Annotated in this window: 44 protein-coding genes (1 of these 44 running past the window's edge); 30 read left to right on the top strand and 14 right to left on the bottom strand. The window is 42.6% G+C overall.

Going from position 1 to position 57671, the window contains the following annotated elements:
• Positions 1 to 97: 97 nt before the first annotated feature.
• Entirely contained in the window at positions 98 to 1282 is a 1185-nt protein-coding gene (locus R2Q80_RS10745) for a hypothetical protein (RefSeq protein ID WP_316799603.1), read from the bottom strand.
• A 96-nt stretch (positions 1283 to 1378) separates the two neighbouring features.
• Complete coding sequence (locus tag R2Q80_RS10740; RefSeq protein ID WP_316799602.1) at positions 1379 to 2281, bottom strand: AraC family transcriptional regulator; 903 nt, start codon at positions 2279 to 2281, stop codon at positions 1379 to 1381.
• Positions 2282 to 2545: 264 nt separating this feature from the next.
• Between R2Q80_RS10740 and R2Q80_RS10735 the strand changes: the two genes are divergently transcribed.
• From R2Q80_RS10735 to R2Q80_RS10675, 13 genes are all read left to right on the top strand, one after another.
• A complete protein-coding gene (locus R2Q80_RS10735; protein WP_316799601.1) occupies positions 2546 to 5836 on the top strand; it encodes a TonB-dependent receptor in 3291 nt (1096 codons plus the stop codon).
• Positions 5836 to 7767 (top strand): RagB/SusD family nutrient uptake outer membrane protein, encoded by a 1932-nt coding sequence (locus R2Q80_RS10730; RefSeq protein ID WP_316799600.1) that lies wholly within the window; start codon positions 5836 to 5838, stop codon positions 7765 to 7767. The genes R2Q80_RS10735 and R2Q80_RS10730 overlap by 1 nt, the downstream gene beginning before the upstream one ends.
• Positions 7768 to 7800: 33 nt before the next feature.
• Positions 7801 to 9027: a DUF5000 domain-containing lipoprotein gene (locus R2Q80_RS10725; protein WP_316799599.1), complete on the top strand. Its 1227-nt coding sequence runs from the start codon at positions 7801 to 7803 to the stop codon at positions 9025 to 9027.
• Between the two features lie 30 nt (positions 9028 to 9057).
• A complete protein-coding gene (locus R2Q80_RS10720) occupies positions 9058 to 10269 on the top strand; it encodes a DUF4998 domain-containing protein (protein WP_316799598.1) in 1212 nt (403 codons plus the stop codon).
• 2 nt (positions 10270 to 10271) lie between these two features.
• Positions 10272 to 11495, top strand: a complete 1224-nt coding sequence (locus R2Q80_RS10715) for an enolase C-terminal domain-like protein (RefSeq protein WP_316799597.1) — start codon at positions 10272 to 10274, stop codon at positions 11493 to 11495.
• Positions 11496 to 11521: 26 nt separating this feature from the next.
• Entirely contained in the window at positions 11522 to 13174 is a 1653-nt protein-coding gene (locus tag R2Q80_RS10710) for a sodium:solute symporter (RefSeq protein ID WP_316799596.1), read from the top strand.
• Positions 13175 to 13190: 16 nt separating this feature from the next.
• Positions 13191 to 13976, top strand: coding sequence for an SDR family oxidoreductase (locus R2Q80_RS10705; RefSeq protein ID WP_316799595.1), 786 nt, complete (start codon positions 13191 to 13193; stop codon positions 13974 to 13976).
• 47 nt (positions 13977 to 14023) lie between these two features.
• On the top strand, positions 14024 to 16312 hold the full coding sequence (locus R2Q80_RS10700) for a glycoside hydrolase family 95 protein (RefSeq protein ID WP_316799594.1): 2289 nt from the start codon (positions 14024 to 14026) through the stop codon (positions 16310 to 16312).
• Between the two features lie 5 nt (positions 16313 to 16317).
• The gene (locus tag R2Q80_RS10695; protein ID WP_316799593.1) at positions 16318 to 18342 is read left to right on the top strand and encodes an alpha-galactosidase; all 2025 of its coding nucleotides are present in this window, start codon (positions 16318 to 16320) and stop codon (positions 18340 to 18342) included.
• Between the two features lie 10 nt (positions 18343 to 18352).
• Positions 18353 to 20554 (top strand): alpha-galactosidase, encoded by a 2202-nt coding sequence (locus R2Q80_RS10690; protein WP_316799592.1) that lies wholly within the window; start codon positions 18353 to 18355, stop codon positions 20552 to 20554.
• Entirely contained in the window at positions 20551 to 22491 is a 1941-nt protein-coding gene (locus R2Q80_RS10685; RefSeq protein ID WP_316799591.1) for a sialate O-acetylesterase, read from the top strand. Before R2Q80_RS10690 ends, R2Q80_RS10685 begins: the two co-directional genes overlap by 4 nt.
• Positions 22492 to 23052: 561 nt before the next feature.
• Positions 23053 to 27429 carry a CusA/CzcA family heavy metal efflux RND transporter gene (locus R2Q80_RS10680; protein ID WP_316799590.1) on the top strand — a complete coding sequence of 1459 codons (4377 nt, stop codon included), beginning with the start codon at positions 23053 to 23055 and terminating at the stop codon, positions 27427 to 27429.
• Positions 27430 to 27439: 10 nt separating this feature from the next.
• Positions 27440 to 28621 carry an efflux RND transporter periplasmic adaptor subunit gene (locus tag R2Q80_RS10675; protein WP_316799589.1) on the top strand — a complete coding sequence of 394 codons (1182 nt, stop codon included), beginning with the start codon at positions 27440 to 27442 and terminating at the stop codon, positions 28619 to 28621.
• Between the two features lie 19 nt (positions 28622 to 28640).
• On the opposite strand, the gene R2Q80_RS10670 is transcribed toward R2Q80_RS10675, so the two are convergent.
• Together R2Q80_RS10670 and R2Q80_RS10665 are read right to left on the bottom strand one after the other, a co-directional pair.
• Positions 28641 to 30410 carry a mechanosensitive ion channel family protein gene (locus tag R2Q80_RS10670; protein WP_316799588.1) on the bottom strand — a complete coding sequence of 590 codons (1770 nt, stop codon included), beginning with the start codon at positions 30408 to 30410 and terminating at the stop codon, positions 28641 to 28643.
• The gene (locus tag R2Q80_RS10665; protein ID WP_316799587.1) at positions 30407 to 30727 is read right to left on the bottom strand and encodes a hypothetical protein; all 321 of its coding nucleotides are present in this window, start codon (positions 30725 to 30727) and stop codon (positions 30407 to 30409) included. The genes R2Q80_RS10670 and R2Q80_RS10665 overlap by 4 nt, the downstream gene beginning before the upstream one ends.
• Before the next feature lie 139 nt (positions 30728 to 30866).
• On the opposite strand from R2Q80_RS10665, the gene R2Q80_RS10660 reads away from it, so the two are divergent.
• Complete coding sequence (locus tag R2Q80_RS10660) at positions 30867 to 31418, top strand: hypothetical protein (RefSeq protein WP_316799586.1); 552 nt, start codon at positions 30867 to 30869, stop codon at positions 31416 to 31418.
• A 67-nt stretch (positions 31419 to 31485) separates the two neighbouring features.
• On the opposite strand, the gene pncB is transcribed toward R2Q80_RS10660, so the two are convergent.
• The gene (gene pncB / locus R2Q80_RS10655; RefSeq protein ID WP_316799585.1) at positions 31486 to 32673 is read right to left on the bottom strand and encodes a nicotinate phosphoribosyltransferase; all 1188 of its coding nucleotides are present in this window, start codon (positions 32671 to 32673) and stop codon (positions 31486 to 31488) included.
• A 247-nt stretch (positions 32674 to 32920) separates the two neighbouring features.
• Between pncB and R2Q80_RS10650 the strand changes: the two genes are divergently transcribed.
• Both R2Q80_RS10650 and R2Q80_RS10645 read left to right on the top strand, forming a co-directional pair.
• Positions 32921 to 33388 (top strand): Lrp/AsnC family transcriptional regulator, encoded by a 468-nt coding sequence (locus R2Q80_RS10650; protein ID WP_316799584.1) that lies wholly within the window; start codon positions 32921 to 32923, stop codon positions 33386 to 33388.
• A 35-nt stretch (positions 33389 to 33423) separates the two neighbouring features.
• The gene (locus tag R2Q80_RS10645) at positions 33424 to 34122 is read left to right on the top strand and encodes a DUF1826 domain-containing protein (RefSeq protein ID WP_316799583.1); all 699 of its coding nucleotides are present in this window, start codon (positions 33424 to 33426) and stop codon (positions 34120 to 34122) included.
• A gap of 71 nt (positions 34123 to 34193) precedes the next feature.
• Here the strand turns inward: R2Q80_RS10645 and R2Q80_RS10640 are convergent, their stop codons facing one another.
• Both R2Q80_RS10640 and R2Q80_RS10635 read right to left on the bottom strand, forming a co-directional pair.
• Positions 34194 to 34688, bottom strand: coding sequence for a DUF416 family protein (locus R2Q80_RS10640; protein WP_316799582.1), 495 nt, complete (start codon positions 34686 to 34688; stop codon positions 34194 to 34196).
• Positions 34689 to 34736: 48 nt separating this feature from the next.
• Positions 34737 to 37079 carry a mechanosensitive ion channel family protein gene (locus R2Q80_RS10635; protein ID WP_316799581.1) on the bottom strand — a complete coding sequence of 781 codons (2343 nt, stop codon included), beginning with the start codon at positions 37077 to 37079 and terminating at the stop codon, positions 34737 to 34739.
• 236 nt (positions 37080 to 37315) lie between these two features.
• On the opposite strand from R2Q80_RS10635, the gene R2Q80_RS10630 reads away from it, so the two are divergent.
• Both R2Q80_RS10630 and R2Q80_RS10625 read left to right on the top strand, forming a co-directional pair.
• A complete protein-coding gene (locus R2Q80_RS10630; RefSeq protein WP_316799580.1) occupies positions 37316 to 38509 on the top strand; it encodes a glycosyltransferase in 1194 nt (397 codons plus the stop codon).
• Entirely contained in the window at positions 38500 to 39321 is an 822-nt protein-coding gene (locus R2Q80_RS10625; protein WP_316799579.1) for a galactosyltransferase-related protein, read from the top strand. The genes R2Q80_RS10630 and R2Q80_RS10625 overlap by 10 nt, the downstream gene beginning before the upstream one ends.
• Here R2Q80_RS10625 and R2Q80_RS10620 read toward each other — a convergent pair.
• The 4 genes from R2Q80_RS10620 to R2Q80_RS10605 are packed head-to-tail and all read right to left on the bottom strand — an operon-like array spanning position 39318 to position 43912.
• Entirely contained in the window at positions 39318 to 40361 is a 1044-nt protein-coding gene (locus R2Q80_RS10620; RefSeq protein ID WP_316799578.1) for a glycosyltransferase, read from the bottom strand. The two genes, R2Q80_RS10625 and R2Q80_RS10620, sit on opposite strands and share 4 nt — an antisense overlap.
• Before the next feature lie 2 nt (positions 40362 to 40363).
• Positions 40364 to 41692 carry a bifunctional PIG-L family deacetylase/class I SAM-dependent methyltransferase gene (locus tag R2Q80_RS10615; RefSeq protein WP_316799577.1) on the bottom strand — a complete coding sequence of 443 codons (1329 nt, stop codon included), beginning with the start codon at positions 41690 to 41692 and terminating at the stop codon, positions 40364 to 40366.
• On the bottom strand, positions 41685 to 42824 hold the full coding sequence (locus R2Q80_RS10610; protein WP_316799576.1) for an acyl-CoA dehydrogenase family protein: 1140 nt from the start codon (positions 42822 to 42824) through the stop codon (positions 41685 to 41687). Before R2Q80_RS10610 ends, R2Q80_RS10615 begins: the two co-directional genes overlap by 8 nt.
• On the bottom strand, positions 42821 to 43912 hold the full coding sequence (locus R2Q80_RS10605) for a glycosyltransferase family 4 protein (protein WP_316799575.1): 1092 nt from the start codon (positions 43910 to 43912) through the stop codon (positions 42821 to 42823). The genes R2Q80_RS10610 and R2Q80_RS10605 overlap by 4 nt, the downstream gene beginning before the upstream one ends.
• Before the next feature lie 259 nt (positions 43913 to 44171).
• On the opposite strand from R2Q80_RS10605, the gene R2Q80_RS10600 reads away from it, so the two are divergent.
• Entirely contained in the window at positions 44172 to 44474 is a 303-nt protein-coding gene (locus R2Q80_RS10600; RefSeq protein ID WP_316799574.1) for a hypothetical protein, read from the top strand.
• Between the two features lie 36 nt (positions 44475 to 44510).
• On the opposite strand, the gene R2Q80_RS10595 is transcribed toward R2Q80_RS10600, so the two are convergent.
• Positions 44511 to 44774, bottom strand: coding sequence for a hypothetical protein (locus R2Q80_RS10595; protein ID WP_316799573.1), 264 nt, complete (start codon positions 44772 to 44774; stop codon positions 44511 to 44513).
• A 280-nt stretch (positions 44775 to 45054) separates the two neighbouring features.
• Between R2Q80_RS10595 and R2Q80_RS10590 the strand changes: the two genes are divergently transcribed.
• Positions 45055 to 45333, top strand: a complete 279-nt coding sequence (locus R2Q80_RS10590; protein ID WP_316799572.1) for a SelT/SelW/SelH family protein — start codon at positions 45055 to 45057, stop codon at positions 45331 to 45333.
• A 4-nt stretch (positions 45334 to 45337) separates the two neighbouring features.
• Here R2Q80_RS10590 and R2Q80_RS10585 read toward each other — a convergent pair whose 3' ends face one another.
• Entirely contained in the window at positions 45338 to 45610 is a 273-nt protein-coding gene (locus R2Q80_RS10585) for a DUF6965 family protein (RefSeq protein ID WP_316799571.1), read from the bottom strand.
• Between the two features lie 33 nt (positions 45611 to 45643).
• On the opposite strand from R2Q80_RS10585, the gene R2Q80_RS10580 reads away from it, so the two are divergent.
• The 8 genes from R2Q80_RS10580 (at position 45644) to R2Q80_RS10545 (ending at position 55372) form a co-directional block, all read left to right on the top strand.
• Positions 45644 to 46051, top strand: coding sequence for a hypothetical protein (locus R2Q80_RS10580; protein WP_316799570.1), 408 nt, complete (start codon positions 45644 to 45646; stop codon positions 46049 to 46051).
• Between the two features lie 99 nt (positions 46052 to 46150).
• Positions 46151 to 46333, top strand: coding sequence for a hypothetical protein (locus R2Q80_RS10575; RefSeq protein WP_316799569.1), 183 nt, complete (start codon positions 46151 to 46153; stop codon positions 46331 to 46333).
• Positions 46334 to 46890: 557 nt separating this feature from the next.
• The gene (locus tag R2Q80_RS10570; RefSeq protein WP_316799568.1) at positions 46891 to 48957 is read left to right on the top strand and encodes an ATP-binding protein; all 2067 of its coding nucleotides are present in this window, start codon (positions 46891 to 46893) and stop codon (positions 48955 to 48957) included.
• Between the two features lie 154 nt (positions 48958 to 49111).
• Entirely contained in the window at positions 49112 to 49477 is a 366-nt protein-coding gene (locus R2Q80_RS10565) for a PleD family two-component system response regulator (RefSeq protein ID WP_316799567.1), read from the top strand.
• Positions 49478 to 49689: 212 nt separating this feature from the next.
• Positions 49690 to 50952, top strand: a complete 1263-nt coding sequence (locus tag R2Q80_RS10560) for a DUF2264 domain-containing protein (RefSeq protein WP_316799566.1) — start codon at positions 49690 to 49692, stop codon at positions 50950 to 50952.
• Between the two features lie 255 nt (positions 50953 to 51207).
• The gene (locus tag R2Q80_RS10555) at positions 51208 to 52680 is read left to right on the top strand and encodes an ankyrin repeat domain-containing protein (protein WP_316799565.1); all 1473 of its coding nucleotides are present in this window, start codon (positions 51208 to 51210) and stop codon (positions 52678 to 52680) included.
• A gap of 4 nt (positions 52681 to 52684) precedes the next feature.
• The gene (locus R2Q80_RS10550; protein ID WP_047801179.1) at positions 52685 to 53170 is read left to right on the top strand and encodes a DUF2271 domain-containing protein; all 486 of its coding nucleotides are present in this window, start codon (positions 52685 to 52687) and stop codon (positions 53168 to 53170) included.
• Positions 53171 to 53182: 12 nt separating this feature from the next.
• Positions 53183 to 55372, top strand: a complete 2190-nt coding sequence (locus R2Q80_RS10545) for a PepSY domain-containing protein (RefSeq protein WP_316799564.1) — start codon at positions 53183 to 53185, stop codon at positions 55370 to 55372.
• Between the two features lie 91 nt (positions 55373 to 55463).
• Here the strand turns inward: R2Q80_RS10545 and R2Q80_RS10540 are convergent, their stop codons facing one another.
• Positions 55464 to 56465 carry an FAD:protein FMN transferase gene (locus R2Q80_RS10540; RefSeq protein ID WP_316799563.1) on the bottom strand — a complete coding sequence of 334 codons (1002 nt, stop codon included), beginning with the start codon at positions 56463 to 56465 and terminating at the stop codon, positions 55464 to 55466.
• Between the two features lie 213 nt (positions 56466 to 56678).
• On the opposite strand from R2Q80_RS10540, the gene R2Q80_RS10535 reads away from it, so the two are divergent.
• Together R2Q80_RS10535 and R2Q80_RS10530 are read left to right on the top strand one after the other, a co-directional pair.
• Positions 56679 to 57041 (top strand): hypothetical protein, encoded by a 363-nt coding sequence (locus R2Q80_RS10535; protein ID WP_316799562.1) that lies wholly within the window; start codon positions 56679 to 56681, stop codon positions 57039 to 57041.
• Between the two features lie 153 nt (positions 57042 to 57194).
• Positions 57195 to 57671, top strand: the 5' portion of a protein-coding gene (locus tag R2Q80_RS10530; RefSeq protein WP_316799561.1) for a competence protein. Its footprint extends 201 nt past the window's final position; the window shows 477 of its 678 coding nt (coding positions 1-477); it begins with the start codon at positions 57195 to 57197; its stop codon lies off the right edge, out of view.

Genomic DNA, 57671 nt, shown 5'->3' with positions numbered 1-57671 from the left:
AAAGATAGGAACCAGATTCATTAATCAAAGTATTTTTGGATAATATTTTCTTTCGGGTTCGTAATGCGATGATTTCAAGGTAGAAAAAAAAATGTTGCTACAGCTTTGCTCTTCTCCTGTAATTCACGATCACAAAAATTAAAAAGCCAAATAACCAGGTACCCAGTAATACACAGAAAAAGATTGGGCGGATAGATGAATGAAAAAACGCAGGCTGGTAGAATAAACGGTCCAGTGTCTTTATTTTATCAATTAACTGGTTTCGCTCGAACCGGTTTTGCATTTCAATTACCGATTGCTGATTGCCATCCCGGATATGATAAACATCTTTAATTAAGGCTGCTGGTTGAAGGTAAGATTCAATTTTATAGTTTTTGAGCAGCGTATCGAGCGATTTGAAGGCGCGGAGCAAAGAATCAGATGGTGCTCTGTAAAGGAGATTATACCTTTTAACTGCATTTTGCTGCTGTTGCATTTTGATGTCGATTCCGTTGATTGGGCTGATCAGGTTATTGGTTTCCAGAAAAACACATACGCTGTCATCATACTGTGGGTTCACTTCACGACCTTTGTAGATAATTACAGTGCTGTCATTCTCCGTTTTTTGTGATATTATCCGATTTGCTAGTTCTGCTTTTCCAAAGCCAAGCAGGCTAGATATTGTATCGGCAGACTTTTTCATCTTGTCGAAACTTTTTTCCGCTAACTTTAACGTATCAATGCTGTAGTATACCGTTTGCACTGTAAATGATTCTTTGTTTGCCGGATCGTAAAAGGGGGTATCCTGTTCCTCTATAATAGGGTAAGGATCTGGGTATAAAATATTGGTTACCTTAAACATGCTTTCTGAATTGTAGGCGCCTACTGGATATAAAAATGAATTTAATACATTCAGCAGCGTTTTATCCGCATTTAATTTTTTCTCAGGGAGTTCATTTTTCAGACTGGCATTCATGCCAAAACTGTAGCTCATGAAAAAAGTGAGCGAGTTGGCTACCGTTAGCAGCAATACCCCTCCGATTAGCAGCAGCTGTTTTACACTGTAGTGTACTCTCGAATGATTGCGAATGAGTAAAATAAGGGTAATTAGCAGAAATAATCCAGCAATGAAAAAGTGCGAAATAGAAACCTCATCATAGAATTTAAAACGGTAGAATTCTGTGTAGATATTGATGTTTTTTACTCCGGGAAAATGAATAAAGCCGTATGCAAAGTAAGCGATATGAATCAGGATCAGGACGACGTTAGATAGCAGAAGAAACTTCTTTAGTTTGGAGCTCATAATTGGAGGATGTTAATTTAATGTACTAAAATAGTATTTTAGCCAAATTGTTTGATACAAATTGAACTATTTGAATCAAATAACGCTCCAAAGACACTAATAGGAAGCTTCTGACCTTTTACGCCTCAATTCCCTGTAAACCTGAGGGGATACCCTCATGCTTTTTTTAAATAACCTCGAAAAGTGAAAGGGATCTTCATATCCCAGGCTGCTGGCAATGTCGCGGATCTTTATTTCTGTGCTGAAAAGTAAACCGCAGGCTTTTCTTACTTTAAGGTGGATGAAGTAATCCATTGGCGGCATACCAGTAGCTTTTCTAAACAAACTGGCAAAATAAGAAACAGACAGGTTATTAATCGCGGCGAGATCTTCCAGTGTAATTTTATTGGCTAAAGCCTGGTGCATATAATCAATGGTTTTCTTAATCATATCACGCTCATCCTGGTCTTTCACGCTCGTATGTTTTTCCGGATAAAAGAAAGTCGCCAGTAAATGACAAAGGCATAGGCTGATATTGCTCAGGTTATCTTTGTTATAGCCCAGCTGAAGGTTTTGATACATCGATTCCCAGATCTGAATTCCTTTTTCATTCAAATGAATAGGCTTTGCACCATCATACAGCTTCAGATTAAATCCCCTATTAAATTCCTCCAGATCCTTTCCACAGAAATGAATCCAGTAAATTGTCCAGGGTTCATGGTCGTCGGCACCGTAGCTCATTTTAACTTTTGTAGTGGGTACGATGATGTATTCGTTTGCAGCTACCTCCATTTTATGGTCGTCAAGCAAGAACCAGCCTTTACCTCTTAAGCAGTAAATCAGTATGTTTTCACTGCAGCCTTCAGGCCGGTCGCGATAATGAAACGCTGCATTTGGAAAATAACCCATTGATGTAACGTACAGATTGCTCATAAACACATTATGCTCTGCCGCAGCTTTCCATGCGGCTTCCGGAATATAGATGTGTTTTTCCCCTTGAAATCCGTCTTTTCTCTTCATTTGTGGAATGATTTGGTTAGTTGTACTGGAACCGGTTGATGATTTACCAGCCTTTAACAAATATATCAATTGCTTACAAATAATGGAACTGAGATATTGAGAAAAAATAATTGAATAGTCCATCATAATAAGTGAATACGCTATTTCAGCAACCTTCCAATAGTATTAGTTTTGGTTTCATAAAGCAGATCAAGCAGATTCTAAATTTTTATGCGGGAATCAATTTGATCCATTGCTTTAACTAACCAAATAATTCAAATAAGTATGAGCCAAACTCTACAAAAAAAATGTAAACATCTTTATGGACTGGTGTTTTTGCTGCTTTTTATGGGCAGCGCTACGTTTGCGCAAACACCAGTAAAGAAAACCATCACAGGTAAAGTAACCGATTCCTTAGGCATAGGTATGCCGGGTGTAGTGGTAGCCGTGGTGAGTCAGGCCAACGTTGGAACCCAAACCGACAACAATGGTAAATTTGTTCTAGACGTAAGTCCGGGGCAGTTGATCAGATTCTCTTTTGTCGGCTATAAAGAACAGCGTGTAACCGTTGGAGAGGGGAGTGTAATCAATATCAAACTGATCGAGGATAATATCCTGGCCGATGAGGTGGTGATTACGGCATTGGGCCAGCGCCAGAGAAAAGAAGCCTTGGTGGGGTCAGTTACTACTGTCAAAGTAGCCAACCTTAAAATCCCCTCCAGTAATTTAACTAATGCTTTATCCGGACAAATCGCTGGTGTGATAGGTTATCAGCGTAGTGGTCAGCCCGGACAAGACAACTCCCAGTTTTTTATCCGTGGCGTCACTACCTTCGGCTATAAGCAGGATCCACTCATACTTATTGATAATGTGGAACTTACCTCTTCCGATCTTGCACGCTTACAGGTAGATGATATCGAAAGTTTTTCGATACTAAAAGACGCTAGTGCCACTGCACTATATGGTGCCCGTGGTGCCAATGGTGTGATTTTAGTTGCTACCAAGTCTGGTAAAGAAGGCAAGGCTAAAATCAGCTTCCGTTTAGAGCAGTCTGCCAGTCAGTCTACTCAGAATCTGGAACTTGCCGACCCGGTTACCTACATGAAGCTTTTTAACGAGGCGGCCATCGGTCGGAACATGGATCCCGTTTTTAATCAGAACAAAATTATCAATACCCAAAATACCATCAACAAATCGTCAGGTTATAATGAATACGTTTATCCTGCGGTAAACTGGCTGGATATGCTCTTTAAAAAGAGAACATCTACTCAACGTGCCAATTTAGGCATAAGTGGTGGTGGCGGGGTAGCACGCTATTACGTTGCCGGTTCCTATAACCTTGATAATGGTGTGTTAAAAGAAGATGAACGCAATAACAACGACAACAATATCAAATTCAGGAACTATCAGTTGCGTTCAAATGTAAACATCGACTTAACTAAAACCACTGAGATGGTTGTTCGTTTATCCGGTAATTTTAGTGAATACAATGGGCCAATAGCCTCAGATGGTGGCTTTTCTACAGATTTATATAATGCAGCCATTCATACCAGTCCGGTGTTGTTTCCCGCTTATTTTCCTGCGGATCAGGCCAATCAGAATGCCCAACATATCCTGTTTGGCAATACGGTTGGGAATGCCGCAAACGATATCCGGAATATCAATCCATATGCCCAGATGCTGATGGGACATAAAAACTCTTCCGAATCCAGAATGTCGGCACAATTTGAGGTAAATCAAAAACTCGATTTTTTAACGGAAGGGTTAACATTCCGTTCTATATTCAGTACCAACAGGTATTCTTACTTTGATTCCTCAATGGCTTATGCTCCTTTTTATTACAATGTAGGTTCTTACGACAGGCAATCAAATCAATATACACTCAACTGGTTAAATCCGTCTGTAACGGCCCCGCTAAATGTTTCGCGGGAATATTTATCCTATTATCCAGGTTCACCAACCGTAAATACTTTCCTTTACGCGCAGGCATCAATGAATTACGACAGGACATTTGGCAGCCATACCGTAAGCGGAACACTAATTGGAACCGCACAGCAAACCAGATACAACAACGCCAGAGATCCTAAAAATAATCAGCCAACCTTACAATATTCGCTCCCTTACCGTAACATCGGCCTGGCCGGGCGTTTAACCTATTCTTATAAAAACCGATATTTCATTGAAAGTAATTTTGGCTATAACGGATCGGAAAGGTTTTCAGAAAATCATCGTTTTGGTTTCTTCCCAACCATTGGTGGTGGATGGATCGTGTCGAATGAGCCTTTCTGGAAAGGTGGGATTGCAGACGTGGTTAACCGCTTAAAGTTACGCGGAAGTTTTGGTATTGTAGGTAATGATGCTATCGGATCACAGCGTTTCTTTTACAAATCTGACGTTAACCTGAACGGTGGAGGAAACTACGCACAGTTTGGTTTTAATGGTGCCTCCGAACGTCCGGGTGTATACATCAATAGTTACGAGAATACCAATATTACATGGGAAACTTCTCAGCAAACCAATATCGCTTTAGAAGCTACCCTGTTTAAAAATTTAAGTGTAATTGCCGAGGTGTACAATAACTACCGCTACGATATTTACATGCCCAGAAGAAACGTGCCTTCTACTTTAGGTCTCGAGGCAATAGACCCGAATACGAACCTGCCCGACATTGGTGCCAATATCGGTATCGCCCGCTCAAGGGGTATGGACTTATCGCTCGATTATAAGTTTAATGCAAATGATTTCTCTTTTGCGGTTCGCGGAAACATGACTTTCGCCAAAAACAAATACGTTAATTTCGAAGAACCGCAATGGGCAGAAGCCTACCGGTATACTACAGGACAGCCGATTAGCCGTAACTATGGCTACATTGCCGAACGTTTATTTGTGGATGATAAAGAGGTAGCCAATTCTCCTACTCAGATTTTTTCTACCGGCGGAAAGCCGCCAAGAGGAGGGGACATTAAGTACAAAGACCTGAATAACGATGGTAAAATCGATGATGCAGATAAAGCTTATATCGGTTTTCCTCAGTCGCCTGAACTCGTTTATGGTTTCGGATTCAGTTCATCTTACAAAGGATTCGATCTGTCGGCTTTTGTTACTGGACAGGGCCGGATGACTTTCTTTATTAAACCGGAAAAAATAAGCCCATTCGTACCTACAGATGAAAAAAGAAAAGTAAACCCTTTCGATGGCGGTGATGGCGATTATTTCGGGAACACCCAGTTATTGCAGGAGTTTGCCAATAACCACTGGTCGCCCGAAAACCAGGACTTATATGCGCTTTACCCACGCTTATCGGTGACTAAAGAAGATTTAGAAAATAACCGCCAAACGAGTACCTGGTGGATGAGAAATGGCCGGTTAATCAGATTAAAGTCTGTTGAGGTTGGTTATACACTTCCACAGCGGGTTTCCAACAAAATCAGGTTGAGCTCAGCCCGCATCTATTTCAATGGTTTAAACCTGCTAACCTGGTCGCCATTTAAAATGTGGGATCCTGAACAAGGTGGTAATGGATTTGCCTATCCCATTCAAAAAGTATTCAATGTTGGCCTAAACGTAACACTATAATGAAAGCGATCAAAAAATATTCAACATATATCTGTGCGTTGGTACTGTTATGTTCCATTTATTCTTGCAAAAAATACCTCGATATTACCCCTGAAAATCTGGGTACACTGGATTATGCATTCAGAAACAGAAATGAAGCCGAGAATTACCTGTATGGTTGTTATGCATATCTGCAACGTTCTACTGACATGGCCACCAATCCTGGCTTCACCACATCAGGAGAGCTCATTTATTCCAATTCACTCGACAACTATTTGGGTTTTAACCGGGTAGGTTTTAATTTGTTGCGTGGTACGCAGAATACGGCCAATCCAGGGCTAAATGCCTGGGATGGGAATGAAGGGAGCTATAGCTTTTTCCGATCCATCAGGCTTTGTAATATCATGCTGGAAAACATCGATAAGCCCATTGATTTATCAGCAAATGATAAAAAAAGATGGATAGCAGAGACAAAGTTCTTAAAAGCCTATTATCATTACATGTTATTTAAAATGTATGGGCCAATACCATTGATTAAAACCAATCTGTCCATTTCAGCAAGTACTGATGAAGTGCGGATTAAACGCTCTACGGTCGATGAATCTGTAGATTATATTGTATCACTTTTAAATGAGGCCATTCCCGATTTGCCAGCTACTATTTCCAATCAGGCAACTGAATTAGGGCGTGCAACCAGCGTAATCGCACTGTCGGTAAAGGCCGATGTATTGGCTACCGCTGCAAGTCCGCTTTTCAATGGAAATCCTGATTACGCATCTTTCAGGGATAAGGATGGCATCAGCCTGTTTCCGCAGGCATATGATGCCCAGAAATGGCGCAAGGCAGCCGATGCAGCCAAAGCCGCTATCGTTGCTGCTGAAGGGGAAGGCATAAAGTTGTATACCTTTTCTTCACCAACAACCATCGGAACGCTTTCTGATTCGCTGAAGAGGGAACTTGATGTTCAGAATGCAGTTACCGAGAAGTGGGAGCTCAATTCAGAAATCGTTTGGGCCTCTAATCCTGCCTTCGGATATCAGGGCTTTGCTACCCCCAGGCTTACTGCAAATTCGGCTGTAAACGCATTTTCCAATCCCTCAACATTTTCTGCACCTATTGCAACGCAAGAACTTTTCTACACCGTAAATGGTGTGCCGATTACAGAAGATAAAACCTGGGATTATGCTGGCAGAAATACCATTATGGCTGGAGATAATGCCAGCAGGTATTATATTAAGGAAGGCTATGAAACAATTAAAGGACACTTTGCCCGCGAAACCAGGTTTTATGCGGATATGGCTTTCGATGGCGGGATCTGGTTTGGCAATGGGCGCATCAATCAGAACGATGCCCAACGCCCGCTTTACCACGTGTCCGCAAGAGGTTCCGGCTTTGCTGCACCCAGCGATAATATCCGCCTGAACATCACAGGATACTGGCCTAAAAAACTGGTCAGCTACGCCTCAGTTTACGATGATGGATTTCAGACATTTGCGTACCGCATGCCTTTAATCAGACTGGCCGATTTATATCTACTCTATGCAGAAGCACTGAATGAAGTGGGCGGACCAGTAACTGAAGTATTTACCTATGTAGACCGTGTAAGGGCAAGGGCGGGTTTAAGAGGGATTGAGGCTTCATGGACAAACTACTCCAGAAACCCGAATAAGTTTAATACCAAAGAAGGGTTAAGACAAATTATTCATCAGGAAAGACGAATTGAATTATGCTTTGAAGGGCACAGTGGATGGGATTTAAGAAGATGGAAAGAACTGCAGGCCGTACTCACTACGCCCTTACAGGGCTGGAGCATCAATAATGCAGATGCGATAAATTACTACCGCCCCGCCACTCAGTTTATACCTGTATTTGGGATTAAAGATTATCTGTGGCCAATTAAAAGCTACGATCTGGTGGTGAACCCGAATCTTGTGCAAAATCCTTTCTGGTAGTTGAAATAGGTTGTTAATCTTAAGTTTAAGAAAATGAAAAATATAAATAAATGGATAGCGCTCATGTTGTTTCCAATCGTTTGCCTGATGGCCTGCGAAAAGATGGAAACCTATAACGAGCCGGCCTCAACTGATATGTCCAAGCCGGCCGTGGTGAGCAATGTTAAAGTGCAGAATTATAATGGAGGAGCCAATATTACCTATTCGCTTCCTAATTCTCAAAATATACTTTATGTGCTGGCGCAATACAAAATTAATGGCGTGACTACGCGTGAAACCAAATCGAGCTACTATTCCGACACCATCACGGTAGAAGGGTTTGCTAAAAAACAACAATATGACGTCACACTTTATACAGTAAGCAGGGCCAATGTGAAGTCTGATCCGCTAATCGTTAAAGTAAACCCGGATACCCCTCCATATCTGCTTGTTAAACCTACGATTAATGCCCAGGCAGACTTTGGTGGTATTAAAATTACCGGAAGCAACCCAGGTAAAGCCAACTTAGGCGTAATCCTGTTAGGCTTCGAAGGCAACGTATCTGATGTGATTGATCAGAATTTCTCCAAACTTGCAACGATAGATTATTCGGTTCGGGGTTATCAACCGGTGGAGAAAAGAATTGGCTATTATGTGATTGATAATTATGGAAACATATCCGACACTACTTATAAGACGATCACCCCGCTTTTTGAATCCATTCTGGATAGAAATAAGTTTGCGAGTTACCGCCTGCCATCTGACGGGGTAATTGCTTACGGTTGGGATTTACCCTATCTATGGGATGGAAGAACCGACGGAAGTTCGAATGGCTGGCATACCGCGCCAGGTGGTGCGATGCCTGCAATTGCAACATTTGGATTGGGTGTGAGTGCAAAGCTCAGTCGCTTTATTCTTTGGGAACGTCCTGATGGAAGTGATAAGTTTGCTTATGGACATGGTAATCCGAAAGTGTTTTCATTATGGGGTTCAAATGCAACGGCTCCGAGAGATGCCAGTCTGCCTATGTCCGCTCCGGAAGGTACGGTAATAGGCGACTGGACAAACCTGGGTAATTACAACTATCCGCCACCACCCTCAGGCGCCACACCAGTTGCCCATACTACTGCCGATAACGATTTTGTTAAAGCAGGGGTGAGCTTCAACGTACCGCTGGTGAGCCCTAAAGTCCGGTATGTGCGTTTAAGTGTGTCCACCACATGGTCTAACGGTACCTTTGCACATGCTATGGAAATGGCATTTTACGGTGATGCCCGATAATCATTCTTCAAACCAATCAGTAAAGAAAAAATGAAAAACAGATATATAGTTTTGGCGGTGCTGCTCATTTCAACCATTATCATCAGTTGTACTAAAGATGATGTCGCCTTCAAGGAATTTCTTAAAAACGGCGAAACTGTTTACCCGGGAAAAGTTTCGAAAATTGTAGCTAAAGCAGGCAACCTGCGTACCGGCTTGTGGTTCAATCCGAGTCCGGATCCAAGTGTAACCAAATATGTAATTAAGTGGAATAATAATGTCGATTCAATAAGCGTGAATTCCACTTCTCATAACCCGCTGGATACCATTAAGGTAATTATTCCGAATTTAAGTGAATATACCTATACCTTCACCGTATTATCCTACGATGCACAGGGGCGAAAATCAATTCCTATTGAAGCGCCCAACGTAAGGGTTTACGGACCGTTATATCAGGGTGCATTGTTAAACCGTCCATTCAATGCTACTGAGCCTTACGTGCTCAATGCCAACGGTTCTGTTCAGTTAAATTTTAATGTACCCGACACCATCAATGTAGGCACCACCATCCGGTATACCAACACCAGCAATGTGGTTACGGAGAAAACACTGGCGGCAAAGGATTTGTCCATCACTTTAAATGATTATAAATCAGGAACTGATGTGCTTTATAAATCGTCCTATATCCCATCCCTGGGCTCCCTGGATGTATTCAGCGTTAGCGACTTTTCTACCTTCCCCAAAATATTCACTTTTGCACAATGCGATAAATCATTATTCCGGGAAGTTCGTTTGCCAAATGATGTAAATACCTATGAATCCGGAACCAGCATCAGCAAGCTTTGGGACAATAGCAATGGCCCGCAGGGTTACCCTAACATCTTTCATAGTGATGGCAGTTATATTGCTCACGTACTCACCTTTGATATGGGGAAAACCTACAACAACCTGGCCCAGATTGAAGAAGTAGGCCGCGATTGCTGCAATAATCCGGATCGATTTGAAGTGTGGGGGATAAATGACCTGACCAATGCCACTACAAATTTAAGGGCTGATAACCCGGGTTGGAAGGCCGAAGCGGTTGCAAAAGGTTGGACTTTATTAAAAGATATTACCCGTACAGATGATGGTAAAAATGCCATGAAATTTGACCTGATTGCGAACCCCCCGCCAGTTCGTTACATCCGCATCAGGGTACTGCATACCGTAACCGGTTCAGGCTATAGTAATATGAGCGAACTCACTTTCTGGAATAAGCAGTAGTTATGATTAAACGTATCGAAATAAGGGATGCAAGATTTCCTTTGGGTAATGGTGCGGGAAGTGATGCCATTCATCGCGACCCCATCTATTCGTATGCAGTGGTAAACTTACAAGACGATAGTGGTTTAACAGGTACCGGCTTTGCTTTTACTTTAGGTGAAGGAAATGATCTGGTTTGCAAAGCGGCCCGTTACTATGCAAACCAGTTACGTGGAAGTGATATTGAAGAGCTCATGGCTAATTTTGGTGTAACCTATAAATCCTTCGCTAATGAACAGCAGTTTAGGTGGCTCGGCCCGCATAAGGGAATTGTTCACCTTGCATTGGCCGCCGTTACAAATGCCTGCTGGGATTTGTGGGCTAAGAAAAGGGGGGTACCACTCTGGAAGCTAATGATTGATCTTTCTGCTGAAGACCTCGTAGACACTATTGATTTTTCATACCTGGAAGATGAACTGACGAGGCAGCAGGCCATTGATTTGATAAAGGAAAATAAGCTTACACAGTCCTCGCGTATTTCAATTTTAAATGTGGGATACCCCGGTTATGACACCTCTATTGGCTGGTTTAACTATCCTGATCAGCAGGTAAAAGAAAATGTTGAAAAGGCGCTGGAAACCGGTTTTACTGCGATGAAACTGAAGGTTGGATCGAAGGATCCGGTACATGATATCCGCCGCGCCAATATGGTGCGTGAGGTTGCAGGTGATGATATTAAAATCATGCTCGACGCCAATCAGCAATGGAATCTGCCACAGGCATTAGCCGTTTGTGCCGAACTGAGTAAAATGAATCCTTACTGGATTGAAGAGCCAACTCATCCTGATGATGTACTCGCACATCAAACCCTGGCGCAGAAAATTGCCCCTGTTAAACTCGCATTGGGGGAGCATGTGCCAAATGCAATTGTGTTTAAAAATTATCTGCAGGTAAAATGTGCCAGCTTTATGCAGGTAGATGCCGTACGGGTAGGTGGGGTAAGTGAGTTTCTGGCGGTAAGTTTACTCTGCAGAAAATTCAATATTCCCGTTGTACCACATGTAGGAGATATGGGGCAGCTGCACCAGCACCTGGTGCTGTTTAACCACATCGCCTTAGGTCACGAGGCTTTATTTTTAGAACACATCCCACATCTGAAAGCGCGTTTTATTCATCCGGTTCGTTTAGAAGACGGTTTATACCTCACGCCTCAAAATACAGGCAGCAGTTGCGATCTTAAATTGTAATTTCAATGATTAAAAAACCAGTTTAAATGATCCAGACCATTGATATCATCATTAGTACCAGTTATATCCTCCTCATTCTGTTTATCGGATTGTGGGTGGGCATCCGGCACCGCCGTCAAAGCAAAAAAAATGAGGCTAGCAGCTATTTTCTGGCAGGGAAGTCGCTTAAGTGGCCGGCAATTGGTCTGGCGCTTTTTGCTACCAACATCTCTACAGTTCACCTGGTTAGTCTGGCTCAAAGCGGTTTTGATACGGGTTTACTTAGTGGGAATTTCGAATGGATGGCTGCTTTTACGCTCATTCTGCTGGCCCTGTTTTTTGTTCCATTTTACCTCAAGTCGGGCGTATCCACCTTACCTGATTTTCTGGAAAAACGTTACGATCGTTCGAGCAGGGACTGGTTAACTTTCGTTTCTATTATTTCAGCTATCATCATACACATCGCTTTTTCTATGCTTGCAGGCGGGATCGTACTCAAAACCCTGTTTGGCGTAAACATCTACCTGAGTGTTGTGGTCATCTGTATCATCACCGCCTTCTACACTATTGTGGGTGGTTTAAAAGCCGTTGTGGTAACCGAATCCATTCAAACGATTGTATTGTTACTGGGCGCAGGCGTGATTTGTTTTGCCTGCTACCATAAAATGTCAGGCTGGAATTCGATGGTTGAGGTATTGCATTCCGAACAACAAAGCGTAAAACTTTCGATGTTAAGACCAGCCAATGATCCATCGGGAATGCCATGGTATGCCGTATTTTTAGGCTACCCGGTATTAGGAATCTGGTACTGGTGCGCCGATCAAACCATAGTGCAACGTGTTTTGGGGGCTAAGGATGAGAACCATGCCCGCGTGGGTACTTTATTCTGCGGCTTCATTAAAATTCTACCCGTATTCATATTCATTATTCCGGGCCTTTTTGCCTACACATTGGCTAAAACCGGCCAGCTCGATCTCTCAAGCATTACAACAATGGACAGCAACGGTCAGACGGTGGTAGAAAGTAAAGGTATTTACACCCTGATGATTACCCAATTATTGCCAACTGGCCTTATCGGTCTGCTGGTTGCTGCTCTGCTATCCGGATTGATGAGCCAGGTTTCGGGTGCATTAAACTCAATTTCTACCATGGTGAGCTATGATATATACGCCAGGTATTACCCCAACCTCGATGATCGGAAACTGGTGAAAACCGGTAAAATTGCCGCAGGTATCGCCTTGCTCTTTTCTCTGGCTTTACTGCCACTACTCAACCGCTACGAAAGTATCTTTAGCGGAATCAATGACATCATTGCCCACATTGCTCCCCCAATTACCTGTGTGTTCCTGTTAGGGATTTTCTGGAAAAGAGCCTCTGCACCGTCCGCAAAAATCACCTTGTGGTTCGGCTCTGCCCTGGGAGCGGCGGTATTTACCATCAATAAATTGTGGACAGATACCTGGTTTGCAGCAATCCCTTTTATGATGATGGCTTTCTACCTGTTTTCATTTTGTGTACTGTTACAGATTATACTTTCCTATATCTATCCTGTTGTACATACCCGCGAAAGTGCTACGTTATACTGGGTTTCATGGAAATCACCGTTGACGGCGAAAGGCTGGCCCGGACTGGCCAACTACAAAACATTATCCGCCATATTGTTTATCAGCATGGCCGTTTTATTCTATTTATTCAGATAATTAACTTTAAATACAGATGCATTTACTAAAAAACAAGGTTGTATTTCTAACAGGCGGTTCAAAGGGTATCGGCTTTGAGTGCGCATTAAAATATGCAGAAGAAGGTGCAAAGCTTGCCATCATCTCCAATGATCAGGCTTCAATTAACCATGCGCTTTCTGTTTTAGGCGCACCACACATTGGGATCCATGCGGATGTGTCAAATGCACAGGATATCCGCAATGCCATCATGAAAACGCTCGATCGTTTTGAGCGTATTGATGTGATCCATAACAATGCAGGCATCGCCTATCCCTCAAAAAACATTCATGAAACCGATGATTCGGAATGGGATGACCTGTTTAATGTCAACGTTAAAGGTGTTTACCACACGGTAAAATTCGGTCTGGAAGCACTCATGAAATCGCAGGGGTGTATCATTAACACCAGTAGCCTGGTTGGGGAAATAGGGCAGGAAAACCATGCTGCCTATTCGGCGACCAAAGGCGCCATTAATGCACTTACCAAATCGATGGCGTTGGACTATGCAAAATACAAAATCCGTGTCAATGCCGTGGCCCCGGCTGGAGTGTGGACCGATATGCTGGAGGAATGGGGCAAAGCACAAAATGATGTCGAAGGAATTAAGCACTACCTCGACGGTATACATGGCTTAGGCTATTGTCCCGGTGGCGATGTGGTGGCGGATGCCTGTGTATTTCTCGCTTCAGATAAAGCCCGCTTTATTACGGGAATTATTATGCCGGTAAGTGGTGGGGCCGAACTGGGATATAAAAAAGTAAATCAACTGGAAACTATTTAATTATGCGAAATCAACTGATATTATTGCTGTGTTTATGCTCAATCTTTATGCATGATGCTGCTGCGCAGCAGAACCTTAAACTCTGGTATAATAAGCCGGCTCAGCGGTGGGAAGAAACCATTCCGCTTGGAAACGGCCGTTTGGGTATGATGCCTGATGGTGGCATTAATACAGAAACGATAGTACTCAACGACATAACCTTATGGTCGGGAGCACCGCAGGATGCCAACAACTACGAAGCCCATAAAAGCCTGCCAGAAATAAGGCAACTTATTTTAGCAGGCAAAAATGATCTGGCTCAGGATCTCGTTAATAAAAACTTCATTTGTAAAGGTCCGGGTTCTGGTGGCACCAATTATGGCTGCTTTCAGGTGCTGGGCAGTTTGAAGCTCAATTTCACTTATCCAAACCAAAAAAATGCTGTTGAAAAGCCAAGCCTGTATCACCGCGAACTCTCGCTGAGTCAGGCGCTGGCTAAAACCAGTTTTGTCATCGATGGCGTTACCTATTCCCGCGAATACCTCACGAGTTTTGATGATGATGTAGATGTAATCATGTTAACGGCCTCCAAACCAGGTTTGTTGAACTTTGATGTTGAAATCTCCCGTCCGGAGCGGGCAACTGTAGCTACCGCAAACGGCGAACTAATCATGAGCGGACAACTGGATAATGGCATCGACGGCAAAGGCATGCAGTATATCAGTCGTGTGAAAGCCCGCTTAACCGGAGGTACACAGGCCGTCAAAAACAATAAAATCATCATTAAAAATGCCACCAGTGCACTAATCTACATCGCTGCCGGTACGGATTTCAGAAATACGGGCTATAAAGAAAAGGTGAACCTCGACTTAAAATCTGCATTTGCCAAAAAATACACTGTTCAAAAACAAAACCATATCGATAACTATCAGAAAAAATTCAACCGCTTAAGTTTACAGATTGGTAACAAGATTCAGGATACCATCCCCACTGATGAACGTTTAGTGAACTACAATAAAAATCCGAAAGCCGATGTTGGGTTTCCGGTACTGTTTTATCAGTTTGGCCGCTACCTGAGCATTAGTAGCACGCGCGTGGGTTTATTGCCGCCAAATTTGCAGGGGCTGTGGGCTAATCAGATCCATACCCCATGGAACGGAGATTACCATCTCGATGTGAATATCCAGATGAACCAGTGGCCCGTTGAAGTGAGCAATTTATCTGAACTGAACCTGCCACTGGCAGATTTAGTCGGAAGAATGATGAAAAACGGAGAGAAGACAGCCAAAGCATATTATAATTCTAAAGGTTGGATTGCCCATGTCATCACCAATGTATGGGGCTTTACCGAGCCCGGAGAAAGTGCTTCGTGGGGGGCATCCAATGCAGGTTCTGGCTGGTTGTGTAACAATCTGTGGGATCATTATGCCTTTAGCAATGATCAGGCATATCTCAAAAAAATCTATCCCATACTAAAAGGCTCAGCTGAATTTTATGCAAATGCGCTGGTTAAAGACCCCGAAACAGGTTGGTTAGTTACCGCACCGTCTGTTTCTCCTGAAAATACATTCTATCTTCCTAACGGAAAAACAGCCAGCATCTCCATGGGCCCGACTATTGATAATCAGATTGTAAGGGAGCTGTTTACCAATGTCATTTATGCGGCTAAAACACTCGGCGTTGATCAGGACTTTAGTAAATTTCTGAATGAGAAGTTAAAAGTTGTACCTCCGGCCGGAACAATTAGTAAAGACGGGCGGATCATGGAATGGATACGGGATTACAAAGAAACTGAACCCCAACACCGTCATATTTCCCACTTATATGGACTTTATCCCGCATCATTAATTACTCCGGTTAAAACACCGGAACTGGCAGAAGCGGCAAAAAAATCACTGGAAGTTAGGGGCGATGACGGACCAAGCTGGTCAATAGCCTATAAGCTGCTATTTTGGGCAAGATTACAGGATGGGGAACGTTCGGGCAAACTACTACACGAACTGATGAAACCCACTATTAAAACAGATATTAATTATGGTGCCGGGGGCGGAATATATCCAAATCTGCTGTCTGCAGGTCCTCCATTCCAGATCGACGGTAACTTTGGCGGAGCGGCCGGCATTGCCGAGATGCTGATCCAGAGTCATGATGGCTTTATAAATTTGTTGCCATCTATCCCTCAGGAATGGAAAGCATCGGGTAAAATTACGGGCGTAAAAGCCCGCGGGAATCTAACGGTAGATTTCGAATGGAAAGATGGAAATGTTACCGCTTACAAAGTTTATGGTCCGGTACCTACCAAAGTAAAAATCAAAATTAACGGTAAAATCGTTGACCTGACCAGTCAGAAATCGTAACAGCCATGAAGAATTTAACTAAGGTAATCTGCCTATACTTTACCCTTTTCCTTCTTTTTAGCAATACCTCGGTTTTCGGGGAAAAAATTCCGTTCGGTAAAAATTCCTTTATCGATTACAAAACTGATAAAGGGACTTTTGATGTGTTTGTGAACGGAAAACCGGTACTTAAAGATGGTTATTCTGAAGTTTTGGTCAACAATGAAATGATCAGCTCCCGTGCTTTCAATCGCCGCACAACGGTTAAAAAGAATTTTAAGAATGACATAGGAACAGGTCAGCACTATCAGTTTACGGGCAGAAGCAAATCCGGAGTGACCTTAATCCAATCAGTTTTTGCGTACACCAACCATCCATTTTTCGTGATAAAAGTTTCCGTTTCAGGCGCAGCTTTAAGCAGCAACCAAATGTTCCCTCTTAGAGGGAAGCTAACCGCTGCAGATGATTTAACGGGTCAGACGAGCTTAATGGTTCCTTTCGATAATGATACCTTCATCAGTTATCGGGCAAATTTGCTCACCATGGAAAAAGAGCATGTCAGTTCAGAGGTTACTTCTGTTTATGATAACCGTACCAGAAAAGGTTATGTGATCGGTACTTTGAACCATGACCAGTGGAAAACCGCTTTGAAGACTCTTCTGCCCGTCCCGCAGCACCTAGAACTGGCCGTTGAATGTGGATATACCAGCTATGAGCTTACACGCGACCGATCAGCACATGGCTACCTGAAAGGAAATTCAATTGCTTCGTCAGGCATTCTTTTTGGCTATTTCGACGACTGGCGTACAGGTATGGAAAGCTATGCCAAAACCGTTCGTGAAACTGAAAAGCCAATTGTGGCGAACTGGACAGGAGCTACACCTGTAGGCTGGAATAGCTGGGGTGTAATGCAGGAAAAGCTCTCCTACGAAAAGGTAACTCAGGTGGTGGATTTTTTTGCCGAAAACCTGAAGGGCTTCCGAACGGGCAACGTAGCCTACATCGATCTGGATTCCTACTGGGATAACCTGCTTAAAGGAAATGACTATTCGGCATTAAAGAAGTTTGCTGATTACTGTAAAAGCAAAGGCTTAAAGCCCGGCATTTATTGGGCCCCTTTTACAGATTGGGGTTTCCAGGGCGGCTCAAACCGTAAAGCGCCAGGCAGCGATTTTACTTTCGGCGAAATGTGGACTAAAGTTGATGGTGGTTTCCATGATTTTGATGGTGCCAGGGCTTTGGATCCGACTCACCCAGGCACACAAAAAAGAATTTGGTCAGTCATTTCCAATCTTAAAGCCTGTGGGTTTGAAATGATTAAAATAGACTTTTTGGGTCATGCAGCAGTAGAATCTACCCAGTTTTATAATCCAAAGGTTAGCACAGGCATGCAGGCCTACAGGGTTGGAATGGAATACCTGCTGAAATGCCTGGACAATAAGATGCTGATTTATGCCGCCATATCGCCAAGTCTGGCCTCCGGCCGGTATGTTCAGGTGAGGCGGATTGCCTGCGATGCGTTCAAAAGCATTAAAGATACCGAATACACCTTAAACAGTGTAACTAACGGCTGGTGGCAAACTTATCTGTATCATTATATCGATGCAGACCATGTTGTTCTGGGCAATGAAGGCGAGGCTGCAAATATTTCACGAACGCTATCAGCCATCGTAACCGGAACTTTAATTGTTGGGGATGATTTCTCAGCCAACGGACCATGGAAAGCCAATGCCCAAAAGCTGTTTCAGGATCAGGATTTGCTTCAGATTATTCGTGATGGGAAAGCTTTTAAACCGGTGGACGGCAACCGGGGGAAGAGTGCATCAAACCAGTTTATAAAAGAACAGGGCAAGGTGAGGTATGTGGCACTTTTCAACTATGGAAACAGCTCTGCAATCGCACCTATCGATTATTCCAGGTTAGGCATAGATGAACAATCGATTGTGTCCATCGAAGACCTGATCAGCCATCTGCCCATGAACCCCGTAAACTATCATCAGCAAGCACTACAGCCGGCGCAGGCAACGATGCTTAAAATCACCTTAAAATAAAAACAGATCAATGAAAGCTATCAATATATCTCCGTTTAAGCGCCAAATCCTGCTGCTGGGTTTGTTTGGCATTTGCCATGCCGGCCTTGCACAGGAAATCATCAGCATTGAAACCGCCCATAACGCGATGGTTCTCGAAGTCGTAAAAGGCAAGGACGTAAACACCATTTATTTCGGTGAAAAGTTGCATTCGGCTGCTGAATACGCTCAGGTAAATGCTGCCTATAAACAAACAACCGAATATACAGGGCAGTTAAATGCAGCTTATACGCCCTCTGGCTCGCGTAATCTGGCTGAGCCAGCTATCAGTGTAACACACGCTGACGGGAACAAAAGCCTGAACCTGAATTTCGTTCAACAGCAAGCTGAAAATATCAGCGACAATGTTCGTTTAACTACACTTACCCTGAAAGATCCGGTGTACAACTTCACGGTTAAACTGTTTTATAAAAGTTTTTTTAAGGAAGATGTAATTGAACAATGGACCGAAATCAGTCACAGTGAAAAAGGCGCGGTTACGTTAGAAAAGTTTGCGTCCGCAAATCTATACCTGAAGGGTAAAAGTTATTATCTGAAACAATACCATGGCGACTGGGCAAAGGAGATGCAGCCTGAAGAAAGCCGCCTTACCCACGGCATTAAAACACTGGATAGCAAACTGGGCACAAGGGCGAACCTGTTTCAACCTTCAGTATTTATGGTTTCACTCAATGCTCCGGCAACTGAAACCCAGGGTGATGTTTTATACGGCGCAATGGAGTGGAGCGGTAATTTTCGTGTAGATCTGGAACTGGATTATCAGGATAACCTTAGGATTATTGCCGGTATAAACAATTATGCATCAGACTTTAAGCTTAAGCCAGGTCAGCCTTTTCTTACCCCGAAATTTCTCTATACTTTCTCCACCAGAGGCAAGGGCGATGCCAGCCGGAAACTGCAAAGCTGGGCCCGAAACTATCAGCTCCTGGATGGTAAAGGCGAGCGCTTAACTTTGCTAAACAACTGGGAAGCCACCTATTTTGATTTCAATGAACAGAAACTCGCCGGTTTACTTAAAGATACTAAAACGCTCGGTGTAGATATGTTTTTGCTGGATGATGGCTGGTTCGCCAATAAATATCCGCGTAATGATGATCATGCAGGGTTAGGCGACTGGCAGGAGAATAAACAGAAACTGCCCAACGGAATCAGTTCACTGGTAAAAGAAGCCGGTCAGAATGATGTGAAATTTGGCATCTGGATAGAACCGGAAATGGTGAATCCTAAAAGCGAGCTATATGAAAAACACCCGGATTGGGTGGTGAAACAGCCCAATAGAGAGGAATATTACTTCCGGAATCAACTGGTGCTTGATTTAGCCAATCCGAAAGTACAGGACTTTGTATTTGGCGTAGTAGATGGTCTTTTTACCAAGAACCCGTCTCTGGCTTATATCAAATGGGATTGCAATGCCGTCATTTATAATGCCTATTCTTCACATTTAAAGGATCAGGCCTCATTTTATATCGAATACGTGCAGGGGTTGTACAAGGTTCTGGAAAGAATCAGGGCAAAGTATCCTAAAGTTCCGATGATGCTTTGCTCAGGAGGAGGTGGAAGGGTAGATTATGCAGCCCTTAAATATTTTACGGAATTCTGGCCAAGCGATAACACTGATCCCCTCGAGCGTATTTTCATTCAGTGGGAGTATTCCTATTTTTATCCGTCTATTGCCAGTTCCAATCATGTTACCGATTGGGGGAAGCAGCCTATTAAATTCCGAACCGATGTAGCCATGATGGGGAAACTGGGTTTCGATATTGTAGTAAGTAAACTGCCGGAAAATGACCTGAAATTTTGCCAGCTTGCGATTAAAAATTATAATGAAATCAAGCAAACCATCTGGCAAGGCGAGCAGTATCGCCTTTCAAATCCTGCTGAAGGCAGTGTTGCTTCCATGTTGTACGTCAGTACAGATCAATCTGCTGCGGTCAGTTTTAGTTACCTGGTGAATAGCAGGTACGACGAAGGCAGTAAATTGCCAGTCAGGATGCAGGGCCTTAACCCTGATAAAAAATACCGTTTAACTGAAATCAACCTGTATCCGGGTACTCAGTCAAGCATCAATTCCAATACGATTTACAGTGGTGATTTTTTGATGAAAGTAGGTTTCAACCCAAATGTTAAAGCAGACCGTAGCAGTGTAGTGATTAAAGTGGAGGAGGTTAAATGATGATCAGAGTTAAATTAGCACTAGTATGCCTGCTGTTTTGCTCCTATACTGCATCGCAGGCAAAAGTTACATTACCTGCCTTTTTCAGTTCAAATATGGTATTGCAGCAAAAGGCTCAAATCAATATGAAGGGAAAGGCTAATCCTGGTGATCTGGTGATGCTGGCCTGTTCGTGGGACGAGAAAAAATATGCCCAGCGTGCAGATAAAGCTGGTAACTTTAAGCTCAAAATCAAAACACCTGCTTATGGAGGGCCATATATTATGGTGCTTTCAGCAGCGGGTAAAGCAATAAAATTTGATAACGTACTCATTGGTGATGTGTGGTTGTGCTCAGGGCAGTCGAACATGGAAATGCCACTGGCTGGTTGGGGGAAAGTTGCTAACTACGAGTCCGAAATCGCTGCGGCAAACTATCCCAACATCCGATTGCTGCAGGTTAACCATACTACGGCTAATTTCCCAACGGATGATGTCAGTGTTCAGAATGGAGGATGGAATGTCTGCTCGCCGGCTAGTGTGCCGGAATTTTCATCCACAGCATATTTTTTCGCCAGGGAAGTGTATAAACAAACCGGAATCCCGATAGGTTTAATTCACAGTTCATGGGGAGGTACAGTTGCCGAAGCGTGGACCAGTGCTAAAACCATATCTCAATTCACCGACTTTAAAACATCACTGGCTCAGGTTCAGCAAACGAATGGAGAAGAAGATTACTTAAAACAAATTACCGCCTGGAATGAGGCGTTAAGATTCCATGATAAAGGATTTCGATCAGGCAGAGCTATCTGGGCAGGTAAAGACATTGCTGATGCCGGCTGGAAAGAGATGACTTTGCCCGCGTTTTTTGACGCCAAAGAAAGTCCGGGTTTTGATGGCGTAGTCTGGTTTAAAAAGAAAATTGAGATACCCCAGAACTGGAAGGGTAATGAACTGACATTATCGCTTGGAACCATAGATGATAATGATATCACTTTTTTCGACGGGGAGGAAATCGGCAGAACGGAGGGCTACGATCGTGAACGCAAATATCAGGTGTCCAAAGAAATGGTTTCGCCCGGCGAGCATTTTATTACCGTACGTGTTTTTGATGGTGGCGGGGGAGGTGGTATTTACGGCGAAGCCGCAAACTTTTATATGGAGTGTGCTGGTGAAAAAGTGAGCTTAAATGGTACATGGAGGTGTAAAATTGCTGTTGATTTTAAAGATTTGAAACCCATGCCTCAGGCTAATTCCGGTGCCAACAGGCCTACAGTGCTATATAATGCCATGATTCATCCCTTTATTACATTCGCCATTAAAGGGGTAATCTGGTATCAAGGGGAAGCCAATGCCAGCCGGGCCAGCCAATATGAAACCTTATTCCCAGCATTAATCCAGGATTGGAGAACACAGTTTAAAAACCCTGAGTTGCCCTTTTACTTTGCTCAGCTGGCGGGTTATGGAAGGGGAGAAGGAGACGAGGCGTCCTGGCCAATGCTTCGTAATGCACAGCTCAAAACACTGGCATTGCCTTATACGGGTATGGCCGTTACCATCGATATTGGGGAAGAGGGAGATATACATCCTAAAAACAAACAAGATGTTGGTAAAAGACTAGCCCTTATTGCTTTAGCCAAAACGTATCATAAGCCTGTAGATTACTCAGGACCAGTTTATCAAACGATGGTTCGGCAAAAAAACGAGCTGATCTTAACATTCGGTTTCGATAAAGGTATTCAGGCTAAATCAGGCGGCCTGGATGGATTTTTTGTTGCGGGAGACGACGATGTATTTTATCCGGCAAAGGCACTCATTAAAAACGGAGGTGTTCATTTACATAGCGATAAGGTTGCTGAACCCGTCAAGGCGAGATATTCATGGTCAAATTATCCCAGGGGAAATTTAACCAACTCATCAGGGCTTCCGGCCAGTCCTTTTGCAGCCAGGATAAGATAAGGTTTGTAATTTTTACCATTCCTTCGATCTTAATAATATTGTTCAAAATAAGAGCTGACTGCGGTAAGTTCAGCTTGGAGACTGTAATTTTAGGTCTTGAATTAAAAACTTTATTCATTACATTTGCCCGTGGTGAAATATTTTGTATTCCTTTTTTCCCTATACCTGATCTTGCTTGGCTTTCTGCCATGTCAGGACAGGGAAGATATGGTATCGAAGTCTCATACTGCAGAAACTCTGCACGGCGGAAATGCGGCTTCAGATCATCCACATGGAGAATCCTGCCCTCCATTTTGTAGTTGTACCTGCTGTTCCATAGCGCAGCATTTTCCTTTGCAGCAATCAGCGAAATTAATCATCCCCGTTATTCGGAAACCCTATCCCGTATTCCAACGCACTGCGCCGGAGAAACAGGCGATGGATGTTTGGCAACCACCCAGGTTGGTTTAATCGAAAGTTTTGTATGGCTTTTAGCCTTCAACCTTACCATGTAACAGGCATGTGATTTTGTACCATATGGTACCAATTTATCCTGCTATTTCCTGAATTTAGATTTTACAAATGCTGAACAGAATAATACAATTCTCTATCAGGCAAAAACTGCTTGTAGGAATTATGATGCTGGCCCTGATTGCCTGGGGAATATATTCGCTTCGCCAGTTGCCAATAGATGCCCTTCCTGATATTACCAATAACCAGGTACAAATCATTACCAGCTCACCCAGCAATGGGGCTGAAGATATTGAACGATTTGTGACCTATCCGGTAGAACAAACCATGGCTACTATTCCCGGAATTGAAGAAGTGAGATCCTTTAGTCGGTTCGGACTTTCGGTAGTTACAGTAGTATTCAAAGAAAATGTTGAAATATACTGGGCCCGCCAACAGGTGAGTGAGCGTTTGGCCAGCGTAGAAAAAGCCATCCCGGCCGGTATGGGAACACCTGAAATGGCTCCCCTCACCACAGGTTTAGGCGAAATCTACCAGTACGTGATCCACACAAAAAAAGGATATGAAAACAAATACGACGCAACCGCCTTGCGGACCATTCAGGATTGGATTGTTCGCCGCCAGCTTTTGGGGGTAGAGGGTATAGCCGATGTCAGTAGTTTTGGCGGCTACTTAAAACAATACGAAATTGCCATCAACCCCGACAAGCTACGAAGCATGGACATTTCCATCAGCGATATCTTTCGTGCCCTGGAAAAAAATAACCAGAATACCGGGGGGGCTTATATCGACAGGAAACCCAATGCCTATTTCATCCGTAGTGAAGGGCTGGTAAAAAGCATTGAAGATATTGGGAATATTGTCGTGAGGACCAATGAAAACTCTACACCAGTATTGATCCGCAATGTGGCTGAGGTACGGATTGGTGCAGCAACACGTTATGGCGCCATGACCCGTAACGATGAAGGAGAGGTAGTAGGCGCAGTGGTAATGATGCTGAAAAATGCCAACTCGTCGAAAGTAATCGGGAATGTGAAAATCCGTATGGCTCAAATTTCGAAAAATTTGCCTGAAGGTGTGCTAATCGAACCGTTTCTTGACCGCACAAAGCTGGTAAATAATGCCGTTGGTACGGTGACGAACAATCTTGCTGAGGGTGCCCTCATTGTCATCTTTGTACTCGTTTTGCTGTTGGGTAATTTCCGTGCAGGTCTTATTGTTGCCTCAGTCATTCCGCTGGCCATGCTGTTTGCAGTATGCCTGATGAATCTTTTTGGAGTGAGTGGCAATCTGATGAGTCTCGGTGCTATTGACTTTGGCCTCATCGTAGATGGTGCTGTAATTATTGTGGAGGCCGCGCTGCATCACCTGGGCATGCGAAAGAATAAAAACATGCTCACGCAGCAGGAAATGGACCAGCAGATTTTTGACTCTGCATCGAAAATCAGAAACAGTGCGGCGTTTGGCGAAATCATTATCCTGATTGTTTACCTGCCCATTCTTGCACTGGTTGGTATCGAAGGTAAAATGTTTCGCCCGATGGCCCAAACTGTTGCCTTTGCCATTCTGGGAGCCTTCATTCTATCCTTGACCTATGTACCCATGATGAGTGCACTATTCTTAAATAAGAAGATCAGCACTAAAAGAAGTATTTCTGATAAAATCATGGGCTTTTTACAGCGGGTTTACACACCAATACTAAACCTTGCCCTTCGGGCGAGAGTGGCTGTTTCGGGAATTGCCTTTGGTTTTTTCTTGCTATGCCTGGTTATTTTTAATCACCTGGGTGCAGAATTTATTCCAACGTTGGAAGAAGGTGACTTCGCTGTTGAAACCCGGGTGCTTACCGGCAGTAGCCTTTCCCAAACTATTGAAGCCTCAATAAGGGCGGCTAAAGTACTTAAGGCTAACTTTCCTGAAGTGAAGGAGGTGATTGGCAAAATCGGGTCAAGCGAGATTCCAACTGATCCCATGCCTGTTGAGGCCTGCGACTTGATGATCATCCTGAAAGATAAAAGCGAGTGGACAAGCGCTTCGGACAGGGAGGAATTGGCTGGGGTAATGCAGGCCAGACTGGAACAGTATATTCCGGGCGTAACCTTTGGTTTTCAGCAGCCTATACAGATGCGCTTCAATGAGTTAGCAACTGGAGCGAGGCAGGATGTGGTGATAAAAGTATATGGCGAGGACTTTGAAAAGTTAGGTGCATACGCGGCTCAGATTGGGCGTATTTCTGCAAAAACCCCTGGTGCCCAGGATGTTTATGTGGAGCAGGTATCCGGACTTCCGCAGGTAATTATCAAATTCCATAGAGACAAGATTGCGCAGTTTGGCCTTAATATAGAGGATGTGAATACTGCTATCCGATCGGGCTTTGCCGGAGAGGTGGCAGGTTTGGTGTTTGAGGGGGAGAAACGCTTTGATATGGTGGTGAGACTTGAAAAAGAAAAAAGGCAATCACTCGAAGATGTTAAAAATCTTTTTGTAACCACGCCCGGCGGAAACCAGGTTCCGCTGGAGCAACTGGCTGATATCGAATACAAAAATGGCCCCAACCAGATCCAAAGGGATGATGCCAAGCGAAGAATTACCGTAGGTTTCAATGTGCGTGGCCGGGATGTGGAATCTATCGTAAAGGAAATTCAGCAAAAAATTGATGTGCAGGTTAAGTTTGCACCGGGTTACTATCCCACTTTCGGTGGAACTTTTGAAAACCTGCAGGCTGCAAATAAAAGGCTGGCTATTGCCGTGCCCCTGGCTTTACTGCTGATATTGCTTTTGCTTTACCTTACCTTTTCCTCCATCAAACATGCGCTGCTGATTTTTACTGCCATCCCACTTTCTGCAATTGGCGGCGTAATGGCGTTATGGGCAAGAGGAATGCCTTTCAGTATCTCGGCTGGAATTGGTTTTATTGCGCTTTTCGGCGTAGCAGTGCTCAATGGTATAGTGCTCATTAGTGAATTTAACAGATTAAAAAAAGAAGGAATGAAAGATATTCTTAAAATCATAAGAACAGGGACCTCGGTAAGGCTCAGGCCGGTAGTGATGACTGCGTTGGTTGCCTCCCTCGGTTTTCTTCCAATGGCCATTTCGGGCGGTAGCGGGGCGGAAGTGCAACGTCCGCTGGCCACAGTGGTAATCGGCGGACTCCTTTCCGCCACATTGCTTACCCTCCTGGTGCTGCCGGTGCTGTACATTTGGGTAGAGAATATGGGCACAAAAAAAGTTAAGCTAACAAGGGTAAGGGGAGTTATCATTTTGCTCATGAGCTTATTTGGCTTTCAACCCCTAAAAGCGCAAAACGCCCTCACTTTAAATAAAGCGGTTTCGGTCGCCCTGGAACAAAATAAGGCCATTAGCAATGCCAGCCTGGGTGTTGGACTACAACAGGCACTCCGGAAAACCGCTTTCGAAATGCCTAAAACGGACGTATCCATGCTCTATGGCCAATACAACAGTTTGGTTAAAAACGACAACAATTTTACTATTACACAAACCATTCCCTTTCCAACACTTTTTTCAGCGAATGCGGCCTTGGGGAACGAACGGATCAAGTCGGGTCAGATTCAGGTGGCCAATGCTAAAAATGAACTCATTTACCAGGTAAAAACAGTCTATACCAATCTACAATACCTTTACTCGAAAGAAAGGTTATTACTTCAGCAGGATAGCATTAACAAGGGATTTGTGAAATCAGCGTCCCTGAAATATAAAACAGGAGAGGGCAATCTACTCGAAAAAGTAGCGGCTGAAACACAGCTTAAAGATTTGCAGAATCTGCTTGAGCAGAACCGCTCGGATATTGATATTTACACCACGCAGCTTTCAACACTTCTTGGTAAAGGACAGGCACCACTTATAGCCGACAAGTATCTGAATGACTCCCCGGAGATTTCATCAGCAGATCCTGCTTCGCTACATTCAAATCCGGCAATTGCTTATTTCCGGCAGCAGGTGGTCATTGCTGAAAAACAGCGTAAGGTTGAGTTTGCCCGGGCACTTCCCGATTTAACCCTGGGTTACTTCAATCAGTCACTTACTGGTTTTCAAACGGTTAATGGTAATGAGGAATTTTTCGGCCGCCACAAACGCTTTCAGGGTTTTCAAGTCGGAGTTTCCGTCCCCGTTTTCTATAAATCGCATGCTGCCAAAGCAAAGGCTGCCTCGATCAGTAAAGATATTGCCGCGAACGACCTGCAACTTCAGCAAAGAAAGCTTTCCGGCCAGTTTCAGCAGGCGATGGATGAATACCTGAAATACCGGAAACGTTACGACTACTTTAACACTTCGGCGCTGAGCAATGCAGCGTTAATTTTAAAAAACAGCCGGATTGCCTATCAAAACGGTGAAATTGGCTATTCCGAATATTTATTGAATCTCAGGCAGGCCAATGGTATTTACGAATCGCACCTGATGGCGTTGCTCCAGTTGAGCCAAAGCATCAACCAGATTAATTTTTTAACCGGTAACCAAAAATCATTTTAGTTGGAACAGTATGAAAACCCTATATCAAATTTTTGCTTTAACAGCCATTCCTTTACTCCTGATGGCTTGTAGTAATCCAAAAACTGAAACCGTTTCTGAAAAAGAGGTGGTTCATGAAAGCCCTGATCTTGTTAGGCTTACACCTGAACAATACCAACTGGCAGACATTACCTTAGGCGATATTGAACGCCGCGAATTGAGTGGAACCACCAAGGTAAATGGCATATTAGATCTCCCCCCTCAAAGTCTGGTGTCTATTTCCACGCCGCTGGAAGGCATTGTGAAAAGTACTGATATGCTCCAGGGAAAGCGGGTAGCCAAAGGTGCCCTAGTAGCGGTGATGCAAAACCCTGAATTCATTCAGATGCAGCAGGATTACCTGGATTATAAAAGTCAGCTGCAGTTTTTAAAACAGGAACTGAACAGGCAGGAAGAGCTGGCAAAGGAAAATGTGAACTCAAAAAAAGCACTACAGAAGGCCATAAGTGAATATCAGAGCGTTAGCGCAAGGTTACTTGGTCAGCGGTCAAAGCTTTCCATTATGAACATCAGTTTTGCGGCCCTGGAAAAGGGAAATATTCAGAAAACATTCAATCTGTACACACCAATGGCGGGCTATGTGATGCAGGTGAATACTAATATCGGTGCTTTTGCCAGCACTACAGATGTGCTATTTAAAATTGCAGATACGGAGCATCTTCATGCCGAACTCACCGTTTTTGAGAAAGATGTACCTAAGCTTAAACTAGGCCAGAAAGTCCGTTTCGTACTTGCAAATGAAGAGAAAGAAAGAATGGCCACTGTTTACCTCATCGGTAGGGAGATCAGCAAAGAAAGAACGGTGCAAATACATTGTCACTTGGATAAAGAAGATACACAGCTGTTGCCGGGAATGTATCTTAAAGCCTACGTGGAAAGCGGCACGAGTAAAGTAGAATCACTTCCCGATGCCGCCATTGTGGAATTTGAAGGAAAAAAAATCATTTTTACTTCCAAAATGCCAGACTCTGGAACCCCTGCTAAAACCTACCAGTATAAAATGCTGGAAGTGAAAACAGGAGTGTCCGAAAATGGTTACACTCAGGTATCTTTTGCCCAGGAGCTGCCTTCTGGCAACAGGGTAGTTGTAAAAGGTGCATACGATCTGTTAAGCAAAGTTAAAAATTCCGAAGAAGAGGGTGAGAAACATTAACAATACGAAACCTCATACGTTATTCCTTGCGGATGATGTTGTAGCTGGGCGATAACAATTCAATGCCAGCGGTATTAAGTTCATCCTGGATGTGCTCAAGCAGGCTGCTATATATTACTGCCTGTTTATTTGCATGTTTGGTGTAGGCATTGATCTGATAGGATACATAAAAATCATTGAGGGTAGTCTGCAGTACAAAAGGCCTAGGCTCAGTCATAATGAATTCTGTTTTAAGTGCTGCACTAATGAGCAGCTCATAAGCCGTTTTCCATGGCACGTCATAGCCCAGGGTCACCTGATAATGTATAATCAGGCCAATGGTTTCTGCCTGACTGGAATAGTTGACCGTGCTGCTCGACAATACCATGGAGTTCGGAACGGTCACGTCCTCATTTTTGATGGTGCGTATTCTGGTCACCAGCATGGTTTTTTCAATAATGTCGCCAGTCAATTCTCCAATTTTTACGCGGTCGCCAATACGGAAGGGGCGCATGTAGGTGATGACTAATCCGGCTACGATATTGGTGATTGCACTGGATGATCCCAGAGAGATCAACACACCCAGAAATACCGATACGCCCTGAAATGCTGCCGATCCTGAACCTGGTAAATAGGGGAAGATAACCACCAGCATAAAGGCATAAAGGATAAACCTCAATATATTAAAGGTTGGGACAGACCACTCCGGGTGGAAGCCACTAATCTGAATATTGCTGCGTTTAACCTCATTGAAAAAATAGCGGATACCCTTTAGTGCAAATTTGAAGATCATCCAGATAATCAGGATGGTAAAAAGGTTGGGCAGATAGTTCACTATCCCGTTCATAGCAACCCTAAGCGGGCCCAGAATCCAATTGAGCAACGTATTTGCCCAGCTTTCCGTTTCTGGAAATACACTGAAAAGCAGTGGCAGGGAAAGGTAAATGAGCACCAGGGTAACCAGAATCCTGATTGCGCTGTTGATCCTGAGGAAAATCAGTTCCAGGTCTTTTGCCGGGATAGCCTTCACTGCACCCAGCTTAAACCCAGCTTTTATTCGCTGGCTCCGGATACTGATATACTTTCCACTTTGACGGAATATCCAATTGATCAGTCTGACCATAACGATCAGCAATACGAGAATGAGGATGACCAGTCCAATTCTTTTAGCCCAATTCAACAGGCTATGGGATTCCCTTTCCTGTTGTACGGTATTGTTGATCCTGGAAAGATATTCCGCTGCCAGCTTTGCATTGGTTTTTCCGAACCACAGGCCGTCCAGGTTGGATACACTCATGATCACTTCCTGGTTTTTATAGATAATATCAAAGTTATCTGCTGAAGATTTGAGCTTAAGCGAATCAGGGGAATAGAAAGCATCCTGATATAGGTTGATGATTTTTTTGGTAATGCCCGAAGCCCTTTCACTCGCGTTAAAAGAGCCTGTACGCGTATATATGTTAAACAGTGTATCATGATTGAGCACCACCGGATATCCCTTTGCGTGATCCTTCAGCTTTTTGATCTCTGCAGCCTGGGCAATATTTCTGATGGAATCATTAACAGCTATATCTCTTAATTTTTGCTCCAGTGCTCTGGTTTTGGACTGGTCTCCGACTGCATTTCGCAATTGTTCCTCTAATTGAATTTTCACCAAAGAGTCGATCTGTTTTTGCTGGTGGTCTTTGATGAGCCTCACCTCATCAATGGCTATACTGTTTTTTGTAGCCGAATCAATAGGTTGCTGTGCGACAACCTGGCTTTCAATAAAGAAGGAAAATAATAGAAATATTAGCGTTCTGGTGCTCATGAATGGTTTTGCTGAATGTTTTCTCTGTATGCATCAGGTTGATAGGCAGATTGGTCTTCCTGTCTTATGGCATCAAAGGTGATCGCTATTACGCCAGCTATTACCATCAGCAGACCGATCTTTTGTAAAAGGTTCTCTGACTTTCTGGAGAAGGGGGATCTGTCGGTTAGGGCAAATTTTTGAATACCCTGAACTCTACCACGCAGGTATTTTCGGCGTAGAGCCAATACCAGGAGGGTAACGCCAAATGCAATGATGATCATACCTATAAGCTGCGCATGGGTTAAATATGTCGGGAAATTTGAATCATTTATCATATAATACCGACAATTGAGGGATGGAAAAGTTTGCCAGGATACCAATTATTCTGGTAATTGAACCAATTTGAAAAATATATCTTGCCTGACTGTAGCGTTCCGCTCGCATGATGCGTTTATGAAGCAAAACCACCTATCTATGAAAGATATCGCTCTAAAAACCTGTACCTTGATGCTCATTGTTGCCATGATGATCAGTCTAGGCTGTAAAAAAGACCGTAATCCGGTTCAACCCTCAGCTTCCGATTCTTTCCTGCCTATGCAAGTGGGCAACCTATGGTACACCAACAACCAGAACTATACAGAAATCAAAGACAGCCTGGTGATCAGCGGCAAGCTCTACTACAAATTCTATTCGTTAATTGGCGGCGATGCGGTAAGCACTTCTTACCTACGAATTGATGAACAGGGAAAACTTATTGCCAGCGACCCAAAATATCCTGACTTAAAGGTTGTTCGTGCTGACTTTAATGGCAAAGTAGGGGATAAGTTTTTCACTACGGGACAGGGAAATGACACTGATAACGAGGTTACAATTACTGAAAAAACCAATACCCAAATGAGCTTCTCCTTTGATGCGATTTACCATCCTAACCTGAAAGGTCATGCCTATGTTGTTAGTTATGTAAAAGGGCAGGGATTCCCTGGTAACTGGACTAAACTCAAAATTAACGGTGTAACGTTAAAATAGGTTGGCTGGCAGTCATTTAAAGCATGCTTGAATTTCTCCCATTGTGTCTTGCCATTCAACTATTTTATTAATTTTTAATCTTTAATATCGTCTTTGCAGCCTCGATCATTGCAGCCTCTCCGGTATTTTTTTCCGGACTGTCTGATAGCTTAACCACTGGTGTCCATTGGCCGTTCATTTGCCGGGTCTCCGTCATTTTTACTACAATATTCATCGGAATCAATCCGACATCGTTACTTAGATTTGTGCCGATCCCAAATGAAAAGCCAATCTTACCGTTACAGTAGTCGGTTATACGGGCCACTTTTTCATAATCCAGACCATCAGAAAAAATGATGGTTTTGCTTAGAGGGTCTATCCCCAGTTTGTTGTAGTGGGCGATAACTTTATCGGCAAATTCAATTGGGTTACCACTATCCTGACGAACGCCGTCAAAGAGTTTGGAAAACATTTTGTCGAAATGTGTGAGGAAAACATCGGTGGTATAGGTATCGGATAGGGCTATGCCGAGATCGCCCCTGAAAACATCAACCCAATGCTGGAGGGCAGAAACATTTGCCTGGGGGAATCCATAAACTGCGGCATGATACATAAACCATTCATGTGCATGGGTACCAATGGGCCGGGTTTGATGAAGCATGGCCAGGTGCACATTGCTGGTGCCAACAAACATGTTTCCGCCTTCGTGACTGAACGTGTCGATGACCTGTTTTTGTACATGATAGCTGTGGCGGCGGCGGGTGCCGAATTCAGCAACATTGACACCCAGGACGCGAAATTGTTTAGCTTTTGCCGCGGTTTGAGAAATCAGCAATTCATCAGGAATTCGTTGGCCACTGGTCATTTCATAAAAGAGTTCACAAATCAAAGCCATTACCGGCACTTCCCAAAGAATGCTACGGTACCAGTGTCCTTCAATCTGGATATCCAGATCTGCCCCATGCTGTTTGATGGTCACCTCAGCTGGATCATATCGGTAACCTGCCAGAAAATCGAGATACAGCGGATCAAGGTAGGGACAGTTTTCACGGAGGAATTGTTTTTCTCCTGCGCTAAGCTGAAGGAACTGCATCTGCTGTATCCTTGCCTTTAAAGCCTCGCCAAATCCATCTGGAAAGGAATGTTTTCCTCTGTTGATGAAATGGTACCGTGCCATGGCTGAAGGGAAAAGCCTTACCACCGCCTGTTGCATGGTAAATTTATAGAAATCGTTGTCGAGTATAGATAGCGTTGACTGGGGCTGAAAGGAAATCATTAAGTAATAATTGTTGTCCTATTAACAGGAGTTTCCAATTTAGGTTTTTTCCTTAAGAATTGAAATAGAATTATTGGAATTGAAGCCGGATGATTCGAACCTGGTTTCAGGTATACCTTTTATCAGGATCAAAAAAGATTGTTATGTGGTCTCCGTTTGGATCTCAAAAAACCGCTAGCTTAAGGGATATTTTGCATCGTATTTCAGTTTTATGGTTTAATTTAGCTGGAAATTATAATTGAACATTATGACACAGGGCGATTTAGATCAGGTAGATATTGAGATTTTGAAATTGCTTCAGAAAGATGCATCCTTAACTAATAAAGAAATTGCGTTGAAACTTCATAAGTCAATCGCTACCGTTCATGAAAGGATCAGACGGCTGAAGGAGCAAGGCTACATTAAACGAATCGTGGCCATCCTGGACAGAAAGAAAATAGACAGAAGTTTGATTGCTTTTTCACATGTATTGTTGCGGGAACATACTGCAGGTACATTGATTGAATTTGAAACTGAAGTGTCCAAGTTTCCAGAGGTAATGGAATGCCTGCAAATGACTGGAGCGAATGATTTTATCCTCAGGATTGCTACCAGGGATATGGATGCTTACCACGAATTTTTACGCAATAAGCTGGCCACATTGCCAAACATCACTACTGTGCAAAGTTATTTTGTGCTTAGTGAACCTAAAAGTGAAACTGCTTATCCTTTATAGTGCGATGAAGGAGTCGAAAAATGTGATATTGAACGATGAGCAATAAATTCTACGGTAACAATCAGATCGGAGTAGTCAACTCATTTTTTGAATTGGCAGATACTGATTTTCACGGCAACACGAATGCCCTATGCTGGTACAGAAGCCTTAACGGAGATTTTGGAGAGATTGTGTCAAAGTTTAAGTTATCAGAAAACATCATGGAGATTTCGTCCGACGACATGCTGGCGTTGCGACTATCTGAAGCGGGAGACACCGCAAGGGAGATCATTCTGAACGATTTGAAGTGCCTAACTGCCTTCGGAGCATCTCCTGTATTAAATTTACTGAAGTGTTATGAGCGCGACGAAGAGCTTGATTTCTTCCCTACTGACGTATATTCCTTTCACGTAGACCGATCACCCATTGCAACAGATACTTTTTTATGCACCTATTATGGCGCTGCCAGCGAGATTATTCCGAATGATCAGGTAGAACAAAAAGTGTTGATTCCTGAAGTCCGTGAAAAACTGAAAGCTTTACATGATGGAGGAGAAACAGATTTTGAAGATTTCCTTAACGATTTTTTCTTCGACCTGCATTACCACCTTAAACCGGGGGCTGTGCCTGTTAACCTGGAAACAGGCCATTTATGGCGTTTGGCTGTCGATCATCCCGAGCAAAAAGTATTGCCTTGCGTGCACAGAGCGCCTGTTGAAAAGCAGGGTGAATACAGGCTGCTGTTGATCTGCTGATTTAAACAGGATTGAAAAGGCGATCGAAGGTTTCCATACTCCCGAATCTGTAAGGATCTTGCCCCGTCCGCTTATTTCGCTTGTTCGAGTTGCAATGTCCACTCCGCGATAATTGTCGGGTGGCTCGAAAGTTCATCAGCCGTTAGGGTATTATCTTTTTCCTGGAGTTTGAAATCAATGGTGTCAGTGATCATGCTGCTGATGTGCATCAGGTGCGTTTGATCCTGATCAAGCAGGTATTCTAATAACTCCCATACTGCACAGGCAGCATTGATGGCGTAGCTGGTTAAAAAATCACCAAATTCCTCTGTGTCGGGTATCACCAGGTCTAGCTCATCCATTAGGCCATTGACCAATTGATCGTCTACCTCATCGTTCATGGCATAGGTGATATAATCAATTGAGCGCTTCAGCACCTCCGGATCTCCCCACTGATATTCCTGAAAAAATTCAAGATAATCGGGGTAAAGGCGTTTGCAGATATCCAGACCAAAGCTAATTCTTTGAACCGGAGACAATGATGCGAGTTGAATAGCCAGTTGAGTGGAGAATTCATTTAAATCCATGACTGAAAATTAGTTCCTTTAAGTTTCAAAGGTAAAAAAAAACGAGAATTACATCACTTTAATCTGCGCATCGCGGGCGGAAACAATCAGTTTCCTAAAGAAAGTATTTTTGAATTCTGCCTCAATGTAAATATTGCTGATCCAGGCCAGAACCTTAATTTCTATACTATCGGCCGTAACGCTGTTTAAAAGGATTTCAGGTTTCAGATTTTTAACTACGTCGTCTGCCGATCCCAGTACTGCGTCGATGACTTTGTTGAGTTCATCTAAATTGGTATCAGATGCCACCTTAAAAATAATTTCGGTTTTGATATAATCGTTGCTTAAAGTCCAGTTAACCAGGCGGCCGGATAGGAGGTCTCCGTTCGGAATGATTACTTCAGAACCCTGCGGCGTCAGTAATCTGCTGGAGCGGATACCGATATCCCTCACTTTACCTTTCTTGTCTGCAAGTTCTACATAATCGCCGATTCTGAAGGGCTTTTCGAAGATGAGGATAATTCCCGAAACAAAGTTGTTTACGATGTTTTGCATACCCAGGCCGATACCGACACCAAATGCCCCTAATACCACGGTGAGTTTATCCATAGGCAATCCTGAAGCCATAACAGCTAGCAGCACCCCAATGACGATAATTATGAGTCGAGCCAGTGCCACTTTGGAACCTTTTTGTCCGCTATTTTCCGAAAAGGTAATTTTCTCTTCCCCAAACAGTAGCGGGACATGTTTTTGCAGTTTATTTGCCACATAAATGATAGCTACAAAAAACAGGATATTTCCCAGGCTGAAATGAATGCTTCCGAATACTCTTGGTTTCTTCATCATGTCGCTCAATAGAGTCCAGATGCCATTTAAGATGGAGAGATTGATGAAAAATACCATCACCCATAGCATGACAGACAATACAGAAAGTGCCTTTTTAAACTTCGAACGGGATTTGCTATGATTGATTCTCGAGAAAATGCCATTGCTGCAGGAGCTGATTTTAATCTGCAGATCCAGTGCATCAAGCATAATCTGAACGAACACAGCAAGAGATATCAGCTGAATCAGTCCGATAACACCAGTTACACTTAAGAGTTTGGCCAGATCTACACGACCAAATATATTGAGTATAATAGAAAGTATATTTAAACCAATAAGCGCAACAATAACCAAACGTACATACTTTTTGGAAAAAGCTTTAAACGTAACTTTCCGGTAAAGCTGAGTGCCCAGGTAAATGAAAAATACATTGATGCAGAGTAGCAATAATCTTAAAGGAAGCCCGTCATCAACAGCGGCATTTCCTGCGATTAAAAGCACATAAAGGCCAAGGATGAGCAACCAGAAACGGAGCTGGACTTTTTCCAGCGTTCGCCACAGGTGAATGGTCATCAACAGCAAAAGCAATAATGCAACAAGTTCTACATATAAGGAAGGGGCATCGGGCTCAAATAAGGGCGTGATATTGAGTAATACGATGAGTGTGGCAAGAACTGGAAAAGGGCGGATGTATTCGAAGCTGAGTTCGCCAATCTTTCTTTTGATTGATGTTCTTTTTGCTGCCCTGAAATTGCGGTGTACCCATATGAAAAAAGCTACAGAAAGCAGGATGGCGAGGAGGCGGTTATCCCATGTAGAGTTGATAAAATACTTTAAAATTTGCTGCTGACCGAGGTAAGAGGCTATAATAAGATTTCCGGTTGGCTCGCCAATCTGGGTACGCAGTGGTGCCTGCCAGAGATAGGGATTTCGCTTGCTTAACGCCAGTCGGCCCGATTGTTCAAGCTTGTCAGAAGTTTGTGCCCTGAGGTTGCTGATCACAATACCCAGTGAGGAAGTTGTGGCCAGTAACTTATTAACTTGTTCAAGGTTTGCACCCGTAACTTTCCCGGCATCCTGTAAGCGGCCTTTGATGTCGTTAATTTGCGACTGGTAGAGGAGCTTCTGTTGCTCGTCTCCTGAGGATAGTTTCAACAATGAATCACTGCTGAGATCGAGCACCTGTTTTGACATTCGCTGAAGGTCATTGCTGTTTTTAACCAGTATCTCGGTAATACTTTTTAGTTTGGCATCTGCATCCCGCAGGATGAGGTCGTAACTTAACAGGCTTTTACTCTCGAGTTCTCCTTTGGCGGAGAATGACTGGCTAAGAGGTTCAATATTAGTTTGCACATCTGCAATGCGGCGTGAGGTTTCATCAAGGGCATATCCTTTTTTATTTGCCGCATTAATCTCGGTGATGGCCGATTGAGCAGTTTGAATTCTGAAAAGAAGTGTATCGGGAATGGTTTTTACGGAGTCGACTTTAGGCGCAGCCGGTGTTTGCGCAAAGCCTGCCTCCACCACCAGAATACAGTAAACGGAAAATAGTAAAATGATCAGGAGCGCTTTGATGAGCTTTTTCATAGATAAACGGTACGGAGTAATAAAAACGGGTAATATGCAGTTGAACCGGCCGGCCGGATACTGACCGATCGCCTCGAGTATCTGATAATGAACCCAACACCAAGCCGATTGTTTTGAGGATTTTAAAAAAAATCAATGTCGGCAGTTGAAAATGCACCAATGGTTTATACCTAAATTTTTCAGAACTTTTGTCTGAAACGCATGTTCTCTTTATATAACTAAGAATAAAGAAGCTTATGATCCCAGGCCTAACTGATCAATACCACAGTTTATTTCTGCATACCCCAAACCCATTTCTTCGTTTATCAATAATTGTTCCGGCAAAAGATGAAGCCGATTTTATCACTGGTACTTTGGACGCCTTACGCCTGCAGGTTGACGATTCGGGAAATGCCATTGCACAACACATTTACGAGGTATTGGTTTTGGCAAACAACTGCACAGACAGCACATTCGAAATCTGCAAACACTATCAAAAGCAATATCCAAACTTTAACCTTTTCGTAGAAGCTGTTCAGATTAGTGCTGAACATGCGAATATTGGTACGGTGAGACGCCTGTTAATGGATGCAGCTTATGAACGGCTGTTAAAGACTGCCGGGCCAAGGGGCATTATTGTATCTACAGATGCAGATAGCAATGTGGATCAGCAGTGGGTTCATCAGATCTTATACGAAATGGAAAAAGGGGTAGATGTAGTTGGCGGTAGAATTATCCCGCAAGGTACGCCAACACTGGCAAAGCGCCATCATTTAAAAGATGTAGGCTATCGTTTTTTACAAACCAGGCTGGAGTCGGAGTTGGATCCCTGCGAGAGCAATCCATGGCCGCGGCATTTCCAGTGCTATGGCCCAAGCCTTGCGGTAACCTGTGAAATATATGAAAGGGCAGGCCGCATTCCGGCTATACCGTTTCTGGAGGATGAGGAGTTTAGAAAGGCGCTAAAGCGGATAGATGCGAAAATCAGACATTCGCCTAAAGTAATTATCTACACATCAGCAAGGCTGAAGGGTAGAGTTGATTTTGGTTTTTCTGTGCAATTGCAATACTGGAAGGAAATGACCAAAAGGTGTGAGCACCAGATGGTGGAATCGTTTGACTGCCTGCATCTGAAACTGAGGTTAAAAAATGAATTCAGGTTATTATGGAAGGCAGTAAAGGCAGGACGAGAGATGACATTGGAAACTAATGCGCTGGCATTTAAAATGGGATTTGAATTGGACGCAGTGTGTGCCTGGCTAAATCAGGGACATTATTTTGAAGCGGTGTGGGAAGAAATTGAATCCGTTTTAATGGTACGTTTAACCAAATTAATGCCTCTGCAACCCATTTCGGATTCTATCAGGGAATTAAGGTCGTATTTTTCAGGCCTTGCTGTTATGTCAAAACCCATGTCTGTTGATCAGACTGCAACTGCGCTATGGGCCTAAAGGTATCTGTACTTACACTGGTAAAGGGGAGGGCAAAGGCACTTGAGAACATGATTGCAGGCCTGTTAGCGAATAGTGTTTTTCCTGATGAACTGATTATTGTACTGATCAATGAATGTGCGCGTATACTTCCCAAAACTCCATTCCCGGTCAAACAGGTTTTGCTTAAACATGAACATGAACTTCCGCTGGCTGCAGCGAGAAATATTGCAGCCAACAATGCATTGGGAGATTTACTGATCTTTCTGGATGTTGACTGTATTCCGGCACAGGATTTAGTTGCTACCTATTTATCTGGAGCAGTTAGAGGTATGCTTACCAACGGTGTAGTTCGTTATCTGATGAGGGGGGCAGTAGATCAAAGGGAGTTCAACCTGCAACTGGACAAGTTAAGTACTGTTGATCCGGTGAGGGATGGTCTGAAGGAATTGCCTCATGAATTATTCTGGTCGCTCAACTTCGCGTGTTACAAATTAGACTTCGCCAGGATTGGTGGCTTCGATGAATCCTTTACGGGTTATGGTGCGGAAGATACTGATTTTGCCTTTACCGCCAGAAAGATAGCAATTGGGATGAACAGTATTCCTGCCTTAGCCTACCATCAATACCATGAGCAATTTAGTCCACCTTTGAATCATTTTGAAGATATCGTACAAAATGCAAAGATATTTTTTGACAAATGGCGAATCTGGCCGATGGAAGGCTGGCTCAATGCTTTCGAAAAGCGCACCTTAATACAATGGAACAGTAATGAGCTAAAGATTTTAAAACACCCATCTTCCAGTGAAATTGCAAATGCATTAAAAGTCTAGTTTTCAAAAAGCCGTTTTCCGGTGGAAATGATAACTGTGGCCGCTTTATCGAGTGCTTCATCATCTGTTATGCCTTGCCAATCAGGTAATTGTAACAGAAGTCGTTGGATTATTTCGTTCCAGTTTTGACTAGCCAGATCAGCCGGATATACAATCTCTATGCCTGTTCTCCCGGTAATGGAAAGCGCTTTTTCTACCTGTTCGTTAAATGGCCGCACCTCAGGAATTCCGATAAACCGCTTATTCAGGGATGCTGTTTCCATCACCGTATTATGTCCGGTATTTCCAATAATCAGCTCGCATGATGATAGCAGCTCAAAAGGATCTTCGATGTGGCCGTGCCAGTAAACATTACTATTTATGTTTTTTGTACCGGAACAGCCAATGACGTGCAAAGTATAGTCTGTTGCCTGGCTGGAAATCTCAGAAACCAGCGATTCATCAATTGAACTTCCTCCTTTTCCTACCAAAATGGCGATGCTGTTTTTAACAACATTCCTGACCTTTGGCCGAGAAGAGAATCTCGAAAAACCTCCTGTGAAAACTGTTTTGTTAAGCATAGTGTCCAAAGGTTGGTCATACATTGCTTCGGGAAAAGGGGCCAACAATACTTCAGCACTTTGGTACGCCATCATATGCGGCAAATCATCGCGTTGGCCGTGTTGCCTGATCACGATGGTTGGGATACCCGACAACCGGGCTAAGAGTGTTACCTCAACTGATACGTCGACTACAAGTAACAAAGGATAGTGCTGTTCGAAAATATGCGCCATCATTGCGGTCCTTTTTCGAATTCCTGAAAGTCCTAGCGGTGCGTAATGGACGCCTTCTGGCAGGGCACTGGTAGTTTCCGTAAGTGGTGTTTCCCCATAATCCAGGGGTAAATGGATCAGTTCAAAATGATCAGATTCAGGTGTTTTTTCCAATCCGCTTCCCATCAATATAATCCTATAATCGCTTAACGATTTAATGATCTGGAGGGTTCTCATCAGGTGGCCGGAGCCGTGGTGATGGACGTAAAATGCAATGGTAAACGACATATTTATTGGTTTTGATATACATCCATACGATAGTCGGCAGTACAGGATGAGTGACGATGGGAAAGACCCGAATCAAGGAACAAGTCGTGTACCTCATCTCCGGTAAGCGGATAATCTGCTACAAAATGTGTCCAATGAACGAGGATTAGTACTCCATTGGTTTGGAGCGATTTTATTATTTGTTTTTTCGTGTGTTGCAGATCGGTTTTACTCAGATAGTAACCCACTTCACTCATAACAACAAGGTCAAAATCACCATCGGGAAAATCCTGAGGAATTCCGCCTTTTAGGAAAGTCACCTGCACGTAATCGGATAATCTTTTTTCTGCGCTTTCAAGAGCGGTAATGCTTAGGTCCATTGCAATTAGCTTCTCGCAAAGGGGAGCGAGCATTTTGGTGAGTACACCGATTGAACAACCGATTTCCAGGGCATTTTTGTAAACTCTTTGCGGTATCGCTGCAATCGTTGCCCGATACTTCAGGTTTTCATACACACTCTCCTCGAAATCCCAGGGATCGGTATCCCTTTGATACATGTTTTCGAAATAGGTTTCTTTTAAGGTAGCGCTGGGGTTGATCTTTTTCCGTTCCATAAAATATTCCATTCCCCGGGTGAAATTGTCAATCACTTCAGGCAAAAGAATGAAACCATCGGGGTCGTCATCAATGAATGTAGTGGTTTGCGAAACGTGTGCGGCAATGCATCTCGCCTTAAGCGCTGAGTATTCAGTAACATCAAGGGCTAAAAGTTCCCCTTTTTCAAGTACAGGGATATCTGATGGCGCGGCATGTTCATATAACCATATCGGATATTCCCATAAAACCGGACGGGCGATTGCTGCCTTTTCCAGGGAGGAGATCAGAAGTTGATGGGTAGCCCTATGGTCGCAATGTGGATCTAGCTCATAGGGGAGTAGAATGAGGTCGGGCTGAATCCGTTTAAGGTCATCCACTAAAATACCGACGAGGTCATCAAAGCCTTCTACACCTTTTGTGGGCATCAATGAGTCTTGCGCTTGGTAACAGCGAAGATGATTCAAGTCGACTTTTAATAACCCGAGTGCTTTTTCAAGTTCGTCCCGCCTCAGCTGACTGAGTTTGGCTGCAGGATATTTTTTTGAATTGGGGTGTGACCGGCTTCCATCGGTAGTTAAAATTATATGCACCTGAGTACCGTTTTCAATTAGTTTGGAAATCAACCCTGCACATGCCAGGGACTCATCGTCGGGGTGTGGCACCATGATGAGGCAACAATTTAACTTTTTGAGTCTTTCGGCATGTAAAGGAACTGCCGAAGACCAGAACTTTGTTTTTTCGAATTTATTAATCATGGAAGCCTCCGGGGTTTTGTATAAAAAACTCAGCAATTTTGAGGCGTGTGGCATCGGGAGCGGGTTGCCGGAGGTAGAAACTGAGGTCGCGGAAAATCCTTTCTAAAGAATAAGGCGCCATCAGGCCCCTTGCACCAACGCAACGGTTACTTTCTTCCATAATCTTTAGGCAGCTTTCCTCGATGTTTACTCTTGTCATATTTGCAAAGGCAATCAGATCATCTTTTCGTGTGTCATCATCCACCCACTCATCATAGTATTTCCCTGATTGCTTTAACCAAAGTCGGCCACTGGTGATTTCGGAACAGATATTGGAAATCCGAAGTTGTTGAAATGGATCATCGGTGCGGTTAAGTGTTTTTAGATAGTCAATGGTACCTTCCATAATGGCTTCTGCACCGCCTAGTTGCACCGCAGCAAAACGTATGGCACCGCCACTGAAATGCGGCTGGTTAAGATAAATTCCAGGTTGCCCCAAAAAATCAGATCCCTGAAAAGTATAGCCTGTAAAGTTTATCTGATAGCTCCCGGATGCCTTCATTCCGAGTGGTTTCCAGCTTTCCGCATCTATATTTTCTTTACCAATCTTTTCCATATCCACAATCAGCATTTGCCATCCAGCTCTTTCCGGTGTTTCGATGTTGCCTGTAATGAGTGCCTTGCTGACCAAAGATGCACCGGAACAGAAGGTTTTATTTCCGCTGATTGTAAAGGAATCACTACTGCTGTAAACTTGAATGCCATCTTTACCCTGTGTATTCCAGATGCCAAACAAATCGCCTTTTTCTTTTACCCCATCATACCATTTCTCCTGTTGTTGAGTGCTCGCGTACAGATGAATAAGATATAGGGTATTGATATGGCCTTCAAATATCCTTCCGACAGATAAGTTAGCTTTTCCTACATCTTTCAACAATTTAAGCAAGGCTGGCATGTCGGGTTTGTTGAAGTCTAGGGCACCGCCAGGAAGTACCACTTCAAGAGCGCCACAGTTTCGTAGCATTTCAAATTCCTGAACGGGACCTAATGTACTATGCTCAGTAGCGCTGGCGAGCTGCGCAATTTTTGTTAGTGTAGCGTGGAAGTATTCCTGGTTAAATTTGGTTACCGGAGCAGTTGCGTCGATGTTCATAGGTGATCAATAAGTTTGTTGTTTTTATTTGCTGCGTATTCCAGAAATTCCTCGTAGCTGGCAACCATGTGATCGAAGCTGAATTTTTGTACTGCATAATCCCGGATTTGCTGGCGGTCAAGCTTTTCAGCGGCCAATATCGCTTGTGAAAGCTGCGCTGTATTTCCGGCGTCTGTCAGTATACCTGTATGGGGTGCGACAATTTCAGGTAAAGCCCCCATTTTAAAACCCGCGATAGGAGTACCACATGCCATTGCTTCGGCCGCGACAAATCCGAAAGGTTCCTCCCAGCATGGCGTAATCAGGCAAATGGCTGCACCACCAATTTCCAGGTTGAGTGCGCGCTGATCAAGAAGCCCAAGAAACACAAGGTCAGGGCCAATCAGGGGCTGGATTTTTTGTTTATAGTACTTTTCATCGGCAATACCTCCTGCAATCCTGAGCGGGATATTGGCTTTTCTTGCTGCGTCGATAGCAAGGTGCAGGCCTTTATCAGGGTGGATCCTTCCAAACCAGATTGCATAGCGGTCAGTTTCGGGTTCAGCGCGAAATGCCCATTCAGATATATTGATTCCGTTCATGATGACGTGGCAATGGTGAACCAGGCTTTTCCAGTTTTCAGCACTTTTACCGGAAACGGTAATGTAATTGATTACCGGGTTTTTACGTTCGGCGGCAATGGCCAGTTCCAGTTCATAAAATGGCGGGGTGTGCAGTACGGTCACCATTGGCGTGTGGATCACGGAGGCCATGGTGATGGGCACGTAATGCAGGCTGTTATTAAAAATCACATCAAAGCCATAATGGTCAATTTCGGACATCAGCCTGAAATAGGCATGGTGCTCGGCAATATACTCTGAAGGCAGATCTTTTCTTTTTTTCCTGTAACCGGTCAGGTCGTCGTAATAATCATCACTCAGTATAGGCACGAGTGGCAGGGAAGGATCGGAAGATGAGCTGGCAAACAAAGTGACGTCATGACCTCCCGATTGAAGCGCATTCGTAATCTGATGAGTAAAAACTTCTAAACCGCCGGCAAATGGCGGACGTATGGGGTGTTTGAGATGTGATATGATTCCGATTTTCATATTAAGGGCTAAGGCATGTAACGCTACATAAGTAGACAGTGGAAACATTGGTAAAGTTTTAACAAAGGCGTATTGAAAGAAGTAAAATCAAAGTTTTAAGTGTACTATTTTCTGCTGATATTGAATATCAACAAAGAAAACAGTACGCTTATCTGTGTTTAATCCGATTACGAGTTACTTTTTGTTTGTCATATGTCAACACCGCATTGCAAATGCTGGGTCAATACTTTAATTTTGATGCAATCATCCCTAACGAAATATGAACAGCTTAAAGACCCTGCATTACCTGCGTGAGGCTTTGCACAAGAAGTTTGGAAGTACAAGTATCGACCGGCAGCTGTGTGAGCAGATTTCTGTTGCCATTTTTACCCAGCAGAAGGACTATATCAGCACAACAACACTGATGAAACTTTTTGGATTGTTGCCTATGGAACAGCGGGTGTTTCCCCCACAAATTGTTGATATGATTATCCGTTATTTAGATGGCAAAACGGATGAAGCTAACGATTCTATTTTCAGGGTTGATAATTCAGCGCAGAAAACTTCAACCAAAAGGATTTAAGAAATATAAAAATATAAAAGGCTTTTTCGATAGCGATTATTCAGGAACTTTTCTAGAAATATAGATTCCTTGAGAAGATGATTGTTCCCCGTTATTAATGGCTGACTTTTGTATGTTAAGCAAAACGTTTTTGGCCATTAAACCACTTTTACTTAATGTAATTTCGAACAGCACCCTGTCGCCCACTTCAACAGCTTTGTTCAGCGAACTTAATAAAAAAGGGATGTCTTGTTCGTTTTCATCAATAATATAACCCTTATCTGAAACTGGATCAATAAGGATCACAATACCTTTTCTCATACTTAATTTTGAAATAGACTGCCATTTTTTCAAATGACATAATAGACTACATCAAATGTCGGTTGTTGGATCCAAAAAAATGAATTTATGCCTGAATAAAAACATAGCCTGAAGGTTTTTATTTAGCTAATTTATTTGATGTTACTGTTTTAAGTAATCATACAGGATTCGTGGAATTGTGAATCTATTGTTGCAGACATTATTTCAATGTTAAATCAAGGCGCTTGCACAAACGCGTTAATAAAAATATTTCCTTAAATTTCGGCGGATAATAATAGATATGAAACCAATAATCAGTATTGAATATTGCCCTAAATGTGGCTGGCTGTTGCGTGCCGCGTATATGGCGCAAGAACTGCTTACTACCTTCACAGATGAAATTAAGGGTGTAACGTTAATTCCAAGCGAAATAGGGGGAACCTTTGTTGTAACCAGTGGCGAACGTATCATTTTTGACAGGAAAACCGCAAAACGCTTCCCTGAAATTAAGGAGCTAAAGCAACTCGTAAGGGATGAGGTAAGCCCCGAGAAAGACCTGGGACACAGCGATCGAAAGTAGCTGATCAGGCATTGGACTCAATAAGCAGTTTGAGCATTTTCAACCGGTGAACTAGTGGCTGATACACCTTTGAGTTAATGTCAGCCCTTAGCGGTTGGATGTGACTTTGGAGAAAAAGGTCATAGTCAGTGATTTCAGTGGCATCATTCAAAAAGATAGGTACTTGCTGCTTTCCGGCGTTTGTGAAAAAATCTTCAAGTTCCTGTAGTTCCTGCATTGTCATAGCCCAAAGGTAAGTGGAAAACAATCTTCCAGCGAGTAATGTTGATAATATCATTATTGTACATTCAATTTATATTATTGCTGAATTATGATCACATCACTTATAAAAAATACTGCGAGAGTCTTATTGGGAACAGGGCTGGTTGTTGCGGGCATTGGCCACCTTACTTTTGCGCGAAAACCCTTTCAGGCGCAGGTGCCCGACTGGGTGCCGCTGAAAAAAGATGATACCGTTGTGTATTCAGGATTTGTAGAAATTGCAATGGGTGCTGGTTTAATATTTGCTCCCGTAAAATACCAGAAGTTTGTCGGCCTGGCTGCAGCCAGTTTGTTCGTTGCCGTTTTTCCAGGCAATGTTTCCCAGTATGTAAATAAGCGTAGTGCTTTTGGTTTAGATACCGACGAGAAAAGGTTTGCACGTTTGTTTTTTCAACCAGTGCTCATCATTTGGGCACTTACCAGCACTATGAACAGACAGACTAAATGTCGAAGATAATATCATTATGTAAAAAACCTGATAGGTTTCTGTTATATGATGTTAATCCAAAAACATTTTATTTAGTCAGGCGTTGAAAATAGAAACAATCGCGAAACTATGGAAATGCAATCATCAAATCACGATTCATCAAATGTACAGTTAGATACTGCAAATGCAAATACGCCGCGTCAGGATCAGCTATTAAATACATTAAGATTAGAAACCATTTCACAAGCTTTATGGAAAGCCATTTCCGCTGCCGACGAGCAGGATGCTTCTTTATGGAGGATGTGGCGTTAACATAAGGGCGAGGAAGCCGGCCCGAAACGGGCCAGCCAAAACCCAATCCTAAATGTCGTTTTCTTTATCACTTGAACGAATCAGAACTATTAAAATCCCGAAGGCTGATAAGAACGAACACAATCCCACAATTAAATTAATTTTCTCCATTGGTTATAGTTTGATATTTTGAAAATATAATTTTTATGTCACATTTCAAATTATTAAACCAAAAAAGAGTAAGATTTATATGTTCTCGATTTTTCAGATTGTGGATGTAGAATTTTTTCCCCGAAAGATATAAGAACTTTTTCTCATATCCTGCTCCCTTATATTAAATCCGATTGAATTTTCTTTGGTTAGATATTTGATGTATTTTTGACAAACAAACGTTTGATTTGAAACGGAGTTGTGCATGCAAAAGATCATTTGATATCCACATATGATCTATATGTTGCATTTACAAATTGTAATTCCGCAAGTCTAATTATGATTCAGGTCTTATCAAAGGAGGGGAATACAATTAAAGCTGACTTTTCCATCCATATTTCAGCAATATCTGTGCTGACTTAAAAGTTATGGTGAATAAATATATCAATCAGGAATTTCTTTTCAGGTCAACAAAATGGTTAGCACTGTTTCTACTTTTTTACCTGGGGTTTGCCGCTTGTAAAAACGATCGGCAACCGTCGTCGATATCCGGAACAGCGGTAAAGGCAATGCTTGATAGTGCATCACATCTTTTAGATTTGGGAGAAGAATCAGGAGCATTGAATTACATTGAACATTCAACTGTCAGGATTAATTCAATCTCTGAATTTGATCAATGGCAGATTTACAACTTCAAAGCCATCTATTACCTGAATTACAGCAATAATATGCGGTTTGCAGAAATTTATGCAGACAGCATGCTTCATGTAATCAGGCCTCATAAATTGCAGTACAAGTATGAGTATGCAGTAAGCCTTTTCACTAAAGGAGACGTTCTGCGATCGTCAGGTAATTTTGAAAGGGCCTACGATTACTATTATGAAGCTAAGACATTTGCAGGAAAGCACCTTGGTAATTGCAGTAAAGCGGTGCTTAGTTATCGGATGGGGCTTGTACGCTACCGGCAGGCAAACTATCGGCGTGCAATAACTTTTTTTAAAGAAGCCGTAATAGAAAAACACGCCTGTGCGGACAGCGATTTTAACTCAAAGGTGTATTTTCCTCAGGCAGTATTAAATGCTACCGGATTGAGTTATGAACGGATTAATAAGCCAGATAGTGCAGTATATTATTATCAATTCGCTCTTCAACGTATTCTGGATCATGAAAAGGAATTTCCTGAAGCGCAGAAATCAATACAAGTTGCGAGAGGAGTAATATACGGGAATTTGGGTGGCGTATATGCTAAAGAAGGTAAATCAGCAAAGGCTGAGGATATACTCAAAAGAAGTATCAGGATAAATGATCACTATGGATTTGCGATTGATGATGCACAGACAGCTAAAATTAAACTCATCAATTTATACCTGAAACAGCAGGAGTTTGAAAAAGCGCATGAAATTTTAGAACAGGTAAACACTTATCTCCGTTCCACAAGCGGACCAGAAAGTAGAAATAATGAAATTTTACAGCGCTGGCTGGATGCAAAAAGCCGGTATTACCAAAACACTGGCGACTATCAGAGCGCTTATCATTTCCTGGGAATAGCAGGCAAATTAAAAGATTCTATAAGTAAAGCTGAACAAGCGGTGAAACGTACCGACTTTGATAATGGGTTAGAAAATGCTGAACGCAGGTATCGCATGTTAAACCTGGAACGAACCGTAGAGCGTAAATCATTATTTTTATATGGTTCCATTACCTTGCTTCTGCTCATTATCGTTATTGCATTTTTATTTATCAGAAACCTGAGGAAGGACAGGAAAAATCTGAAGGCAATGAGGATTCTGAACACCCAGATTATCCATTCTTATGAAGCACTGGAGGAGAGTCACCAGGAGAATAATGATATGCTGCAGGTAATTGCTCACGATCTGCGTAATCCTATCAGCGGAATGATGATGGCGGCCTCAACGTTATCTTATCTCACGCCACTGCCAGAAAAAGACCAGCATATGCACGAGCTCATTCAGCAATCGGGTGAAGAAGCCATAAAAATGATCAATGAGTTGCTGGAATCAAAAACCAGGCAACTTGAACTGAAGCTTCGGGAGGCAGATATTTTTGATATACTTTACTACTGTGTGAAAATGCTCGAACATAAAGCGGCAGAAAAATCCATACATATTAGTCTCAAGGCTTTCAGGGTTACATTTCTAATGAACCGGGAAAAAATCTGGCGTGTTTTCAGTAATTTAATTGGAAATGCCATCAAATTTAGCCCGGAAGATAAAGAAATAAATATTGAGCTTTCTTTTCAGGGAAATGGCGTCGAGATAAGCATTGCCGATCAGGGGGTGGGTATTCCGGAGGATGTTGCTGCTACACTTTTCGGTAGCCGGGGTAAAATTGGAAGCGCTGGCACACATGGTGAGCCATCTTTCGGCTTAGGCTTGTCAATAGCCAAGCAAATTGTTGATGCTCACAATGGAAAAATCTGGTATGAGTCTAACCCCTCAGGCGGCACGACCTTCCGGGTATGGTTGCCGGTTTAGTTCATTACATTAGCAAAAAATACCGGTATGATAGTACAATTCCGCTAAGTTGTAATCGCTAAAGTTGAACCCCGCCCATATCTTTATTCATGATTCGGTTTTTTATCGTATAAATACGGATTTCTATTTTCGAGATTTATACCTAATTTTAATTATGGGCTCTAAAATTCTTGTTATTGAGGATGACGCAAGTAATGCGGAAGTGATTAAACTCATCCTGGAGAATGAGCACTTTCATGTTGAGGTTATTCATCGATCCAGGTTACTTTATCCAACTCTTAAAGAGTTCGAGCCCGATTTAATTGTGATGGATATTATGCTCGGCGATGAAGACGGCAGATCCTTATCTTTTGACCTCAAAAGCAATGACAATACAAAGCATATTCCCATTATGCTCATCACTGCATTGCTCGACCGCCAGGTAGAAGCTATTCGTAATAACGCAGATCTGGTAATGTTTAAGCCTTTCGAGTACGATAAGCTCGCTGCTAATGTAAAAAATCTTTTGGCGGTGAGTTAATAGTTTTTGTTTCTGCCATGTATTCTGTGGGACTTTTGCCAAACATCTTTTTAAATTCTATACTGAAAGATTTGCTGTCGGAAAAGCCTGCCTGATGTAGGTATTTGATGCATCCTTTTATGCTGACTTCTATGATCTGGAAGCCATGACGGGATATAAGGCATGGTACCTTTAGCCAGGAAAAGGGATATACTGGTAAATGACTATAACATATGAGCTTCAAATCGACACTAAAAAAATCAAAAGAACTGGTGGCTTCATTGCACTTTTCAGGGGTATTTGTTCTTATCGCTTTATCCTCCATTGCTCAAACAAAGCAATCGGGAGGAGCAGCCGACCGGAAATTCTGGGTGAAAACGTTATACCGGATATCTTATCCGGTGATCAACAATCTGGCAAATGAAACGTTAAAGCAGAATATGCCGCTCGAAAAGGGAAACAATTACAACCTCAAACTGGAACATGTAACCTATCTGGAAGCTGTTGGGCGGACAATTGCCGGTATCGCACCATGGCTGGAGTTACCCGATGATGATTCGGAAGAGGGTAAATTGCGAAAATCTTTCCGATTGCTTGTCATCGAAGGACTTAAGAATGCTGTTGATCCAAAAAGTAAAGATTACCTGGATTTCAGATCTGAACCGCAGGCAATAGTGGATGCAGCCTATGTTGCACATGCTTTCATTCGCGCACCAAAAGGGATTTGGGCCGCTTTGGATACGACCACACAACAGCGGTATGTGGAGGAATTCAAATCGTTGCGCAACCGGACTGGTGCCTATAACAACTGGCTACTTTTTGCAGGATTGACAGAAGGATTTCTGCTTAAAATCGGAGCTCAGTACGATCCCGCGCGTTTGCAATTTGCATTGAAGAAAATTAATGAATGGTATGTAGGTGACAGCTGGTACAGCGATGGTGAAAAATTCAGCATGGACTATTACAACTCTTATGTGATTCATCCGATGATGGTTGATTTGATGCAGATTATGCATGAAAAAGGTAAAGCAAATGTAGATGACTACAATAAATCGTTGACAAGAATGGCGAGATACAGTGAGTACCTGGAACGCATTATTGCTCCTGATGGTTCTTACCCTGCTTATGGAAGATCAGTTACTTACCGTACTGCGGCATTTCAGGCGTTGGGGCAAACCGCATTGATTGGAAAACTACCCGCGGAGGTAAGTCCTGCTCAGGTGAGGTGTGCATTAACAGCAGTATTTCACCGGATGTATGATGGCAAACAAAATTTCGACGATAATGGCTGGCTGGTGTTAGGGTTTAATGGTCGCCAGCCTGAAATCGCCGATGTGTATACCTCAACAGGAAGTTTATACATGGCAACCCTTGGGTTCTTACCATTAGGATTAAAACAGAACGATCCATTCTGGACTTCATCTCCGGCACCGTGGACTTCCGTTAAAGCATGGTCGGGCGCTAAAGTTAAGAAAGATTACAAGGTAGAATATTAACCCTAGTTATGCTGATCATTCTTCAGATTACGAAAACCTTAAAGTTGGTGAGTATACAAGAATCAGATTGCTGTCGGAACCGGATTGGAATTTATCCAATCCGGTTTTTTATTGTCATAAATTTGAGACAATTAATCTTTTATTTAGAATTGTTTTAAATCAGGCTATTTATTTAGAATCATTCTTTTTAACTTAGCGCTCGATTTTAGTAATCCAAACACTTCGGCTATCTAGATAGAATTAAACAAAACTCAAATGAAAAAAATCCTTCTTGGTGCTTTACTGATTGCATCATTGGGCCTAAAGGCTCAGAAAAATACTTTCTTTGATCAGGCTTTTTGGAAAGGGAACACCGACCTGGCCACGATAAAGGCTGAAATTGAAAAAGGAAATAGCCCTTCTCAGTTGAATCAGATCTCATTTGATGCTACTTTCTTTGCAATCAGCAATGATGCCCCTATAGAATCCATTTTGTTTCTGTTGTCTCAACCTGGTAATGGTGTAGATAAGCTTTTGCATGATGGAAGGACCTACTTATTTACCGCTGCCTCAAAAGGAAATGTGCCGGTGATGGAATACCTGTTAAAAAACGGTGCAAAGGCAAACCTGGAAGACAGTCATGGGTTTTCCCCTTTAACTTTTGCCGCGGCTGCTGGACAACAGAATACTAAGGTTTATGATTTACTGATTGCAAAAGGTGCCGATTTAAAGAAAGACTTAAACCATGACGGTGCAAATGCATTACTGATCGGAATTAGTAATGATAAAGAATTTGCACTCACAAATTATTTTATTTCAAAAGGTTTAAGCTTGAATAGTGTTGATGCCTCTGGAAATACCGCGTTTAACTACGCAGCAAGAACTGGTAACATTGAATTAATGAATAAATTAATTGCCAAGGGGGTAAAATATAACGATAACGCCGTATTGATGGCTGCACAGGGTGGAAGAGGATCTTCAAACGGTTTACCCGTTTTTCAGTATCTGGAAAGTTTGAAACTTAAACCGTCAGCATTGGGAACAAACGGGGAAAACGCTTTATTCTATATTGTTCGTAAACCAAAGCAGGAAGAATTGATCAGCTATTTTCTATCCAAAGGCGTAGATGTAAATCAGGCTGATAAGGATGGAAACACCGCCTTCATTAATGCAGCAGGTTTCACCAGGGATTTATCAGCTTTGGAATTATTATTGAAAAATGTAAAAAACATTAATCAGGTGAACGCGAAGGGCGTGTCTGCATTAGATATGGCCGTTCGCAGTAACTCTGCTGATGTCGTGAAGTTACTTTTGGATAAAGGGGCTGATTTAAAACTTGCAGATAAAGACGGAAATAATCTGACATATTACCTGATGCAGGGCTATTCACCAAGAGGTATGGAAGACTTTAATGCGAAATATAAACTGTTAACCGACAAGGGATTTGACCTTGCTGCTGCACAGCCTAACGGAAACAGCTTATACCATATCGCTGTGGCGAAAAATGATTTAGCTTTAGCAAAGTTTATTACGCCGTTAAAGGCAGACGTTAACGTGAAAAACAAAGAAGGCTACACTGCTTTGCATAAGGCAGCGATGACAGCGAAAGATACTGAACTTATGAAATACCTGATCTCTGTTGGTGCCAAAAAAGATGTAACTACCGAATTTAAAGAAACACCTTTCGACCTGGCCAGTGAAAATGAATACCTGTCAAAAAATAAAATTGCTATAGATTTCTTAAAATAATAAAATGAATACTTTTTTTAAATTATGCCTGGCATTTATGCTGGTGCTTACGTTACCTGATTTTTCTTCTGCACAGAAAACTACCAAGTACAAATGCCTTGTGCAGATGACAAACTATGTAGGTGAAGGTGCATATATCGTGGTTTCCTTAATAGACCCGAAAGGTACATATGAAAAAACACTCTATGTGATGGGTTCGGATAAAAAATGGTATCCCGATCTAAAGGAGTGGCACAAGGCCTTTAAAGCTAAACCGACTAATATCAGTGCAATTACAGGCGCTTCAGTTACGGGCGGCGACAGAAGTGTAACCGTTTTTGAAATCGATAATGCTAAACTGAATAAAGGTTACAAGATCCGTTTTGAAACTGCTGTTGAAGACAATAAGTATTACGTCAAAGATCTTGAAATTCCACTTACCACTGAAGGACTTGCTGCTAAGACTGAAGGAACAGGGTACATCAGAAACGTTCGTTTGAGCGCCAATTAATAAATATTATAAATGACAATTTCTGTTTGGAGATATAGCCACTTAGCACTGGCTATATCTTCTTTTATTTTTATTACTCTGGCTTCAGTAACGGGAATTATCCTCGCTTTTAAGCCTGTTACAGAAAAAGCACAATCTTACCGCTCTAAAGGTTTCAGCAACCTTACGGTAGCCGAGGTAATCCCCAATCTGAAGAAATCGTATACCGATATCAGCGATGTAACAATAGATGCCAACCAGTTTGTCAGCATTAACGGCACTGATCTAAATGATGAGTCAGGAAAATTTTATGTCGATCCTGTTAGTGGAAAATCCCTGGGGAGGGTAGGTAAAGAAAACGAATTTTTCAGAACCGTGACAACTTTACACCGCTCTTTGTTTCTACACGAAACCGGTCGTTTTTTTGTAGATATAACCGCATTTCTGCTATTTCTCATCGCAACATCAGGAACTGTACTGATCATTCAGCGTCAGCGAAGCTTTAAAAAGTTTTTTGGAAAAATAGTCAGAGATGGTTTTGCACAATATTACCACGTAGTCCTCGGTCGTCTATTGCTTATTCCAATTATCATCATTTCCTTGAGCGGAACATTCTTATCGCTGCAAAGATTTGGATTAATCAAGGAACAAAAGATTACGCAAAAGGTAGATTTCGATGCACTCAAAACTACTCCCGAAAAAAAGCTGCAGGATTTTGAAGTGCTGAAAAATATAAAGCTTGGAGAAGTGCAGTCGATTGAGTTTCCTTTTTCAGAAGATGTAGAAGACTATTTCACTATCAAACTTCAGGATAGAGAAATTACGTTAAATCAAATTACAGGAGAGATTTTAACAGAGCAGGCCTATACAACAGCTACTCTGTTAAATACACTTAGTATGGATTTACATACGGGCAGGACCAATACGATATGGGCAGTTGTTTTGGCGATCGCTTCGATAAATATTTTGTTTTTTATTTATTCTGGTTTCGTCATCATGTGGAAAAGGCGTTCGAACCGGATCAGGAATAAATTCAAACCGGAAGCAGCCGAGTTTATTATTCTGGTGGGTTCAGAGAATGGAACCACTTTTAGATTTGCAAAGGCCATCCACGATCAGCTTTTGACGAGCGGTAAGCTTTTATTTATGGCCGAACTAAATGATTATAAGGTATTTGCTCAGGCGAAGCAAATCCTTGTTTTTACGGCCACCTACGGACAGGGTGATGCGCCAACAAACGCGAAGAAGTTTATCTCGCAGCTAGAACGTTATCCACAACAACAGTCTGTTAACTTTTCTGTTGTAGCCTTTGGCTCTCATGCATACCCGGATTTCTGTAAGTTTGGTTATGAGGTGAATAATGCACTCTCGAAAAAGACCTGGGCAACGCCGATACTCGAAATACATACGGTCAACGATCGGTCACCCGAGGACTTCACCATCTGGGCTAACTCCTGGGCATCCCATTCTGATATCGAATTAACGGTACTGGATAAATTGCTGGAAACGAAGGCGCCTAAAACACTGAAGTTCATAGTTACCGATAAAATTGTTTCCGCACATGAAGAGACATCGTTCATAATACGATTAAGGCCTAAGCGTTTAAAGAAATTTGATTCTGGTGATTTGCTGACGATTTATCCTGCAAATGATCATAGAGAGCGACAGTATTCCATAGGAAAAGTTGGCAAAGAAGTACAACTCAGTGTCAAACTGCACGAAGGTGGGCTGGGTTCCGGGTTTTTATACAATCTGAATGTTGGAGAGTCATTGTCTGCGTCTATTATAAAAAATGCACATTTCCATTTTCCCCATAAGCGAAAAACAGTAATTATGGTTTCAAATGGAACCGGTATCGCACCATTTCTGGGGATGCTGAATCAGCATGGTAGTCAGAAAAATATTCACCTGTATTGCGGTTTCAGGAACCAGCAATCATTCGCTTTGTATGAAAAAAGTATTAACGCTAAAGCCCTGGAAGCTGCTAAAGTCAATGTTGCATTATCGCGTGAAGGGGATAAAATGTATGTAAAAGATTTACTGGCAAGGGATAGTGATTTTGTAGCTCAAACGCTGAGAAATGATGGAGCGGTTATGTTATGCGGCTCCTTAAGCATGCAAAAGGATGTTATAGGCTGGTTGGAACAACTATGCCAGGAACAGGATAACAAAAGCATTAGTTTCTATCAATCGCGCGGACAGGTCTTAATGGATTGTTATTAGTGTAACCGACCCGATATTTTCCAGATAAACATAATATTGTTTAGTTCATGGTGTTAGGGCGGAGGAAAGTGATCTCAATCGGAATTAATGATTACAGATTTTTCTTCCACTTTTCAATCGTCTGGTTGTCAAGGTTTTCAGACCAGTAAAGCTGACCATCGTCTCCAAATATCACACAGCTATATTCTGGAAATCCAGCGAGTAATTTAAGTCCTTTATCCTTACCAAGCAACATAATCGAGGTGCTGAAACCATTTGCTTTTTCAGTATCGGGCCCGAAAACTGTTACGCTGGTTAGTCCTGTTACAGGATATCCTGTTGTGGGATTGATGATGTGTGAATACCGTTTTCCATTAAACATCACAAATTTTTCATAGCTGCCAGAAGTTACAACCGCACCATTTTTGATGGGAACAGCAGCAAACAGGCTATCTTTGTGAAATGGGTTAGTAATTCCGATCATCCATGGTTTGCCGTTGGGTTGTTTACCCCATACACTCATGTCGCCGGTAGCATTTACGATACCAGCGTTAATGCCTTTTTCTAACATCATTTTTCTACAGCGGTTAGTGGCATAACCTTCTCCTAATGCCCCAAAACCTATCTTCATGCCTTTCTCTTTCAAAAAAATAGTGCAGTTGATGCTGTCGAGAATAATATTTTTATAATTAACATTTTGTACAGATTTTCTGACTGCTTCAGGTGACGGCATTTCAGTCATTGATCCGTCGAATTTCCAGATTCGATCCATAGCTGCAAAACTGATGTCGAACGCGCCATTGGTTAGTTTCGATAACTGAATGGCACGCTGCGTAAGTTGGAAAACCTCCCGATCCACTTTTACGGGATATTCACCAGCATGCTGATTGACAGCAGAAACTTGTGACGTTGGTTTCCAGTCGGAAATTAAGAATTCAATTCTCGAAATTTCTCCAATGATGATATCTATATTGGCTTCCGCAATTAGCTTTGTTTTGGCTACGATTGAGATATCAAATCTACCACCCATTAGCATTGTTGTTCTTTTTCTTATAACCTGAGCTTGCAATGCGGTGGAGAGGAACAAGATAAATAATGTGAATTTTAACTTCAATTTAATACGGTTAAATGAAGCCCAAATTTAAAGATTACACACATGAAATTGCAGCTATTACTTAAAGAAATATTAACTGTTGAATAGGGTTAACGAATCTTTGGGTATTTTGTACATCACATAATATCATGCAGAGTTGGATTAAGCTGATCTAACAAATTGAAACTTTTCAAAACCATCGGCTATTATTCATGTTGCTTTTTAAAAGAACTGATGATGAATACTTATACAAAAAAAGCGAAAACAAACGGATTGGTGTTGGATGGATTGAAAGCTGTTGGTGACTCAGCAGGATTGAAGGCAAGTAAATCGAAAATAAAGAAGGAAGTACAACTCAGCTTTAGCATAGTTAACCAGCTTACGGAAATGCTATTCACCAAACGAGGCATGCAAAACCGTAAAGAAATAGAGATGACCGGATTGGGCATTATCGCACTTTATAATATCTACCGCGGGGTGAAGAAGGGAAAAAGATCTCCGCTGGTAAAAGGAGTATTCCTGGCAGGGATCTTAACTGCCGCATTAATAGTGAATAATAAAGCTACGTCTCCTTCGGGTATTGTGAAAGCAAACTAAAGGCTATGCTATCATTTTATGTTGTGGGATATCGGTATGTATTCCTATAGGTTTTAACTTCGCCGCTTGCAGATTCTCCTGCTAATATATTTAGTTTTATTTTTGTATCACCCGAAATCATCCATTTTGCAATAGCTTGCGCGGGTATACTTCATGAATGACCCTATCAACTTTCACAACGACAGCATTCAGCTCTCTTCAGTTGCAGGAGCGCTTGTAGCAGAGCCTTTTTACAGAAAGGAAACAGCCTGGCACAGGGATTGGAAGCTTGCATTTCCTCCTTCGTTCCGCGAAGTAGGATTTAACGATGCTGCGAAAGGCGATTTTCACAGAGCAGACATATTTACTCCATCAGGACATACCATCGAATTTCAAAACTCGCCGATCACAATCCTGGAGTTGAAAAGCAGGGAAGCTTTTTATCCGAATCTGGTTTGGGTTTTGAATGGAAAGAAATTTAAAGGCTTCAGAATATTAAAACACCTCCCAGCAGTCGATGATCCAAAACTAGATGCTTTTGAATTTTGCCACTCCGATCATTTATCAATGGTTAGAAAAAATGAGGTCATAAATGGGGAAATAAATCCCCGTATCCTCAATTTTTATCATCCAGACCTAAAGGACATCGTT

This window comes from Pedobacter frigidisoli, from assembly GCF_032678525.1.
In the GTDB taxonomy this organism is placed as follows: domain Bacteria; phylum Bacteroidota; class Bacteroidia; order Sphingobacteriales; family Sphingobacteriaceae; genus Pedobacter; species Pedobacter frigidisoli_A.
Note: the sequence above shows the minus strand (reverse complement) of the source record. Positions and strands in the feature narration are given on the sequence as shown.

Bases quoted from the DNA above. Each gene is read 5' to 3' on its own strand.
- R2Q80_RS10625 (WP_316799579.1), top strand. From the start codon at position 38,500: ATGGGCCTAAAGGTATCTGTACTTACACTGGTAAAGGGGAGGGCAAAG.
- R2Q80_RS10645 (WP_316799583.1), top strand. From the start codon at position 33,424: ATGAGCAATAAATTCTACGGTAACAATCAGATCGGAGTAGTCAACTCA.
- R2Q80_RS10700 (WP_316799594.1), top strand. From the start codon at position 14,024: ATGCATGATGCTGCTGCGCAGCAGAACCTTAAACTCTGGTATAATAAG.
- R2Q80_RS10735 (WP_316799601.1), top strand. From the start codon at position 2,546: ATGAGCCAAACTCTACAAAAAAAATGTAAACATCTTTATGGACTGGTG.
- R2Q80_RS10640 (WP_316799582.1), bottom strand. From the start codon at position 34,688: ATGGATTTAAATGAATTCTCCACTCAACTGGCTATTCAACTCGCATCA.
- R2Q80_RS10545 (WP_316799564.1), top strand. From the start codon at position 53,183: ATGACAATTTCTGTTTGGAGATATAGCCACTTAGCACTGGCTATATCT.
- R2Q80_RS10650 (WP_316799584.1), top strand. From the start codon at position 32,921: ATGACACAGGGCGATTTAGATCAGGTAGATATTGAGATTTTGAAATTG.
- R2Q80_RS10730 (WP_316799600.1), top strand. From the start codon at position 5,836: ATGAAAGCGATCAAAAAATATTCAACATATATCTGTGCGTTGGTACTG.
- R2Q80_RS10635 (WP_316799581.1), bottom strand. From the start codon at position 37,079: ATGAAAAAGCTCATCAAAGCGCTCCTGATCATTTTACTATTTTCCGTT.
- R2Q80_RS10590 (WP_316799572.1), top strand. From the start codon at position 45,055: ATGAAACCAATAATCAGTATTGAATATTGCCCTAAATGTGGCTGGCTG.
- R2Q80_RS10725 (WP_316799599.1), top strand. From the start codon at position 7,801: ATGAAAAATATAAATAAATGGATAGCGCTCATGTTGTTTCCAATCGTT.
- R2Q80_RS10740 (WP_316799602.1), bottom strand. From the start codon at position 2,281: ATGAAGAGAAAAGACGGATTTCAAGGGGAAAAACACATCTATATTCCG.
- R2Q80_RS10615 (WP_316799577.1), bottom strand. From the start codon at position 41,692: ATGATTAATAAATTCGAAAAAACAAAGTTCTGGTCTTCGGCAGTTCCT.
- R2Q80_RS10555 (WP_316799565.1), top strand. From the start codon at position 51,208: ATGAAAAAAATCCTTCTTGGTGCTTTACTGATTGCATCATTGGGCCTA.
- R2Q80_RS10535 (WP_316799562.1), top strand. From the start codon at position 56,679: ATGATGAATACTTATACAAAAAAAGCGAAAACAAACGGATTGGTGTTG.
- R2Q80_RS10680 (WP_316799590.1), top strand. From the start codon at position 23,053: ATGCTGAACAGAATAATACAATTCTCTATCAGGCAAAAACTGCTTGTA.
- R2Q80_RS10605 (WP_316799575.1), bottom strand. From the start codon at position 43,912: ATGAAAATCGGAATCATATCACATCTCAAACACCCCATACGTCCGCCA.
- R2Q80_RS10685 (WP_316799591.1), top strand. From the start codon at position 20,551: ATGATGATCAGAGTTAAATTAGCACTAGTATGCCTGCTGTTTTGCTCC.
- R2Q80_RS10585 (WP_316799571.1), bottom strand. From the start codon at position 45,610: ATGATATTATCAACATTACTCGCTGGAAGATTGTTTTCCACTTACCTT.
- R2Q80_RS10745 (WP_316799603.1), bottom strand. From the start codon at position 1,282: ATGAGCTCCAAACTAAAGAAGTTTCTTCTGCTATCTAACGTCGTCCTG.
- R2Q80_RS10610 (WP_316799576.1), bottom strand. From the start codon at position 42,824: ATGAACATCGACGCAACTGCTCCGGTAACCAAATTTAACCAGGAATAC.
- R2Q80_RS10670 (WP_316799588.1), bottom strand. From the start codon at position 30,410: ATGAGCACCAGAACGCTAATATTTCTATTATTTTCCTTCTTTATTGAA.
- R2Q80_RS10695 (WP_316799593.1), top strand. From the start codon at position 16,318: ATGAAGAATTTAACTAAGGTAATCTGCCTATACTTTACCCTTTTCCTT.
- R2Q80_RS10630 (WP_316799580.1), top strand. From the start codon at position 37,316: ATGATCCCAGGCCTAACTGATCAATACCACAGTTTATTTCTGCATACC.
- R2Q80_RS10575 (WP_316799569.1), top strand. From the start codon at position 46,151: ATGGAAATGCAATCATCAAATCACGATTCATCAAATGTACAGTTAGAT.
- R2Q80_RS10690 (WP_316799592.1), top strand. From the start codon at position 18,353: ATGAAAGCTATCAATATATCTCCGTTTAAGCGCCAAATCCTGCTGCTG.
- R2Q80_RS10600 (WP_316799574.1), top strand. From the start codon at position 44,172: ATGAACAGCTTAAAGACCCTGCATTACCTGCGTGAGGCTTTGCACAAG.
- R2Q80_RS10665 (WP_316799587.1), bottom strand. From the start codon at position 30,727: ATGATAAATGATTCAAATTTCCCGACATATTTAACCCATGCGCAGCTT.
- R2Q80_RS10550 (WP_047801179.1), top strand. From the start codon at position 52,685: ATGAATACTTTTTTTAAATTATGCCTGGCATTTATGCTGGTGCTTACG.
- R2Q80_RS10580 (WP_316799570.1), top strand. From the start codon at position 45,644: ATGATCACATCACTTATAAAAAATACTGCGAGAGTCTTATTGGGAACA.
- R2Q80_RS10715 (WP_316799597.1), top strand. From the start codon at position 10,272: ATGATTAAACGTATCGAAATAAGGGATGCAAGATTTCCTTTGGGTAAT.
- R2Q80_RS10675 (WP_316799589.1), top strand. From the start codon at position 27,440: ATGAAAACCCTATATCAAATTTTTGCTTTAACAGCCATTCCTTTACTC.
- R2Q80_RS10720 (WP_316799598.1), top strand. From the start codon at position 9,058: ATGAAAAACAGATATATAGTTTTGGCGGTGCTGCTCATTTCAACCATT.
- R2Q80_RS10595 (WP_316799573.1), bottom strand. From the start codon at position 44,774: ATGAGAAAAGGTATTGTGATCCTTATTGATCCAGTTTCAGATAAGGGT.
- R2Q80_RS10560 (WP_316799566.1), top strand. From the start codon at position 49,690: ATGAGCTTCAAATCGACACTAAAAAAATCAAAAGAACTGGTGGCTTCA.
- R2Q80_RS10710 (WP_316799596.1), top strand. From the start codon at position 11,522: ATGATCCAGACCATTGATATCATCATTAGTACCAGTTATATCCTCCTC.
- R2Q80_RS10660 (WP_316799586.1), top strand. From the start codon at position 30,867: ATGAAAGATATCGCTCTAAAAACCTGTACCTTGATGCTCATTGTTGCC.
- R2Q80_RS10565 (WP_316799567.1), top strand. From the start codon at position 49,112: ATGGGCTCTAAAATTCTTGTTATTGAGGATGACGCAAGTAATGCGGAA.
- R2Q80_RS10570 (WP_316799568.1), top strand. From the start codon at position 46,891: ATGGTGAATAAATATATCAATCAGGAATTTCTTTTCAGGTCAACAAAA.
- pncB (WP_316799585.1), bottom strand. From the start codon at position 32,673: ATGATTTCCTTTCAGCCCCAGTCAACGCTATCTATACTCGACAACGAT.
- R2Q80_RS10620 (WP_316799578.1), bottom strand. From the start codon at position 40,361: ATGTCGTTTACCATTGCATTTTACGTCCATCACCACGGCTCCGGCCAC.
- R2Q80_RS10705 (WP_316799595.1), top strand. From the start codon at position 13,191: ATGCATTTACTAAAAAACAAGGTTGTATTTCTAACAGGCGGTTCAAAG.